Origin of the sequence: Naasia sp. SYSU D00948, assembly GCF_017916515.1 — a bacterium.
GTDB lineage: Bacteria > Actinomycetota > Actinomycetes > Actinomycetales > Microbacteriaceae > Naasia.
The window spans coordinates 906,809-961,650 of the sequence record NZ_JAFMTA010000001.1; the positions used below are offsets into that span (position 1 = coordinate 906,809).

At 71.4% G+C, this 54,842-nt stretch carries 58 protein-coding genes (2 of these 58 running past the window's edge); 14 read left to right on the forward strand and 44 right to left on the reverse strand.

What is annotated here, in order from left to right:
- A protein-coding gene (sucC, locus tag J3P30_RS04195) for an ADP-forming succinate--CoA ligase subunit beta (RefSeq protein ID WP_210479679.1) crosses the window boundary here: on the reverse strand, positions 1 to 839 show its 5' portion. The gene continues 325 nt to the left of window position 1, outside the view; 839 of the gene's 1,164 nt are visible here — the first part of the coding sequence; the start codon lies at positions 837 to 839; its stop codon lies beyond the left edge, outside the window.
- 262 nt (positions 840 to 1,101) lie between these two features.
- On the opposite strand from sucC, the gene J3P30_RS04200 reads away from it, so the two are divergent.
- Positions 1,102 to 1,437 carry an Lsr2 family protein gene (locus J3P30_RS04200; protein WP_210479680.1) on the forward strand — a complete coding sequence of 112 codons (336 nt, stop codon included), beginning with the start codon at positions 1,102 to 1,104 and terminating at the stop codon, positions 1,435 to 1,437.
- Between the two features lie 255 nt (positions 1,438 to 1,692).
- Here the strand turns inward: J3P30_RS04200 and J3P30_RS04205 are convergent, their stop codons facing one another.
- Positions 1,693 to 4,023 carry an ATP-dependent helicase gene (locus J3P30_RS04205; protein WP_210479681.1) on the reverse strand — a complete coding sequence of 777 codons (2,331 nt, stop codon included), beginning with the start codon at positions 4,021 to 4,023 and terminating at the stop codon, positions 1,693 to 1,695.
- A gap of 72 nt (positions 4,024 to 4,095) precedes the next feature.
- Between J3P30_RS04205 and J3P30_RS04210 the strand changes: the two genes are divergently transcribed.
- On the forward strand, positions 4,096 to 4,611 hold the full coding sequence (locus tag J3P30_RS04210; protein WP_210479682.1) for a hypothetical protein: 516 nt from the start codon (positions 4,096 to 4,098) through the stop codon (positions 4,609 to 4,611).
- 62 nt (positions 4,612 to 4,673) lie between these two features.
- A complete protein-coding gene (locus J3P30_RS04215) occupies positions 4,674 to 5,489 on the forward strand; it encodes a Bax inhibitor-1/YccA family protein (protein WP_210479683.1) in 816 nt (271 codons plus the stop codon).
- 244 nt (positions 5,490 to 5,733) lie between these two features.
- On the opposite strand, the gene guaA is transcribed toward J3P30_RS04215, so the two are convergent.
- The 7 genes from guaA to guaB form a co-directional block, all read right to left on the reverse strand.
- A complete protein-coding gene (guaA, locus tag J3P30_RS04220) occupies positions 5,734 to 7,341 on the reverse strand; it encodes a glutamine-hydrolyzing GMP synthase (protein WP_210481863.1) in 1,608 nt (535 codons plus the stop codon).
- A 31-nt stretch (positions 7,342 to 7,372) separates the two neighbouring features.
- On the reverse strand, positions 7,373 to 7,816 hold the full coding sequence (locus J3P30_RS04225) for a DUF3817 domain-containing protein (RefSeq protein ID WP_210479684.1): 444 nt from the start codon (positions 7,814 to 7,816) through the stop codon (positions 7,373 to 7,375).
- A 4-nt stretch (positions 7,817 to 7,820) separates the two neighbouring features.
- Positions 7,821 to 8,651, reverse strand: coding sequence for an SURF1 family cytochrome oxidase biogenesis protein (locus J3P30_RS04230; protein WP_210479685.1), 831 nt, complete (start codon positions 8,649 to 8,651; stop codon positions 7,821 to 7,823).
- The gene (locus J3P30_RS04235) at positions 8,648 to 10,381 is read right to left on the reverse strand and encodes a glycerol-3-phosphate dehydrogenase/oxidase (protein WP_210479686.1); all 1,734 of its coding nucleotides are present in this window, start codon (positions 10,379 to 10,381) and stop codon (positions 8,648 to 8,650) included. Before J3P30_RS04235 ends, J3P30_RS04230 begins: the two co-directional genes overlap by 4 nt.
- 47 nt (positions 10,382 to 10,428) lie before the next feature.
- Positions 10,429 to 11,544 (reverse strand): GuaB3 family IMP dehydrogenase-related protein, encoded by a 1,116-nt coding sequence (locus J3P30_RS04240; protein WP_210481864.1) that lies wholly within the window; start codon positions 11,542 to 11,544, stop codon positions 10,429 to 10,431.
- A gap of 52 nt (positions 11,545 to 11,596) precedes the next feature.
- The gene (locus J3P30_RS04245) at positions 11,597 to 12,613 is read right to left on the reverse strand and encodes a hypothetical protein (RefSeq protein WP_210479687.1); all 1,017 of its coding nucleotides are present in this window, start codon (positions 12,611 to 12,613) and stop codon (positions 11,597 to 11,599) included.
- Between the two features lie 200 nt (positions 12,614 to 12,813).
- Positions 12,814 to 14,316: an IMP dehydrogenase gene (gene guaB / locus J3P30_RS04250; protein WP_210479694.1), complete on the reverse strand. Its 1,503-nt coding sequence runs from the start codon at positions 14,314 to 14,316 to the stop codon at positions 12,814 to 12,816.
- Between the two features lie 244 nt (positions 14,317 to 14,560).
- Here guaB and J3P30_RS04255 point away from each other — a divergent pair, with 244 nt between their 5' ends.
- Genes J3P30_RS04255 through J3P30_RS04275 form a run of 5 tightly spaced genes read left to right on the forward strand, consistent with a single transcriptional unit; the run spans position 14,561 to position 19,413 of the window.
- Entirely contained in the window at positions 14,561 to 15,889 is a 1,329-nt protein-coding gene (locus tag J3P30_RS04255; protein ID WP_246852704.1) for a branched-chain amino acid ABC transporter permease, read from the forward strand.
- A gap of 9 nt (positions 15,890 to 15,898) precedes the next feature.
- Positions 15,899 to 16,879 (forward strand): branched-chain amino acid ABC transporter permease, encoded by a 981-nt coding sequence (locus J3P30_RS04260; protein WP_210479696.1) that lies wholly within the window; start codon positions 15,899 to 15,901, stop codon positions 16,877 to 16,879.
- Entirely contained in the window at positions 16,872 to 17,792 is a 921-nt protein-coding gene (locus J3P30_RS04265) for an ABC transporter ATP-binding protein (protein ID WP_210479698.1), read from the forward strand. Before J3P30_RS04260 ends, J3P30_RS04265 begins: the two co-directional genes overlap by 8 nt.
- On the forward strand, positions 17,789 to 18,571 hold the full coding sequence (locus J3P30_RS04270) for an ABC transporter ATP-binding protein (RefSeq protein WP_210479700.1): 783 nt from the start codon (positions 17,789 to 17,791) through the stop codon (positions 18,569 to 18,571). Before J3P30_RS04265 ends, J3P30_RS04270 begins: the two co-directional genes overlap by 4 nt.
- On the forward strand, positions 18,568 to 19,413 hold the full coding sequence (locus J3P30_RS04275; RefSeq protein ID WP_210479701.1) for a hypothetical protein: 846 nt from the start codon (positions 18,568 to 18,570) through the stop codon (positions 19,411 to 19,413). Before J3P30_RS04270 ends, J3P30_RS04275 begins: the two co-directional genes overlap by 4 nt.
- A 6-nt stretch (positions 19,414 to 19,419) precedes the next feature.
- On the opposite strand, the gene ligD (J3P30_RS04280) is transcribed toward J3P30_RS04275, so the two are convergent.
- From ligD (J3P30_RS04280) to groES, 4 genes are all read right to left on the reverse strand, one after another.
- Entirely contained in the window at positions 19,420 to 20,391 is a 972-nt protein-coding gene (gene ligD, locus J3P30_RS04280) for a non-homologous end-joining DNA ligase (protein ID WP_210479704.1), read from the reverse strand.
- 100 nt (positions 20,392 to 20,491) lie between these two features.
- The gene (locus tag J3P30_RS04285; protein WP_210479705.1) at positions 20,492 to 21,790 is read right to left on the reverse strand and encodes an ABC transporter substrate-binding protein; all 1,299 of its coding nucleotides are present in this window, start codon (positions 21,788 to 21,790) and stop codon (positions 20,492 to 20,494) included.
- A gap of 167 nt (positions 21,791 to 21,957) precedes the next feature.
- Complete coding sequence (gene rarD, locus J3P30_RS04290; protein ID WP_210479707.1) at positions 21,958 to 22,941, reverse strand: EamA family transporter RarD; 984 nt, start codon at positions 22,939 to 22,941, stop codon at positions 21,958 to 21,960.
- Positions 22,942 to 23,059: 118 nt separating this feature from the next.
- Positions 23,060 to 23,356: a co-chaperone GroES gene (groES, locus tag J3P30_RS04295; protein WP_210479709.1), complete on the reverse strand. Its 297-nt coding sequence runs from the start codon at positions 23,354 to 23,356 to the stop codon at positions 23,060 to 23,062.
- Positions 23,357 to 23,499: 143 nt separating this feature from the next.
- On the opposite strand from groES, the gene J3P30_RS04300 reads away from it, so the two are divergent.
- On the forward strand, positions 23,500 to 24,723 hold the full coding sequence (locus tag J3P30_RS04300) for a class I SAM-dependent methyltransferase (protein WP_210479710.1): 1,224 nt from the start codon (positions 23,500 to 23,502) through the stop codon (positions 24,721 to 24,723).
- Here J3P30_RS04300 and J3P30_RS15520 read toward each other — a convergent pair.
- The 11 genes from J3P30_RS15520 to glmS form a co-directional block, all read right to left on the reverse strand.
- A complete protein-coding gene (locus tag J3P30_RS15520; RefSeq protein ID WP_210479711.1) occupies positions 24,681 to 24,908 on the reverse strand; it encodes a DUF4190 domain-containing protein in 228 nt (75 codons plus the stop codon). The two genes, J3P30_RS04300 and J3P30_RS15520, sit on opposite strands and share 43 nt — an antisense overlap.
- 65 nt (positions 24,909 to 24,973) lie before the next feature.
- Positions 24,974 to 25,306, reverse strand: a complete 333-nt coding sequence (locus J3P30_RS15525) for a DUF4190 domain-containing protein (RefSeq protein ID WP_210479712.1) — start codon at positions 25,304 to 25,306, stop codon at positions 24,974 to 24,976.
- 58 nt (positions 25,307 to 25,364) lie between these two features.
- Positions 25,365 to 25,784: a hypothetical protein gene (locus tag J3P30_RS04315; protein WP_210479713.1), complete on the reverse strand. Its 420-nt coding sequence runs from the start codon at positions 25,782 to 25,784 to the stop codon at positions 25,365 to 25,367.
- A gap of 25 nt (positions 25,785 to 25,809) precedes the next feature.
- Complete coding sequence (locus J3P30_RS04320) at positions 25,810 to 26,106, reverse strand: DUF4190 domain-containing protein (protein WP_210479715.1); 297 nt, start codon at positions 26,104 to 26,106, stop codon at positions 25,810 to 25,812.
- Between the two features lie 145 nt (positions 26,107 to 26,251).
- Complete coding sequence (gene tsaD / locus J3P30_RS04325; RefSeq protein WP_210479717.1) at positions 26,252 to 27,322, reverse strand: tRNA (adenosine(37)-N6)-threonylcarbamoyltransferase complex transferase subunit TsaD; 1,071 nt, start codon at positions 27,320 to 27,322, stop codon at positions 26,252 to 26,254.
- Complete coding sequence (rimI, locus tag J3P30_RS04330; RefSeq protein ID WP_210479720.1) at positions 27,313 to 27,789, reverse strand: ribosomal protein S18-alanine N-acetyltransferase; 477 nt, start codon at positions 27,787 to 27,789, stop codon at positions 27,313 to 27,315. The genes tsaD and rimI overlap by 10 nt, the downstream gene beginning before the upstream one ends.
- The gene (gene tsaB / locus J3P30_RS04335; RefSeq protein ID WP_210479722.1) at positions 27,789 to 28,400 is read right to left on the reverse strand and encodes a tRNA (adenosine(37)-N6)-threonylcarbamoyltransferase complex dimerization subunit type 1 TsaB; all 612 of its coding nucleotides are present in this window, start codon (positions 28,398 to 28,400) and stop codon (positions 27,789 to 27,791) included. The genes rimI and tsaB overlap by 1 nt, the downstream gene beginning before the upstream one ends.
- A 91-nt stretch (positions 28,401 to 28,491) precedes the next feature.
- Entirely contained in the window at positions 28,492 to 28,920 is a 429-nt protein-coding gene (tsaE, locus tag J3P30_RS04340; protein WP_210481866.1) for a tRNA (adenosine(37)-N6)-threonylcarbamoyltransferase complex ATPase subunit type 1 TsaE, read from the reverse strand.
- A 29-nt stretch (positions 28,921 to 28,949) separates the two neighbouring features.
- On the reverse strand, positions 28,950 to 30,056 hold the full coding sequence (gene alr, locus J3P30_RS04345) for an alanine racemase (protein WP_210479724.1): 1,107 nt from the start codon (positions 30,054 to 30,056) through the stop codon (positions 28,950 to 28,952).
- Positions 30,053 to 30,409, reverse strand: coding sequence for a holo-ACP synthase (locus tag J3P30_RS04350; RefSeq protein WP_210479726.1), 357 nt, complete (start codon positions 30,407 to 30,409; stop codon positions 30,053 to 30,055). Before J3P30_RS04350 ends, alr begins: the two co-directional genes overlap by 4 nt.
- A gap of 28 nt (positions 30,410 to 30,437) precedes the next feature.
- A complete protein-coding gene (glmS, locus tag J3P30_RS04355) occupies positions 30,438 to 32,285 on the reverse strand; it encodes a glutamine--fructose-6-phosphate transaminase (isomerizing) (RefSeq protein ID WP_210479727.1) in 1,848 nt (615 codons plus the stop codon).
- Positions 32,286 to 32,406: 121 nt separating this feature from the next.
- Here glmS and coaA point away from each other — a divergent pair, with 121 nt between their 5' ends.
- Complete coding sequence (coaA, locus tag J3P30_RS04360) at positions 32,407 to 33,348, forward strand: type I pantothenate kinase (protein ID WP_210479728.1); 942 nt, start codon at positions 32,407 to 32,409, stop codon at positions 33,346 to 33,348.
- A 40-nt stretch (positions 33,349 to 33,388) separates the two neighbouring features.
- Here coaA and glmM read toward each other — a convergent pair whose 3' ends face one another.
- The 3 genes from glmM to rplM are packed head-to-tail and all read right to left on the reverse strand — an operon-like array spanning position 33,389 to position 35,732.
- Positions 33,389 to 34,753 (reverse strand): phosphoglucosamine mutase, encoded by a 1,365-nt coding sequence (glmM, locus tag J3P30_RS04365; RefSeq protein WP_210479730.1) that lies wholly within the window; start codon positions 34,751 to 34,753, stop codon positions 33,389 to 33,391.
- Between the two features lie 18 nt (positions 34,754 to 34,771).
- Positions 34,772 to 35,257, reverse strand: a complete 486-nt coding sequence (gene rpsI, locus J3P30_RS04370; protein ID WP_210479732.1) for a 30S ribosomal protein S9 — start codon at positions 35,255 to 35,257, stop codon at positions 34,772 to 34,774.
- 28 nt (positions 35,258 to 35,285) lie between these two features.
- A complete protein-coding gene (gene rplM, locus J3P30_RS04375) occupies positions 35,286 to 35,732 on the reverse strand; it encodes a 50S ribosomal protein L13 (protein ID WP_210479733.1) in 447 nt (148 codons plus the stop codon).
- Positions 35,733 to 35,948: 216 nt separating this feature from the next.
- Between rplM and J3P30_RS04380 the strand changes: the two genes are divergently transcribed.
- Positions 35,949 to 37,055, forward strand: coding sequence for a hypothetical protein (locus J3P30_RS04380; RefSeq protein ID WP_210479735.1), 1,107 nt, complete (start codon positions 35,949 to 35,951; stop codon positions 37,053 to 37,055).
- A gap of 21 nt (positions 37,056 to 37,076) precedes the next feature.
- On the opposite strand, the gene truA is transcribed toward J3P30_RS04380, so the two are convergent.
- Entirely contained in the window at positions 37,077 to 37,979 is a 903-nt protein-coding gene (gene truA, locus J3P30_RS04385) for a tRNA pseudouridine(38-40) synthase TruA (protein ID WP_210479739.1), read from the reverse strand.
- 52 nt (positions 37,980 to 38,031) lie between these two features.
- Between truA and J3P30_RS04390 the strand changes: the two genes are divergently transcribed.
- Genes J3P30_RS04390 through J3P30_RS04400 form a run of 3 tightly spaced genes read left to right on the forward strand, consistent with a single transcriptional unit; the run spans position 38,032 to position 41,008 of the window.
- The gene (locus tag J3P30_RS04390) at positions 38,032 to 39,084 is read left to right on the forward strand and encodes an ATP-dependent DNA ligase (protein WP_210479741.1); all 1,053 of its coding nucleotides are present in this window, start codon (positions 38,032 to 38,034) and stop codon (positions 39,082 to 39,084) included.
- The gene (locus tag J3P30_RS04395; protein ID WP_210479743.1) at positions 39,081 to 40,484 is read left to right on the forward strand and encodes a deoxyribodipyrimidine photo-lyase; all 1,404 of its coding nucleotides are present in this window, start codon (positions 39,081 to 39,083) and stop codon (positions 40,482 to 40,484) included. Before J3P30_RS04390 ends, J3P30_RS04395 begins: the two co-directional genes overlap by 4 nt.
- A 29-nt stretch (positions 40,485 to 40,513) precedes the next feature.
- Complete coding sequence (locus tag J3P30_RS04400) at positions 40,514 to 41,008, forward strand: cupin domain-containing protein (RefSeq protein WP_210479745.1); 495 nt, start codon at positions 40,514 to 40,516, stop codon at positions 41,006 to 41,008.
- Here J3P30_RS04400 and J3P30_RS04405 read toward each other — a convergent pair.
- The 16 genes from J3P30_RS04405 to rplO form a co-directional block, all read right to left on the reverse strand.
- Positions 40,995 to 42,071: a matrixin family metalloprotease gene (locus J3P30_RS04405; protein ID WP_307807395.1), complete on the reverse strand. Its 1,077-nt coding sequence runs from the start codon at positions 42,069 to 42,071 to the stop codon at positions 40,995 to 40,997. The genes J3P30_RS04400 and J3P30_RS04405 overlap by 14 nt on opposite strands.
- A 175-nt stretch (positions 42,072 to 42,246) precedes the next feature.
- Positions 42,247 to 43,299 carry a non-homologous end-joining DNA ligase gene (gene ligD / locus J3P30_RS04410; protein ID WP_210479746.1) on the reverse strand — a complete coding sequence of 351 codons (1,053 nt, stop codon included), beginning with the start codon at positions 43,297 to 43,299 and terminating at the stop codon, positions 42,247 to 42,249.
- Positions 43,300 to 43,373: 74 nt separating this feature from the next.
- Positions 43,374 to 44,009, reverse strand: a complete 636-nt coding sequence (gene rplQ, locus J3P30_RS04415; protein WP_210479747.1) for a 50S ribosomal protein L17 — start codon at positions 44,007 to 44,009, stop codon at positions 43,374 to 43,376.
- Between the two features lie 31 nt (positions 44,010 to 44,040).
- Entirely contained in the window at positions 44,041 to 45,030 is a 990-nt protein-coding gene (locus tag J3P30_RS04420; protein ID WP_210479748.1) for a DNA-directed RNA polymerase subunit alpha, read from the reverse strand.
- A gap of 145 nt (positions 45,031 to 45,175) precedes the next feature.
- Positions 45,176 to 45,577, reverse strand: a complete 402-nt coding sequence (gene rpsK / locus J3P30_RS04425) for a 30S ribosomal protein S11 (RefSeq protein ID WP_210479750.1) — start codon at positions 45,575 to 45,577, stop codon at positions 45,176 to 45,178.
- A gap of 60 nt (positions 45,578 to 45,637) precedes the next feature.
- On the reverse strand, positions 45,638 to 46,018 hold the full coding sequence (gene rpsM / locus J3P30_RS04430; protein ID WP_210479751.1) for a 30S ribosomal protein S13: 381 nt from the start codon (positions 46,016 to 46,018) through the stop codon (positions 45,638 to 45,640).
- 167 nt (positions 46,019 to 46,185) lie between these two features.
- The gene (gene rpmJ, locus J3P30_RS04435) at positions 46,186 to 46,299 is read right to left on the reverse strand and encodes a 50S ribosomal protein L36 (RefSeq protein ID WP_210479752.1); all 114 of its coding nucleotides are present in this window, start codon (positions 46,297 to 46,299) and stop codon (positions 46,186 to 46,188) included.
- A gap of 65 nt (positions 46,300 to 46,364) precedes the next feature.
- Positions 46,365 to 46,586, reverse strand: coding sequence for a translation initiation factor IF-1 (infA, locus tag J3P30_RS04440; protein ID WP_100365313.1), 222 nt, complete (start codon positions 46,584 to 46,586; stop codon positions 46,365 to 46,367).
- Between the two features lie 210 nt (positions 46,587 to 46,796).
- A complete protein-coding gene (locus J3P30_RS04445) occupies positions 46,797 to 47,954 on the reverse strand; it encodes a mannitol-1-phosphate 5-dehydrogenase (RefSeq protein WP_210479753.1) in 1,158 nt (385 codons plus the stop codon).
- Complete coding sequence (locus tag J3P30_RS04450) at positions 47,951 to 48,391, reverse strand: PTS sugar transporter subunit IIA (RefSeq protein ID WP_210479754.1); 441 nt, start codon at positions 48,389 to 48,391, stop codon at positions 47,951 to 47,953. Before J3P30_RS04450 ends, J3P30_RS04445 begins: the two co-directional genes overlap by 4 nt.
- 64 nt (positions 48,392 to 48,455) lie before the next feature.
- A complete protein-coding gene (locus J3P30_RS04455; protein WP_210479755.1) occupies positions 48,456 to 50,018 on the reverse strand; it encodes a PTS mannitol transporter subunit IICB in 1,563 nt (520 codons plus the stop codon).
- Positions 50,019 to 50,058: 40 nt separating this feature from the next.
- Complete coding sequence (ptsP, locus tag J3P30_RS04460) at positions 50,059 to 51,714, reverse strand: phosphoenolpyruvate--protein phosphotransferase (protein WP_210479756.1); 1,656 nt, start codon at positions 51,712 to 51,714, stop codon at positions 50,059 to 50,061.
- Positions 51,711 to 51,977: an HPr family phosphocarrier protein gene (locus J3P30_RS04465; RefSeq protein WP_210479757.1), complete on the reverse strand. Its 267-nt coding sequence runs from the start codon at positions 51,975 to 51,977 to the stop codon at positions 51,711 to 51,713. The genes ptsP and J3P30_RS04465 overlap by 4 nt, the downstream gene beginning before the upstream one ends.
- Positions 51,978 to 52,292: 315 nt before the next feature.
- A complete protein-coding gene (locus J3P30_RS04470) occupies positions 52,293 to 52,883 on the reverse strand; it encodes an adenylate kinase (RefSeq protein WP_210479758.1) in 591 nt (196 codons plus the stop codon).
- The gene (gene secY / locus J3P30_RS04475; protein ID WP_210479759.1) at positions 52,880 to 54,202 is read right to left on the reverse strand and encodes a preprotein translocase subunit SecY; all 1,323 of its coding nucleotides are present in this window, start codon (positions 54,200 to 54,202) and stop codon (positions 52,880 to 52,882) included. The genes J3P30_RS04470 and secY overlap by 4 nt, the downstream gene beginning before the upstream one ends.
- A gap of 98 nt (positions 54,203 to 54,300) precedes the next feature.
- Positions 54,301 to 54,842 carry the 3' portion of a 50S ribosomal protein L15 gene (gene rplO / locus J3P30_RS04480; RefSeq protein WP_210479760.1) on the reverse strand. It continues 31 nt past the right edge of the window, so only the last 542 of its 573 coding nucleotides appear in the window; the start codon falls outside the window, past its right edge — the gene reads right to left on this strand; it ends in the stop codon at positions 54,301 to 54,303.

Here is a 54,842-nt window from a genome sequence, read left to right on the forward strand (position 1 = left end):
GGCCGCACGCCGCCGTGCCGTTCTCCGGCGTAGGAGACGACGTCGAGCGTCGACATGACGAGACCCGCGCCGTTGCCGATGATGCCGACCTCGCCGTCGAGCTTGACGTAGTTGAGGTCGCTCTCCTTCGCCTTCGCCTCGAGGGGGTCGACGTCGCCCGCCTCGGCGAGCTCCTTGTGCTTCTCGTGGCGGAACTCGGCGTTGTCGTCGAGGGTGATCTTGCCGTCGAGCGCGATGATCTGGCCCGACTCGGTGAGCACGAGCGGGTTCACCTCGACGAGCGTGGCGTCCTCGTCGCGGTACACCCACCAGAGCCGCTCGATGACCGGGAGGACCTTCTCGAAGAGGTCCTCGGGGAAGCCGGCGGCGCGCGCGATCTCGGTCGCCTTCTCGCGGTCGACGCCGGTCAGCGGGTCGACCTCGATGCGGGCGAGCGCCTCGGGCTTCTCGACGGCGAGCTGCTCGATGTCCATGCCGCCCTCGACGCTCGCGAGGGAGAGGTAGGACCGGTTGGCGCGGTCGAGCAGGATCGAGAAGTAGAACTCCTGGGCGATGCGGGCGCCGGCGGCCACCATGAGGCGGCGCACCGTATGGCCCTTGATGTCGAGGCCGAGGATCGCCTCGGCGGCCCTCTCGGCCTCGGCCGGGCTGTGCGCGACCTTGACGCCGCCCGCCTTTCCGCGGCCTCCGGTCTTCACCTGGGCCTTGACGACGACGGTGCCGCCGAGCTTCTCGGCCGCCGCTCGGGCTTCCTGAGGCGTGTCGGCGACGATGCCCGCGAGCACGGGGACGCCGTAACTCTCGAACATGTCACGGGCCTGGTACTCGTAGAGATCCACTGGTCTTCCGGGTCCTTCCGGGGCGGCTGCGGGCGGCTTCCACGCCGCCGAGGGGACAGCAGAACTCTACCCTGATCGACCTCGCCGACTCGGAGGCGGATCGCGAGGCGGGATTATCGCCGAGAAGAATACGGGCGCAATTCAATAGCGTCTTCGCTCACCGGCGTGCACGCGGGGTTCCTTTTCCGTACACTAATCACGCGGACATTTCCCGCCCGCTATTCGGGCCTTCGCCCCCTCCTAACGATTGCTGAGAGTATCCGTGGCACAGAAAGTCATTGTGGAGACCGTCGACGATCTCGACGGCAGCGTCATCACCGACGGCTCCGGTGGAACCGTCGCCTTCTCTTTCCAGGGGAAGTCCTACGAGATCGATCTGTCCGCCGAGAATCGCGAGAAGCTGTCGGCGGCTCTCGACCCCTACATCTCCAAGGCCCGTCCCACGGGTCAGCGCCGGCGGGGCTCCGAGCCCCAGCCGCGCGGCGGCGGAAACCGCCTGCAGGAGATCCGGGAATGGGCCCGTTCCAACGGCTACACCGTCTCCGACCGCGGCCGGATCTCGAAGGAGATCCAGGAGGCGTTCGAGCAGTCCCGCTGATCCCCGGCGATTCCTGAACAGAACTGCCGGCCGGCCGTCATCATCTCGACGGCCGGCCGGCAGTCTCTGTTTCCGGGCGGGAGGCCCGCCTGATGAATAGCCGGCGACTGTCGGGATCGGCAGTACGGCTTGCGGTGATCCGCATCGTTTCCTTGGTGCCAGCTCGCGGACCACGGCTGTCGCCCCGACCGTCATCAGCGCCGCCGGTAAGGCGCTCTGAAGAAACACAACCGCCGGCGAATGGGAGCGGACCGGTCAGGAGACCTTCTCGATCGGGGCGACTTTGATGAGCAGCCTCTTGCGTCCCGCGGCGTCGAATTGCACCTCGGCGATCCGCTTCGCCCCCTCGCCGGTGACCGCCATCACGCGGCCCTCGCCGAAGTCGGTGTGGCGGATGCGATCGCCTGCGGCGAGGGCGAGATCGCCGTTGTCCCGCATCTGGCCGGTCACCTTGTTCGCCCACTCGGTCTTGGGCTTCGGGGCGGACGGGCCGGCGGGGAGGCTGTAGGCGCCGCCGTAGCCGTCGCGCCGGACGTTGAGGGCGCGGGGCTGGCTGCCGCCGCGGCTGTTCGCCATCCCGGGGGACTGCCGCCAGTCGATGAGCTCGGCGGGGATCTCCTGCAGGTACCGGCTCGGCAGCGCGACGGACACGTCGCCGTACTGGGCGCGCGTCATGGCGAGGGACAGGAAGAGGCGCTTCCGGGCCCGGGTGATGCCGACGTAGAAGAGGCGGCGCTCCTCGGCGGGGCCGCCCGGCTCCCCCGCCGACATGCGGTGGGGCAGCAGGTCCTCCTCGACGCCGGTCACGAACACCGCGTCGAACTCGAGTCCCTTGGCGGTGTGCAGGGTCATGAGGGAGACGCTGCCGGAGCTGTCGTCGATCTCGTCGGCCGCCGCCACGAGGGACACCTCGGTGAGGAAGTCGAGCAGGGTGCCGTCCGGGTTGTTCCGCTGGAACTCCTTCGTCACCGCGACGAGCTCCTCGACGTTCTCCGCGCGGGCCTCGTCCTGGGGGTCGCGCGAGGCGCGGAGGGCGTCGAGGTACCCGCTCCGGCTCATCAGCAGGCCGAGCACCTCGGGCACACCGCTGTCCGCCTGGGTCGGCCCGGCCTCGGCGAGCGCCGCCGCCTCGTCCAGCAGGTCGGACAGCGCCGTGATCGCGCCGGTCACCTTCGGCCCCAGCCCCAGCTCCTTCACGTGCCGGAGGGACTCCCGGAAGGTGATCCCGTTCTTCTCGGCGTAGGTCGCCAGCTGCGTCTCGGTCGCCGGGCCGATGCCGCGCTTCGGCGTGTTCAGGATGCGGCGGACGGCGAGCGTGTCGGCGGGGTTCGCGACGGCGGTGAGGTACGCCATCGCGTCCTTGATCTCGGCCCGCTCGTAGAACTTGGTGCCGCCGACGATCCGGTACGGGATCGCCGACCGGATGAAGATCTCCTCGAGCGCACGGGTCTGCGAGTTCGTGCGGTAGAAGACGGCGATGTCGTGGTACGCCGTCCCTCTGTCGTGGAGACCCTGGATCTCGTCCGCGACGAACTGCGCCTCGTCGTGGCCGGAGTAGCCGGTGTAGCCGACGATCTTCTCGCCGTCGCCGTCGGCGGTCCACAGCTTCTTGTCCTTGCGGTCGAAGTTGTTCGAGATGACCGCGTTGGCCGCGCTCAGGATGTTCTGCGTCGAGCGGTAGTTCTGCTCGAGCAGGACGACCTTCGCGCCCGAGAAGTCGCGCTCGAACTCGACGATGTTGCGGATGTCAGCCCCGCGGAAGGCGTAGATCGACTGGTCGGAGTCCCCGACGACGGTCAGCGACGGCGCCGGAGCGACCGGCTCCCCCGGCTCCGGCGCGGACGGGCCGCGCGTAAGCTCCCGGATCAGCGCGTACTGCGCGTGGTTCGTGTCCTGGTACTCGTCGACCAGGATGTGCCGGAACCGGCTCCGGTAGCGGTCGGCGACGTGGGGGAAGGCCTGGAAGAGGTAGACGGTCTGACTGATCAGGTCGTCGAAGTCGAACGCGTTGGCCGCCGACAGCTCCCGGGTGTACCGGCGGAAGATCTCGACGAACATGACCTCGTTCGGGTCGTTGAAGTTCGCCTGCCGGGCGTACGCCTCGACATCGGTGAGCTCGTTCTTGAGCTTCGAGATCTTGCCCGCGGTCGAGGGGACCGTGAAGCCGAGGACGTCCGCCTCGAGGTCCTTGATGATCCGCTTGAGCAGCGCCCTCGTGTCCCCGGAGTCGTAGATCGTGAAGCTGCGGCTGTAGCCGAACTGCTCCGCCTCGCGGCGGAGGATGCGCACGCACGCCGAGTGGAAGGTCGAGATCCACATGCCCTCGGCGACCCCGCCGACGAGGTGATGCACGCGCTCCCGCATCTCGCTGGCGGCCTTGTTCGTGAACGTGATGGCGAGGATCTGGCTGGGCCATGCCTCGCGCGACTCCAGCAGGCTGGCGATGCGGTGCGTGAGGACCCGGGTCTTGCCCGAGCCCGCGCCGGCGACGATGAGGAGAGCCGGTCCGCGGTAGAGCACGGCTTCCCGCTGCTGCGGGTTGAGCCCCTCGAGCAGTGGCGACGATGTGAGGGTGGGCGTGCTCATTTGGGCACCGAGTCTAAGCGAGCCCCCCGACAGCGGCCCGGGTGCCCCGCGGCGAGGCGGTACCGTGAGCCCGTGGCCGTCCGACCTCCAGAGCCGAACGCGTCGCTCCCCCTGCGGTGGTCCCGCTACGGGCCGCGCCAGGCGGCCGGGGCCGTCCTGATCGTCGGCGGCGCGGGACTGCTCCTTCCGACGACGGCGTACACGCTCCACCTCGGACTGCTCGGCGCGGCCGCCCACGTGACCGGGTGGCTCGTGCTTCCCGCTCCCGGCTGGCGCCGACTGCTCGGCGCCGGGGCGGGGCTCGCCTCCCTGCTGCTGCTCCTGCTCGGCGGCCAGCTGGCCTGGCTGATGGCGGTCCCCCTGGCGCTCTGGTTCCTGGTCCGCCGCCGGCCGGCGCGGGCGTACCCGCTCGTCCTGGCTCCGGTGATCGCCGGGCTCCTGATCGCGCAGACGGGCGGGGCGCTGGCCTCACGGGTCCCCGCCGCGCTCACGACCGGTGCGGTCGCCGTCGCGGCCGCCTGGGCCGCCGCTGTTCTCCCTGCGCGATCTTCGGCCTCTATCAGCCGAAATTCACCGCGCGACCCGTAAAATCGTAAGGAACAATCACCTTCCCTGCCGGGATGGTCCCGGCCAGAGGGATACGAGGAGTCATGGCACTGTCCAGCAATCCCGCATTCTCCAACAGTCCCGCCTTCAACGGGCGGGGCGATGTCGCAGCGCGCGTCAACGCGCCGTCGGCGGAGGAGCTCGACCAGCTCTACAGCCGCCCGTCGGCGACCCCCGTCGACACCCAGCGGATGACCTACGAGGACACGATCGTCAAGACGGTCAGCCTCTTCGCCGTCCTGCTGGCCACGGCCGCGGTGGGCTGGTTCATCCCCGGCCTGTTCATCGTCGGCATGATCGGCGGGCTGATCCTCGGGCTCGTCAACACGTTCAAGCGGCAGCCGTCCGTTCCGCTCATCGTCGGCTACGCGGCGTTCGAGGGTCTCTTCGTCGGGGGCATCTCCGCCCTCTTCGAGGGGATCTGGCCGGGCGTCGTCGTCCAGGCGGTCATCGCGACGCTCGTCACGGTCGCGGCGGTGCTCGCGCTGTTCGCCAGCGGCAAGGTCCGGGCCTCGGCTCGCGCGACCAAGATCTTCCTGGTCGCGATGGTCGCCTACCTGCTGTTCTCGCTGGTGAACCTCGGCCTCATGCTGTTCAACGCCCCGGTCGCCGGCGGCGCCTTCGGCCTCAACTCGATGGAGATCATCCCGGGCGTCCCGCTCGGCCTGATCATCGGCGCCCTCGCCGTGCTGCTCGCGTCCTACTCGCTGGTGCTCGACTTCGACTTCGTCAAGCGGGGCGTCCAGACGGGCCTGCCGCAGAAGTTCGGCTGGCAGGCGGGCTTCGGCATCATGGTCACCGTCGTGTGGCTCTACGTCGAGTTCCTCCGCATCTTCGCCATCCTGCGCGGCTCGGAGTAACCCGGAAAGCAGTCGAAGGGCGGTCCCATCCGGGGCCGCCCTTCTTCTTTGCGTTCTCGCGGTTGCCGTTCTCGCGGCCTCGCCGTTCTCGCGGATCAGGAGATCCGACGCCGATCAGGATGGGCGGTCGTCGTCGCGCGCGGATCAGGAAGACTCGCCGGGCAGCGGCGGAACAATCCTGATCCGCGCAGCACCCGATCAGCGGAGGCGGCTCACTCGCACCTCCCCCTTCAGCGGAGGAAGCTCACTCCCACTCGATGGTCCCCGGCGGCTTCGAGGTGATGTCGAGCACGACGCGGTTGACGCCCGGGACCTCGTTGGTGATCCGGTTGGAGATCCTCGCGAGCACGTCGTACGGGAGCCGGGTCCAGTCGGCGGTCATCGCGTCCTCCGATGAGACCGGACGCAGGACGATCGGGTGGCCGTAGGTGCGGCCGTCACCCTGGACGCCGACCGAGCGGACGTCGGCGAGGAGGACGACCGGGCACTGCCAGATCTCGTGGTCCAGTCCGGCCGCCGTCAGCTCTTCGCGGACGATCGCGTCGGCGGAGCGGAGGAGGTCGAGCCGCTCCCGGTCTACCGCGCCGACGATCCGGATCCCGAGACCGGGGCCCGGGAACGGCTGGCGCGCCACGATGACCTCGGGGAGGCCGAGCTCCCGGCCGATGGCGCGGACCTCGTCCTTGAAGAGGGTGCGCAGCGGCTCGACGAGCTCGAACGTGAGGTCCTCGGGGAGGCCGCCCACGTTGTGGTGGGACTTGATGTTCGCGGTGCCCGTGCCTCCGCCGGACTCGACGACGTCCGGGTAGAGCGTGCCCTGCACGAGGAACCGGATGCTCTCGCCCTCGGCCTGGGCCTCCAGTACGAGCGCCTCGGCGGCGTCCTCGAAGGTCCGGATGAACTCCCGGCCGATGATCTTGCGCTTCTGCTCGGGGTCGGTCACGCCGGCGAGCGCGTCGAGGAACCGCTCGGAGGCGTCGACCGTGACGAGCCGGACGCCGGTGGCCGCGACGTAGTCCTCCTGGACCTGCCGGGCCTCGTCCTGGCGCAGCAGCCCGTGGTCCACGAAGACGCACGTGAGCTGATCCCCGACCGCCTTGTGCACGAGCGCGGCGGCGACGGCGGAGTCGACACCGCCGGAGAGTCCGCAGATGACCCGCGACGACCCGATCTGCGCCCGGATCCGCTCGACCTGCTCCGCGATGACGTTGCCGCTGTTCCAGTCGCCCGGGAGCCCGGCCGCCCGGTGCAGGAAGTTCTCGATGACCGCCTGCCCGAACGGGGAGTGCTTCACCTCGGGGTGCCACTGGACGCCGTAGAGCTTGCGCTCATCGCTCGCGAAGGCGGCGACCGGCGTGGAGGGGCTGCTCGCGAGCACCTGGAACCCGTCGGGCGCCTTCGCGACGGAGTCGCCGTGGCTCATCCAGACGGTCTGGTCGGCCGGGATGCCCTCCAGCAGGGATCCGTGATCCGCGACCCGGACCGGCGTGGAGCCGTACTCGCGCTGGCCCGTGTGGGCGACCTCTCCGCCGAGCTGCTGCGCCATGGCCTGGAAGCCGTAGCAGATGCCGAGCACCGGCACCCCGAGCTGGAGGATGCCGGGGTCGAGCGCCGGGGCGCCCTCCTCGTAGACGCTGGACGGTCCGCCCGAGAGGACGATCCCGGCCGGCTTGCGCGCCCTGATCTCCTCGGCCGTCACGGTGTGCGGCACGATCTCGGAGTACACGTTCGCCTCCCGCACGCGCCGGGCGATCAGCTGCGCGTACTGGGCGCCGAAGTCGACGACGAGGACCGGGCGGGCGTCGGTGCCGCTCGCCTCCTCCGGTCCGCGCGCCTCGGGCGCGACGCTCAGGCTGTCCCGGGGTCCGGGGTTGTCGTTCTCGCTAATGACGGGCCTCCGTGGCGACGGGGAGCTCCGCGGTCTCCCGCGCGGCGAGGTAGTCCTTCACCTCGCGGGTGATCCGGTGCTCGGTGAAGAAGGAGAGCAGGGGGACGACGCCGCCCGCGGCGATCAGCAGGAAGCGCGTGATCGGCCAGCGCAGGAACGTGACGAGCACGAAGTCGACGACGAGGTAGGCGAGGTAGAAGTAGCCGTGCGCGATCTGCGCGACCAGGCTGAGGTTGATGCCGGTGTGCCCGTCGACGGACACGAGGGCCAGGAAGCCGCCGCTGCCGCCGAGGTCGGCCTCGAGCCCGAACCCGTACTTGAGGATCATCTCCACGACGAGGACGAGCAGCATCACGCCCGTGGCATAGGCGAGGATGCGGTACACCGAGAGGGTGGTGCGGATCCGGGGGAAGTCGCTGATCCGCGGCTCGGTCGGCATGCCCTCAGTCTACGGTCGCCCGCTGAGCGCCTTCCCGCGGTGCGTCATCGCCCGCCGCCTGCGCAGCCGCCGCCTCGTCCTGCTCGCGCTCGTAGATGTCCCGCATCAGCCGGTACCAGATGTAGAGCGCGGCGACCGAGAACAGCACCCATTCGAGGGCGTAGAAGAGGTTGAGGAAGTTCAGCGCGACCTCGGTCTCGGGCGCGGGCGACCAGATGCTTTGGAGCGGCTCCGGTGCCTCCCGCAGGGTGACGTATCCGGCGTAGGCCGGTTCCGGGTCCTGCCACTGGTTCACGAACGACGCCGGGGACATCTCCCGTGGCAGGGGGTCGTCGCCTTCCGGCGGAGTCGGGGCCTCCGAGTGCTGGAAGCGCCCGCTGACCTCGGCCGGGAGGACGGAGGAGTCGTCGTTCCAGCGCTCCGCGGCGTCGATCGCCTCCTGCCGCTCGGGGGTCCAGCCCAGCGCGACCGCGAGCGACGCGCCCTCGTCGGTGCGGAGGTGCCCGACCGTCCAGTAGCCGGCGTCGCCGTTGTCCAGCCGGTCGCGCAGCGCGAAGAAGTCGCCCTCGACCCACTCACCGGACACGGCGACGAGCTGCCCGACCGCGCGATTCGAGGTCGGGGTGTGCGGCTCGGCGACCTCGCTGAGCGGGAGCACGGTCTCGGTCGGCCGCTCGAGGACGTCGCCGTTCTGCACGGCCCTGCTCAGCTGCCACTGCCCGAACAGGGCGAACACGACGGCGACCGCGACCGCGAGCAGCAGCAGGCCGATCGAGGTCGGCCTGCGCATCACCGCGAGGAGCGGCGGCGGGAAGAGGGAGCGCGCTTTTCTCACGCGGAGGTGGTCACGATGTCGGGCGCTTCGAGGCGGACCCGGTCGGCCGACTCGTCGTCGGGCTGCAGCTGGCTCTCGCGCTCCGCCTGGACGCGCCGGAGGTAGGTCTGGATCTCGCGCTCGGTGCGCGCCTCGTCCCAGCCGAGGACCTCGGCCATGAGGCGGGCGGCGACGGGCGCGGCGGACACCCCGCGATCCCACGCCTCGATCGAGATGCGGGTGCGGCGGGCGAGCACGTCGTCGAGGTGGAGGGCGCCCTCGTGGCTCGCGGCGTACAGGATCTCGGCCTCGATGTAGTCGTCCGCCCCGGGGATGGGCTCCCCGAGCTCGGGACGCGCCTTCAGCAGGTCGAGGATCTCGTCGGTGAGCACGCCGTACCGGTTGAGGAGATGCTCGATGCGCACCCGGTGCACCCCGAACGCGCGGGCGATCCTGCTCCGCTTGTTCCAGGCGGCCTGATACCCCTCGGCCCCGAGGAGCGGGATGTCCTGGGTGACCGACTCGGGGATGCGCCCGTCCAGTGCGGAGACGGCGGCGTCGATCGCGTCCTTCGCCATGACGCGGTACGTCGTCCACTTGCCGCCCGCCACGACGACGAGGCCCGGCACGGAGTGGGTGACGATGTGCTCGCGGGACAGCTTGGACGTGAGCTCGGACTCGCCGGCGAGCAGGGGCCGCAGGCCCGCGTACACGCCCTCGACGTCCTCGCGCGTGAGCGGGACGGCGAGGATGCGGTTCACGTGCTCGAGCAGGTAGTCGATGTCGGCGGCCGTGGCGGCGGGGTGGGCCTTGTCCAGGTTCCAGTCGGTGTCGGTCGTGCCGATGATCCAGTGACGTCCCCACGGGATCACGAAGAGCACGCTCTTCTCGGTGCGGAGGATGACGCCCATCTTCGACTGGAAGCGGTCGCGCGGCACGACGAGGTGTATGCCCTTGGAGGCACGCACCTTGAACTGGCCGCGCTCGCCCACCATCGCCTGCGTCTCGTCCGTCCAGACGCCGGTCGCGTTGACGACCTGCTTCGCCCGGACGTCGAAGGTCTCGCCGCTCTCGAAGTCGTGCGCCTTCACGCCCACCACGCGCTCGCCGACCTTGAGGAAGCCGACCACCCGGACGCGGTTCGCGACGTGGGCGCCGTAGAAGGAGGCGGTGCGGGCGAGGTCGGCGACGTACCGCGCGTCGTCCACCTGGGCGTCGTAGTACGTGATGCCGCCCGTGAACGCGTCGCTGCGAAGGCTCGGGATGGCGCGCAGCATCTGCCGCTTGAAGAGGTGCCGGTGGTGGGGCACGCCCGGCGGGCGGCCGCCGCTCCAGCTGAAGATGTCGTACAGCAGCATGCCGGCGCCGATGTAGGCCCGCTCCCACACGCGGTGCGTGAGCGGGAAGAGGAAGCGGACGGGCTTCACGAGGTGCGGGGCCAGCCGCTGCAGCAGCAGGCCGCGCTCGATGAGAGCCTCGCGCACCAGCCCGAAGTCGAGCTGCTCCAGGTAGCGGATGCCGCCGTGCACGAGCTTCGACGAGCGGCTCGAGGTGCCGGACCCGAAGTCGCGCGCCTCGAGAAGCCCGACGCTGAGGCCGCGCGTGACGGCGTCGAGCGCCGCGCCCGTGCCGACGATCCCGCCGCCGATGACGAGGATGTCGACCTCGCGCTCCTTCAGCCGGCGGATCGCCGCGGCCCGCTCCTCAGGACCGAGCTTCGACGAGATCGAGACCGAGTTGCCCTGCGCCATGCTTCTCCTCCTCCGTCAGACCGCGTGCCCGGTCGGACCGGGACGTGTCACACCTGGTACGGCGCGACCACGACTTCCACCCGCTGGAACTCCTTGAGGTCCGAGTAGCCGGTGGTGGCCATCGACCTCTTCAACGCTCCGACGAGGTTCGCTGTTCCGTCGGCCACCGGCGCCGGCCCGTACAGGATCTGCTCGATCGGCGCGACCTGACCCACCCAGACGCGGTTGCCGCGCGGGAGCTCGCCGTGGTGCGCCTCCTGGCCCCAGTGCCACCCGCCGCCGGGGGCGTCGGTGGCGCGGGCGAGCGCGCTGCCGAGCATGACGGCGTCCGCGCCGACCGCGATCGCCTTCACGATGTCGCCTGCCGTGCCGAGCCCGCCGTCCGCGATCACGTGGACGTAGCGTCCGCCGGACTCGTCGAGGTAGTCGCGCCGGGCGCCCGCCGCGTCGGCGAGCGCGGTGGCCATGGGCGCGTGGATCCCGAGGGTGGCCCGGGTCGTCGAGGCGGCCCCGCCGCCGAAGCCGACGAGGACGCCCGCCGCGCCCGTGCGCATGAGGTGGAGCGCGGCCATGTAGGTCGCGGCGCCGCCGACGATGACCGGGACGTCCAGCTCGTAGATGAACTCCTTGAGGTTCAGCGGGGTCCGGCTGCGGGAGACGTGCTCGGCGGACACAGTGGTGCCGCGGATGACGAAGAGGTCGACGCCGGCCTCGACGACGGTGCGGTGGTGCTCCTGGGTCCGCTGCGGGCTGAGGGCGCCGGCGACGGGCACGCCCGCGGCCCGGATCTCCGCGAGGCGGCTCTGGATGAGCTCCGGCTGGATGGGCGCCGAGTAGAGCCGCTGCATCGCCGTGGTGGCCTCGGCGGGGTCGAGGTCGCGGATCTCGGCGAGCTTCGAGGCGGCGTCCTCGTACCGGGTCCAGAGCCCTTCGAGGTCGAGGACGCCGAGACCTCCCAGCCGGCCGATGGCGATCGCCGTCTCGGGCGAGGCGACGGAGTCCATGGGCGCGGACAGCACGGGGATCTTGAACTGGAACGCGTCGATGGTCCACGAGGTGGACACGTCCTCCGGGTCCCGGGTCCGGCGCGACGGCACGACGGCCACGTCGTCGAACGCGTAGGCCCGCCGGGCCCGCTTGGCGCGCCCGATCTCGAAGTCCATGCTCACCCCTCCAGCCTACCGGGGCCCCTCTGGGGGCCTCTCTGTGCCCGGCTCAGCAACCCGGGCCGAATCGGCTGATCCGGGCCGCAACACCGGCCCCGAGTGACCGGATCGGCCCGGGTTGCGGTGTGCGCAGAACGGACGGGAGCCCCGCCTCCGTCAGCCGCCGGTACAGAGCAGGACCGACCCACGCGACCTTCCAGTCCCACCGGGCTACCCCGTTGCCCGTCCGGCGGATGCGGTCCTCCCGGCGCTTCTCGTCGAGCAGAGCGCTCGGGTGACCCACCACCTCCGGGTCGTACTTGAGATCGCCGTCGAACTCGCCGACCAGGCGATGCGCCGGCCAGTAGAAGTCCACGCGTCCGGCGACGCCGTTCACGTCCCGGATGTCCACCTGCAGCTCGGGCGCGGGGAAGCCCAGCTCCGCGATGGCCACCCGGCTGAGCGACTCACCCGGCGACTCGGCGCGCGGATCGGCGAACTGCAGGACCCGGCCGACGCGCCGGCTGTTCCGGACGAGGCCGGAGGCGGCGACGTACTCGGCGAGGACGAGCGGATCGATCGTCGGCTTCGGCGCACGCGGATGGTGCCGCAGAGCCCAGTCGAGACTCGCCGTCGCCGACGCGAACGGCGCCTCCCGCATCAGGTCCAGCAGAGTGCGCCGGAGGCTCGTGAAGCGCACTCCCCCGGATTCGAGGACGTCCTCCTCGGCCACGTCCATGGCATGGCGGCGGACCCCGTTCTCGGTGCGAGTCCCCGCGGCCGGCGTGGTGAGCACGTGCACCACCTCGCCGCGCCGTCCGAGCGTCGGCATCCCCCACACCGCGGCCGCCGACTCGTGGGTCAGCACCGGGCGGCTCCGAGAGGCGAGCGACACGGCGACGACCTGCCGCCGGTACCGCTCGTACCGGTCGAGTCCCGCCCACTCCTCGGCTGAGACGTAGGCGCCGCGGTGGACGCGGACGAGGTCGCCGCGCGCGGTCGCCGCCCGGAAGGGGCGGTCGTCGACGTCGAGCCGCGACAGCTCGGAGACGAGGGTGATGCCGTGAGCCGACGCGACTGTGTCCACGCGGGAAGGGTCCCGGACCCGGTGCCCGCCGGCGGGGCGCACGAGGGACCACGGGGACGAACCCCAGATTCCCGCCCCTGGGGAGGACCCGCCCGCCAGGACGCAACCCGGGCCGGTTCGGTCGATCTGGGCCGGCACGACGGCCCGGAAACGCCGAACCGGCCCGGGTTGTGCAACTCGGGCCGGTTCGGTGAGGCGGGTCAGCGGCGGTAGTTCGGCGCCTCCACCGAGATCTGCACGTCGTGCGGGTGGGACTCCTTGAGGCCCGCCGCGGTGATGCGCACGAACTGGCCCTTCGCCTTCAGCTCCTCGATGCTGCGCGCGCCCACGTAGAACATCGATTGACGGAGGCCGCCGGTGAGCTGGTAGACGACCGACGAGACCGGGCCGCGGTACGGGACCTGGCCCTCGATGCCCTCGGCGATCAACTGCTCGTCGCTCGGCACGTCCGCCTGGAAATAGCGGTCGCGCGAGTACGAGGTCTTCTTGCCACGCGTGCGGAGGGCGCCGAGCGAGCCCATGCCCCGGTAGTTCTTGAACTGCTTGCCGTTGACGAAGACGAGCTCGCCGGGGCTCTCGTCCGTGCCCGCGAGCAGGGATCCGAGCATCACGGTGTCCGCGCCCGCCACGAGCGCCTTGGCGATGTCGCCCGAGTACTGCAGGCCGCCGTCCGCGATGACCGGGACGCCGGCAGCGCCGGCGGCGCGCGAGGCCTCGTACACGGCCGTCACCTGCGGCACGCCCACACCGGCGACGACGCGCGTGGTGCAGATGGAGCCCGGTCCGACACCGACCTTGACCGCGTCCACGCCCGCGTCGACGAGCGCCTGGGCGCCGGAGCGGGTCGCGACGTTGCCGCCGATGATGTCGATGCCCCCGAACGCGGAGTCCGCCTTCAGCCGGCGGATGATGTCGAGCACGCCCGCGGAGTCGCCGTTGGCCGTGTCCACCACGAGGACGTCCACGCCCGCGTCGCGGAGGGCTCCGGCACGGTCCCACGCGTCGCCGAAGAAGCCGATGGCGGCACCGACGCGGAGCCGGCCCTCGCCGTCCTTGGTCGCGTTCGGGTACTTCTCGCTCTTGTCGAAGTCCTTGACGGTGATGAGGCCCTTGAGGCGGCCCTCGCCGTCCACGAGGGGCAGCTTCTCGACCTTGTGCTGCGCGAAGATCGCGACGGCGCCGTCCGGGTCGATGCCGACCGGGGCGGTGATGAGGTTCTCCCGCGTCATGACGTCGCGGACGAGAGTCGAGGCCTTCTCGAACGGGGAGACGAAGCGCATGTCGCGGTTGGTGATGATGCCGACGAGGCGGCCGTCCGCCTCGACGACGGGGACGCCGGAGACGCGGAAGCGCGCGCAGAGCTCGTCCACGTCGGCGACCGTGGCGTCCGGCGTGATCGTGATCGGGTTGGTGATCATCCCCGACTCGCTGCGCTTGACCTGGTCGACCTGCGCGGCCTGCTCCTCGATGGAGAGGTTGCGGTGGAGGACGCCGATGCCGCCGTGGCGGGCCATGGCGATGGCCATCCGGGACTCGGTCACGGTGTCCATCGCCGAGGACAGCAGCGGGGCGTGGACGCGGATGCGGCGGGTGAGGCGGGACGAGGTGTCCGCCTCACTCGGGATGACGTCGGTGTGCCCGGGCAGGAGCATGACGTCGTCGTAGGTGAGGCCGATGAAGCCGAACGGGTCGTGACCCTCCATGGATCCCCTCTCGTCGCCGCCGGGTCGGCGGTCACAGAACAAAAGCACCCCGGGGCGACGCTGCGGGCCGGTGATACATGTTAACCGCGGGCGGCGCGATATCTTCCCGATCAATCCCCCGCAAGGGGGCTGTGCGGGCGCCTGGCGAAACATCGCGGCAACACGGCGGCCTATAGGCTTCCCGCAACGTTCCCGACGGTCTCGGACCTGATGGGCCCCCGAAACAGGTTCCACTGGAGGTTCCTTGTCCGCACCCGGATCCGCACGGTCGGCCGCGCGCCCGATCGGCCTCCTCGTCGGATTCCTCCTCGCCCTCGCCGCGCTGCTCTCCCTCGCCCCGATCGGCGCTCTCGCCGCGGAGGCTCCGGCGCCCACGCCGAGCCCCACCGGCGACTTCACGACGACGTTCACGGTCGGCGGCGTCATCCGCAGCGGCGACGAGCCGCTCGAGGGCGTCGAGGTGCTCGTCGAGGGCGACGGGTTCAGCGAGGTCGGGACGACCGGGCCCGACGGCCGCTGGAGCGTCTCGCTGCCGGGCCGCGGCGAGTACACCGCCACCCTGCAGGTGGAGACGCTCCCGGAGGGGATCGCCCCCCGGGATCCGGACAACGTCACCCGGCAGGTGAACATCGGGACCACGAACACCGTGAACGTCCTCTTCCCCACGGGCGAGGGGCGGGTCTCCACGACGACGATCTGGGACACCGTGTTCACGCGCCTCGTCTACGGGCTGAACTTCGGGCTCCTGCTCGCGCTCGCGGCGATCGGCATCACGCTCATCTTCGGCACGACCGGCGTCAACAACTTCGCGCACGGCGAGATGCTCACCTTCGGCGCGATCTTCTTCTACGTCTTCACGACGGCGCTCGGCTGGAACGTCGCCCTCGCGCTCATCGCCACGCTCGCGCTGTCCGCCGCCTTCGGGTGGGGTCAGGACGCCGGCCTGTTCCGCCCGCTGCGGCGGAAGGGGGTGGGCCTCGTCCAAGTGCTGATCGTCACGATCGGCCTCTCGATCGTCGTGCGCTACCTCTTCCTCTTCTTCTTCGGCGGCGGCACCGAGAACGTGAACATCGGCCTGTCCTCGACGGTGTCGCTCGGTCCGGTGACGATCACGCTCGCGTCGCTGATCAGCATGGGGGTCAGCGTCGCGATGCTGCTCCTCGTGGCTTTCTTCCTCACCCGCACGCGGATCGGCAAGGCGACGCGGGCGGTGAGCGACAACGCCTCCCTCGCGGCGGCGTCCGGGATCAACGTCGACCGGGTCATCCGCATCGTCTGGGTGATGGCCGCCACCCTCACCGGCCTCGCCGGCATCCTCTACGGGCTCTACCGCGGCGTGACCTGGGATATGGGGTTCGCGATCCTGCTCCTCATGTTCGCCGCGGTCACCCTCGGCGGTCTGGGCAGCGCGTTCGGCGCGCTCGTCGGCTCGCTCATCATCGGGATCCTGACCGAGCTGTCGACGGTGTGGATCCCGCCGGACCTCCGCTACGCGGTGGCGCTCATCGTCCTCATCCTCGTGCTGCTGCTCCGCCCCCAGGGCGTGCTCGGCCGCCGCGAGCGGATCGGCTAAGGAGGCGACATGGACTGGGGAAGCATCATCGGCAACGCGGCCGGGGAGCTGATCAGCCCGACGACCGCGGCGTACGCCCTCGCGGCGATCGGTCTCAGCGTGCACTTCGGCTACGCCGGCCTGCTCAACTTCGGCCAGGCGGGGTTCATGGCGGTGGGCGCGTACGCCTTCGCGATCACGACCCTCGAGCTCGGCTGGCCCGTGTGGCTCGCGATCCTCGCGGCGATCGTCGCGTCCGTCGTGTTCGCCTTCGTCCTCGGCGTCCCGACGCTGCGGCTCCGAGCCGACTACCTGGCGATCGTCACCATCGCTGCGGCCGAGATCGTGCGGTTCGTCGTGTCCACGGTGAACCTCACGGCGATCACGGGAGGCTCGCAGGGCCTCAGCGGCTTCGCCCGCGGCTTCGACGCGCTCAACCCGTTCGGCGACGCCCGGTTCGGGTTCGGCCCGTGGACGTACTCCGGCGAGCAGTGGTGGGTGCGCGTGTTCGGCTGGGGCCTCGTCCTCCTCGCGACGGTCATCGTCTTCCTGCTCATGCGCAGCCCCTGGGGCCGTGTCGTCAAGGGCATCCGCGAGGACGAGGACGCAGTGCGGAGCCTCGGCAAGAACGTCTACTCCTACAAGATGCAGGCCCTGGTCCTCGGCGGCGTCTTCGGATCGCTCGCAGGAGTCGTGTTCATCCTTCCCCGGGCCGTTCAGCCGGGGAACTACGGCACGGCGCTGACCTTCTTCATCTGGACGGCCCTGCTCCTCGGGGGCGCCGCCACGGTCTTCGGGCCGATCGTCGGCGCCATGATCTTCTGGGCGGTGCTCTCCCTCACCAACGGCGTGATCGTCGGCCTCCGGGATGCCGGCGTCCTCCCGTTCATCAGCACGACGCAGGCGGGGCAGATCCGCTTCATCCTCGTCGGCCTCGCACTCATGCTCCTCGTGGTCTTCCGACCGCAGGGCATCTTCGGCAACAAGAAGGAGCTGTCGTTCAATGTCTGACACGCAGCTGGCCTCCTCCCCGCTCGTCACGGGCGAGATCCGAGCCGGTGTCCCGAAGGTGGACCCGATCCTCGTCGCCGACGGCGTCACCCGTCAGTTCGGCGGCCTGACCGCGGTCGACGTCGAGCACGTCGAGATTCCCCGCGGGGCGATCACCGCCCTCATCGGCCCGAACGGCGCCGGCAAGACGACGTTCTTCAACCTGCTGACCGGCTTCGACAAGCCGAACACCGGGACCTGGACCTTCGAGGGCTCGAACCTCGCCGGAGTGCCCGCCTTCCGGGTCGCCCGCAAGGGCATGGTCCGCACGTTCCAGCTCACGAAGTCGCTCGGCCGGCTCACCGTGCTCGAGAACATGCTGCTCGGCGCGAAGGAGCAGCCGGGCGAGAGCATGCTGCGCGCGCTCGTGCCCGCGCTCTGGCGCTCGCGGGAGTCCCAGATCCGCGAGCGGGCGGAGGAGCTGCTCGTCCGGTTCAAGCTCGACGCGAAGCGCGACGACTACGCGGCATCGCTGTCCGGCGGCCAGCGGAAGCTGCTCGAGATGGCCCGCGCGCTGATGAGCGAGCCGACCCTCGTCATGCTCGACGAGCCGATGGCGGGCGTGAACCCGGCGCTCACCCAGTCGCTGCTCGGCCACATCCTCGACCTCAAGGAGCAGGGGATGACCGTGCTCTTCGTCGAGCACGACATGCACATGGTGCGGCACATCTCCGACTGGGTGATCGTCATGGCCGAGGGCAGGATCGTCGCCGAGGGCCCGCCCGACAGGGTCATGTCGGACCAGGCCGTCATCGACGCCTACCTCGGAGCCCATCACGACACCGATCTCGGCAGCCTGACCGAGGCCGACCGTGCCGCGCTGCGCGCCGAGGCGGAGGCCGAGCTCGAGCCCGGCACCGAGGAGAAGCGGTGAGCGCGGCGGCGGAGCCGGTGCTCCGGACGACGGATCTCGTCGCCGGCTACCTGCCGGGCGTCAACATCCTGAACGGCTGCACGGTCGAGGCCAACCAGGGCGACCTCATCGGGATCATCGGACCCAACGGCGCCGGCAAGTCGACGCTGCTCAAGGCGATCTTCGGCCAGGTGAAGATCCGCGGCGGCGGCGTCTTCCTCAAGGGCGAGGAGATCACCTCGCTGAAGGCGGACCGGCTTGTCGCCAAAGGCGTCGGCATGGTGCCCCAGAACAACAACGTCTTCCCGAGCCTCAGCATCGAGGAGAACCTCCAGATGGGGGTCTTCCAGAAACCGAAGGCGTTCGCGGAGCGCTTCGAGTTCGTCACGACGCTGTTCCCGGAGCTCCGGACGCGACGCCGCCAGCGCGCCGGCTCGCTCTCCGGCGGTGAGCGGCAGATGGTCGCGATGAGCCGTGCGCTGATGATGGACCCGTCCGTGCTGCTCCTCGACGAGCCCTCCGCGGGCCTCTCCCCGGTGCGCCAGGACGAGACGTTCCTCCGCGTCAGCGAGATCAACCGCGCCGGCGTGACGGTGCTGATGGTCGAGCAGAACGCCCGCCGGTGCCTCCAGATCTGCTCCCGCGCGTACGTCCTCGACCAGGGCAAGGACGCGTACACCGGGACCGGACGGGAGCTGCTCACCGACCCCCGCGTGATCGAGCTCTACCTCGGCACCCTCGCCGCCGACGAGGACGCCAAGCGCGCGCGGGCGGGCTCGGCCGCGCTTCCCGCGGAGTGACCGGGCGGCGGCGCGCGGCCCTCGCCGCGGCCGCCGCTGTCGCCCTGCTCTCCTCCTGCACTCCCGCGACGCCGGCGGCGCTGCCCGACGGCGTCACGGTCGAGCTCGTCCAGCTGCGCTCGGATCTCAGCGTGGGGCGGATGCAGCTGCACGTGCGGAACGCCTCGGCCGGGCCCGTCGAGCTGCTGTCGGCGCGGCTCGCGGTGCCCGCGTTCCGGGAGGAGGCAGTGTGGAAGCGGGCACCGGCGACGGTGGCGCCCGGCGCGGCCCTCAACCTGCCCGTCACGATCCCGGAGGTCAGCTGCGACGCGGCCGCCGGGGAGCCGGTGCTGACGGGCGAGGTGCGCTGGGACGGCGAGGCCCTGCCGTTCCGGGTGCGTCCGGAGGATCCCCTCGGTGCGGTGGGCAGCATCGTCGCCGCGGCCTGCGCGGCCGAGAGCACGGAGGCGGCCGTCGCGATCGAGGCGACGGGAGTGGCGGTCGAGGGGACCGGGCCCGCGTCCGTCGCGGTCCTCACGGTGGGGCTGCGCCCCACGGGCTCCGGTCGGGTCCGGCTCGTTGAGGTCCGCCCGACCGTCCTGCTCCGCGCGGAGGAGGGCGACGGCGGGTGGCCCCTGGACGTCGCGGTGCAGGAGGAGACGCCGCCCTCGGCGCTGACGCTGCCCATGGAGCCCGCGCGGTGCGACGCGCACGCCCTCGCGGACGACAAGGTGGGAACGCGCTTCCCGGTCGTCGTCGAGCTCGAGGACGGGACGATCGGCCGGTTCCCCCTCCCGCTGGCGGCCGGCGTGAAGGACGCGCTGCTGCGCTTCGTGGCCGCGCGCTGCGGCCTGTCCGGCTGACCGTCCTCAGCCGGACTCGTCGGGATGCGGGGGGACCGCCGCCCCCTCCCGCTCGTCGCGGTCGGCCCACTCCAGCAGCGGCGCGATGTCGAAGACGGCGTCGTCGATGCCCGCGTGCAGGTCGCCGAGCTCGGCGTAGCGGGCGGGCACCGTGGCGATCGTGAAGTCGCGCGGCGCCACCTGATCGACCTCGTCCCACCGGATCGGAGCCGACACGGTCCCCTCCGGGTTGCCGCGCACCGAGTACGCCGCCGCGATCGTGTGGTCGCGCGCGTTCTGGTTGTAGTCGACGAACAGCGCGCGGGGATCCCGGTCCCGGCGCCACCACTCCGTGGTCACGTCCTCCGGCGCCCGCCGCTCCACCTCGCGGGCGAACGCGAGCGCCGCACGGCGCACCTCGTCGAAGCCGTGCTCGGGACGGATCCGGACGTAGACGTGGATGCCGTGCCCGCCGGAGGTCTTCGGCCAGCCGACCGCGCCGAGCTCGTCCAGGACCTCGTGCACGACGTGCGCCACCCGCTGCACCCGGGAGAAGGGGCAGTCCGGCATGGGGTCGAGGTCGATGCGCCACTCGTCGGGCCGCTCGGTGTCGGCACGGCGGCTGTTCCAGGGATGGAACTCGACGGTGGACATCTGCACCGCCCAGATGACGTGCGCGAGCTCGGTGACGCACAGCTCGTCGGCGGTCCTGCTGTACCGGGGGAAGAAGACGCGGACCGTCTCCATCCACGGCGGTGCGCCGGCCGGCAGCCGCTTCTGGTGGACCTTCTCCCCCTCGACGCCGGTCGGGAACCGGTGCAGCATGCAGGGCCGCTCCCGCAGCGCGTTCACGATGCCGTCGCCCACCGAGAGGTAGTAGCGGACGAGGTCGAGCTTCGTCTCGCCCCGGGCGGGGAAGTACACGCGGTCCGGACTCGAGATGCGGACGGTGTGCTCGCCGACCGGGATCTCGACGGCGTCGCCGCTCGCCTTGGCCATGTGCCACATTCAAGCGCACGGCGCCGGAGGCGGATAGGCGGACCGGAACGGAAGAGGGGCCCGGCGCCGTGGCGCCGAGCCCCTCCCCGTGCTGAGGGTCCTACTCCTGGAGGGAGCCGAACTCCGTGTTCAGCAGCGTGTACTTGTTGTCGGCGCCGTACTGGTAGATGCCGATGTAGGCCTCGGTCGGGTCGCCCGCCTCGTCCCACTCGATCGGGCCGGAGACACCGTCGTAGTCGATGTCCTCGCCCTCGCCGATCAGCGCGAGGCAGTCCGCGAACGTCTCGCACTTCGTGCCGCCGGTCGACACGTCCGCGAGGTTGTCGCGGATCGCCTGACCCGAGTCGTTGCCGGCCTGCGCCGCCGCGAGGGCGGACGCGATGACCGCGTCGTACGACTCCGGCGCGTAGCTGAAGTCCTGCAGCGCCGGGTCCACCTGAAGGAGGCGGGCCTGGAACTCCGAGTCCGCCGGGTTGCCCGGCAGGGTGCCCTTGGCACCCTCGAGGGTGCCGGGCTGGAACTCGTAGCTGTTCGAGAGGTTGCCGTCCACGAAGTAGACGCCGGAGCCCGGGAAGCCCTGCGTGTTGACCAGCTCGGGGATGATCGACGCGGTCTCCTCGAAGGCGATGACCGCGATCGCGTCGGGGTCCTCCGCGAGCAGCTCGTCGACCTGGGACGTGAACACCGTGTCGCCCGGGTTGTAGGGGACGGACGCGGACACCGTGCCGCCCGCGGCCTCGATCGCCTCGCGGGCGTTCGCCTCGAGGCCGATGCCGTACGGGTCGTTGATGTAGATGATGCCGACGTTCTCGGCGCCGTCACCCACGATCAGGTTGCCCAGCACGCGGCCCTGCAGCACGTCCGACGGAGCGGTGCGGAAGTAGTAGCCGTCCTCGTCGTAGTCCGTGAAGTCCGGCGAGGTGTTCGCCGGCGAGATCTGGACGATGCCCGCGTCGACCAGCTGGTCGATGAAGGTGAACGACACACCGGAGGACGCGGCACCGATGACGACGTCCGCCCCGAGCTCGACGAGCTCCGACGCCGACTGGGTCGCGATGTCGGTGGTCGTGTCTCCGGAGTCGCGCTCGTTGAGCTCGACCTCGAACTCGAAGCCGGCCGCCTCGATGTCCTGGATCGCCAGCTTCACCGCGGCGACCTCGGGCGGGCCGAGGAAGGCGAGGTTGCCGGTGGCGGGGAGGATGGTCCCGACGGAGAAGACGCCGTCGCCCTCAGGGGCGGCTGCTGCGGTCGTCTCCTCGGTCTCGGCCGGGGCGCTGTCGCCGCCTCCGCTTGCGCAGGAGGCGAGCAGAAGGATGCCGGCGCCGAACGCCGCCACCTTCGCGCCACGGGAGACCAGCGTCGAGCGGTCAGGAGTTGACCTCCTGAGGAAAACGCTCATCGTGCTCCTTGAATGACTCTGAATGCAGGAATAGGTCCGCCGGAGGGCGAACGTTCACCTCAACTTAGAGGGACTTTCGCGCCGCCACGCGTCACATGTGTTACAGGCATGTAACACGGCAGAGGCGAAAGGACCAAATCCTGCCCCCGTTTTCGGGCGGATTCACATCAGATACCGGGTGCAATGGCAAGTGCGCGCGCCCGCCGCGTGCTGCGGACGAGATCGAAGCTCAGGACCGCGAGCGCCACCCAGACGAGCGCGAAGCCCGCCAGTCGCTCCGGCGGCATCTCCTCGTGGAGCACGGCCACACCGATCGCGAACTGCAGGATCGGCGCCATGTACTGGATGAAGCCGAGCGCGGTCAGCGGAAGCCGGCGGGCGGCGCTGGCGAAGAGCAGGAGCGGGACGGCCGTGACGGGCCCCGCGAGGACCAGCATGAGCACGTTGACGGCACCGGCGGAGCCGAAGACCAGTTCCCCCTGTGCCGCGATGGCGAGCAGGATGCCGACCGCGGGCAGGAGGAGCCAGGCGGTCTCGAGCGCGAAACCGGTGAGCGCGTCGACCTCCGGCCCCAGCCGCTTCTTCAGCAGCCCGTAGAAGCCGAACGAGAGCGCCAGGGCGACGGCGATCCACGGGAACGCGCCGTGCCCCACCGCGAGCACGAGCACGGCCACCGCGCTGATCGCGATCGCGCTCCACTGGAGCGGCCGCAGCCGCTCCTTCTGCACGAGCACGCCGAGCAGGACGGTGACGATCGGGTTGATGAAGTAGCCGAGCGACGCTTCCACGACCTGGCCGTCGAGGGCGGCCAGCACGAACACGAGCCAGTTGACGAACACGAACGCGGCGGCCGCGCCGAGGGTCCAGAGCAGCTTGCCGCGCCGGGCGACCGCGACGAGGCGACTCCAGCCTCCCGACATCGTGAGAAGGACCGCGCAGAGCAGCAGGGAGAAGACGACGCGCCAGGCGACGATCTCGAACGGGCCGGCGGGCGCGAGGGTGAGGAAGTAGAGCGGCAGCACGCCCCAGAGGAGGTAGGCGCTGACGGCGGCGAGGAAGCCGGCGCGCGAGGCGCGGTGCCCGTGCAGCGCGGACGCCGCGGGCGGGTCCGCCAGGCCGGCACGGCGGGAATCGGGGCCGGGCTCGGTCATCGCGGTCGAGTCTACGTGCCGGGCGGGGTGCGGCCCGGCAGGGCGGCGGGGCCCGCCGAACGCGGAAGGGGCCCGGCCTGTACGGCCGGGCCCCTTCCGGTGACCAGTTGTCGCGTCGTCAGCGGACCACGACGGCGAGCACGTCGCGAGCGGAGAGCACCAGGTACTCCTCGCCCCCGAACTTGACCTCGGTGCCGCCGTACTTGGAGTAGAGGACGCGGTCCCCGACGTTGACGTCGAGCGGGATCCGGTTGCCGTTGTCGTCGATCCGGCCCGGGCCCACCGCGATGACCTCGCCCTCCTGGGGCTTCTCCTTGGCGGTGTCGGGAATCACGAGACCCGAGGCGGTGGTCTCCTCGGCCTCGACCTGCTGGATGACGATCCGATCCTCGAGCGGCTTGATGGTAACCGGCACGGTTGACCTCTTCTTTCTTACCTTCGACGTGGTTAGCACACGAACCATCGGAGTGCTAAAGCGAGTCTAGGGGCTTGTTTGGCACTCCTGCAATGCGAGTGCCAGCAGGGGCAACGCGACCCGCACACCTTAACCTGGGAGCGGTGCGCGCAGACGAGGTCCGGGAACTGCTGTCGGTGGAGGGGCTGCGGCTCCTCGACCGCATCCCGCCGTACCGCTCGGGAAGCGACGTGCTCCGGACGTCGGCGGAGCTGCGCAAGGCCGGGCATTCCCCGGCCCTCGTCGCGGCGGTCCTCACCCAGGCCCGCCTTCGCGAGCGGGCGAAGGCGAAGTTCGGGGACTTCGCGGAGCGCATGCTGTTCACCGAGGCGGGGCTCGAGCAGGCGACGCGCCTGCCCGTCGCGGCTCTGCACGCCGGGCGGTACGCGCGGGCGGGACTCCCCCTCGTCGCCGACCTCGGCTGCGGGATCGGCGGCGACGCCATGGCCCTCGCCGCGCTCGACCGGGAGGTGCTGGCGGTCGAGCGGGACGAGTCCACGGCGGCTCTCGCCGCCTACAACCTGGCGCCCTTCCCCTCGGTGACCGTGACGGTCGGAGATGCCGAATCGACGCCGCTCCCCGACGGGGCCGCCGTGTTCCTCGATCCGGCCCGCCGGACGACCGGGTCGAGCGGCCGCCGGGTGTCCGCCGACGAGTGGACGCCCTCCCTCGACTTCTGCTTCCGGACCGCCGCCGAGCGCCCGACCGGAATGAAGCTGGCGCCCGGGTTCGACCGGAGCCGCATCCCGGAGGACCTCGAGGCGCAGTGGGTGACCGCGGGCGGCGAGACGGTCGAGCTCACGCTCTGGTCCGGTCCGCTCGCCCGGCCGGGCGTCCGCCGGAGCGCGGTCGTGCTGGGCCCGCAGGGCACCGCGGAGCTCACGGCGGCGGAGGACAGCCCGGACGCCGCCGTCGCGGCCCTCGGCCGCTACGTGTTCGAGCCGGCCGGGTCCGTGATCCGGGCCCGACTGATCGGCGACCTCGCGCGCGCGGTCGGCGCCGGGATGCTGAGCGAGGGCATCGCCTACCTGACCGGCGACGCGCTCCCGGATTCGCCGTTCCTCGCCGCGTTCGAGGTCGTCGCGGTGCTCCCGCTCGATGAGAAGCGGATCTCACGCGAGCTCCGGGACCGCGGCATCGGGCGCCTGGAGATCAAGAAGCGCGGCGTCGACGTCGATCCCGCCGCCTTCCGGAAGCGGCTCTCCCTGCGCGGCGAGGGCGAGGCGACGCTGCTGCTCGCGCCCGTCGGCGGGAAGCGCACCGCGATCCTCGCCACCAGGGCCGGTCAGCCCGGAAGCGTCACCGCGGGCGCGAGCACCGCGAAGTAGAGCGTCCACCACGCGAGCGACAGAGCGAGGCCGGCGTAGCCGATCACGAGGGCCCAGGTCGCGAGCCGCTGTCCGCCCCGACCTGTCTCGGCGATGCGTGCCCGCGCCAGGTGCCCCAGCACGATGCCCGGGATGTGCAGACCGACGAGGGACACCGCGAACGCGGCGACGGCGAGCCCGTCCACAGGCGGCCGCCGATCGCGCCCGGCCTGCTCCTCCGGTGGCCGCGGCGGGAGCGTCGGCTCGCCGGTCACAGCGAGGTGAACGCGGGGAAGGTCGCGAGGAACGCGAACGGCAGGGTCAGGGCGATGCCGATCAGCACCGCCGTGAAGACCCCGAGGGCGATGCCGAGATAGCCCAGCACGAGTCCGAGGATCGCGTACGCGCGGCCCGCGGGCTCCCGCTGCAGCGCGAGGTGCCCGAGGACGACGGCGACGATGCACGGGACGCCGAGGAAGGCCCATCCCGCGATCAGGCCCGCCCCGCCGAGGACGAGCGAGGCGATGCCGAGCCCGCGCGGCGGCGCGGCCGGCGGGCCGTCCGTGACCGGGGTCGCGAGGGCGGTGGCGTGCGGATCGGACACGGGGCCTTCCGGACATGCGAACCGGCCGGCACCCGAGGGCGCCGACCGGTCCGAGGGATCAGAACGAGGTGCCGGTGTTGTAGGCGCCCGCCGTGGCGAACAGGATGATCCAGCCGATCAGCGAGATCAGCGCGATGGCGAGCCCCACGAAGCCGAGGATGATGCCGGTGAGCCAGAGGCCCTTGGGCGCCCAGGGCTCGCGGCTCTTCCCGAGGAAGCCGAGGACGATCGCGGCAGCCGGGATGAACAGCTGCATGATCGAGCCGACGATCGGGATGAAGACGACGAAGAACCCGACGACTCCGAGGATGCCGAGGACGAGCGAGATGATGCTCAGCACCGCGGGCTTCTGGGCCGGGGCTCCTCCGCCGGTGTAGGGGCTGGTGGGGGAGGCGCCGTAGGACGGCGTCGAGGACGCGGGCGTCGCCGAGTACGACGGCTCCTGCGGCGGGACGGGAGGAGGTGTCTGGTCGCTCATGGTGCTTCCTTTCGAGAGGCCGGCCTCAGCCGGTCGTGATGATTCCCTGCGAGGCAGCGATCCCCGTCGTCACGAGGATGAGGATCACCAGGATGATCGACAGCACGATCCCCACGTAGCCGATGACGAGCGCGGCGATGGCGAAGCCTCGCCCGCGCTCGCCGGTGCGCTTGATCTGGCTCATCCCGATGTGACCGAGGATCACCGCGAAGAGCGAGAGTCCCACCAACGACAGGATGAACGCGATGATGCTCATGACGTTCAGGGGCCGGTCGTAGGCCGAGGGCGCCGAGGCGTAGGAGGGGGGAAGGGGCTGGCTCATAGCGGAGGACGCTCCTGGATTCACAGCAACACCGAAGGTTCGGCGGGCCGTGCCATAGTCCCAGCACCGCTATGGGCTGTCAATCACCTGGCAGCGTGTTGAGGCGCGCGTACGGGGCGCGGCGGACGAAGGGCGACGTCAGCGCTCAGGGAACGAGGACCTCGGTCACGGGCAGTGTCGAGTCGGCCCCGAAGGCGGGACCCGAGGGCGCGCGCCCGGCCGCCACGAGCCCGGCCCCGACGGCGGCGATCATCGCGCCGTTGTCCGTGCAGAGCGACAGCGGCGGGATGCGCAGGGCCACCCCCGCCGCGGCGCACCGCTCCTCGGCCAGTCTCCGCACCCGCGCGTTAGCGACGACACCACCTCCGAGCAGGAGGCGGGGAACGCCGCGATCGGTGCAGGCGGCGACCGCCTTCCCGATCAGCACGTCCGCGACGGCCTCGCGGAAGCTCGCCGCCACGTCCGCGACGGGCAGCGTCCGCCCCTCGTCGTCCGCCTTCTCGACCCAGCGCGCCACCGCGGTCTTGAGGCCGGAGAAGGAGAAGTCGTACCGGTGGCGCTCCAGGTCCCGCGGCTGGGTCAGGCCGCGGGGGAAGCGGATGGCCGCGGGGTCCCCGTCCTTCGCCGCGCGGTCGATCTCGGGCCCGCCCGGATAGGGCAGGCCGAGGAGGCGCGCGACCTTGTCGAACGCCTCGCCCGCGGCGTCGTCGATGGTCTCGCCGAGCAGCTCGACGTCGTCCAGGAGGTCGCGGACGAGCAGCAGGGAGGTGTGACCGCCGGAGACGAGGAGGGCGACTGTCGCCTCGTCGAGCGGCGGAGCCGGCTCCTCCCCCGGCGGCCGCAGCAGATCCGCGCCGACGTGCCCGATGAGGTGATTGACCCCGTACAGCGGCAGGCCGGTCGCGGCGGCGAGCCCCTTGGCCGCGCCGATGCCGACCATGAGCGCTCCGGCGAGCCCGGGCCCCGCCGTCACGGCGAGTGCGTCGAGGTCGGCGAGCCGCACCCCGGCCTCGTCGAGAGCTCGCTGCAGCGCGGGCTCGATCGCCTCGAGGTGCGCCCGCGCGGCCACCTCGGGCACGACGCCGCCGTACCGGGCGTGCTCCTCCATCGAGGACGCGATGACGTTCGCCAGGAGCTCGCGGCCCCGGACGATCCCGACTCCCGTCTCGTCGCACGAGGTCTCGATGCCGAGGACGAGGGGGCCGGTCACGAGCACTCCCCTGGGCGCGCTGCGACGCGGCGCATCACGACGGCGTCCACTCCGTCGGGCTGGTAATAGCCGCGGCGGAGGCCGATGTCCTCGAAGCCGAGGGAGCGGTACAGCTGCTGGGCCGCGGGATTGTCGGCCCGCACCTCCAGGAAGACCCGGTACGCCCCGCGCTCCCGCGCCTCGCGGAGCAGCTCGACGACGAGGCGGCGCCCCAGGCCCCGGCGCCGGGCGCCCTCGGCGACCGCGACCGTCTGCACGTCCGCGTCGCCCGTGCCCACGGGAGCGAGCAGACCGGCGTAGCCCTCGATGCGCCCGTCCTCCGTCTCCGCAACGAGGTAGTAGGTGTTCCGGTCCTCGAGCTCGGCGCGCATCATCGGCGAGGACCAGGCATCGGTGGGGAAGGTGGTCCGCTCGATGTCCATGATCGGGTCCAGGTCCCGGACGGACGCCCGGCGCAGGGTCCAGGTCTCCATCAGCTCACCCGCTTCGGGGCCGACAGGGTCACGTCCGGCGAGCGCAGGTACAGCGGGACGACCGGAGCCGGGGCGCGGCCGGCCGCCAGGACCCGCTCGGCGACGAGCCCGAGCATCCCCGCCGGCACCGCTGTCGCGTCGATCCGGCGCTCGCGGGCCGGCACGTCGGCCGGGCGAGCGAGCGCCGGGCCCTCGTCCCGGATCGGGAGGCCTGCGGCATCCAGTCCCCGGTAGCGGGACCAGTAGAGCTCGCGGCGCCGCGCATCCGTGACGACGAGGAGCTCCCCGGAGGGGTCCGCCTCGTACGCGGCCGCGGCGACGGCATCGTGGCTCACGACGCCGAGCGCGGGCCGTGCCGCGGCGAGCGCGAAGGCGCGTCCGGCCGCCATGCCGACCCGGAGCCCCGTGAAGGGCCCCGGCCCGACGCCGATCGCGACCGCGTCCAGATCGGCGACGCCCACGCCGGCCTCGCGGAGCACCGCGGTGATCAGCTCGCCCACCACCTCGGCGTGTCGCAGTGTGTCCGCGACCGCGCGCTCGGCGAGGATCCCGCGCGCGCCGTCGACGACCGCGGCCGCGGTTCCGGCCGAGCTGTCGATCGCGAGGAGCACCGGACAAGCCTACGAGCCGCGTCCGAGGCGCACGACGCGAGGCGGTCGGCGCCCCCGCCGACGGTTACTGCAATGCCGAGCGGAGCAGGGCTCAGACGGGGAGGGCGTCCGCCCAGCGCGCCCCGAACCCCTCGACGGTGACGACGCGGGGCTGGTCCTCGTCGTCCCCGCCCGCGGCGCGCTGGATCGTGACGTCGAGCCGGTCGTCGACGAGCCCCTCCACCATCCCCGCGCCCCACTCGACGACGACGACCGAGCCGGCGAAGTCGATGTCCAGGTCGTCGAGCTCGAGTGCGGACCCGAGCCGGTACGCGTCGACGTGCACGAGGGGCGGACCGCCGGCGAGCGAGGGATGCGTCCGGGCGAGCACGAAGGTCGGGCTGGTGACGGGCCCGCGCACGGAGAGCGCCTCGCCGATCCCGCGCGTCAGGGTCGTCTTCCCGGCCCCGAGCGGCCCTGCGAGCACGACCACGTCGCCGGCGCGCAGGGCGCTGCCGATCCGCACGCCGAGCTCGTGCATGCCGTCGGCCGTCGGCACCTCGAGCCGGGTCACCGCGGGGTCCGCTGCACCCGGGGACCGATGCGGGTGACGATCTCGTAGTTGATGGTCCCGGCCCACTCGGCCCACTCGTCCGCCGACGGAACTCCTGCCGCCGGATCCCCGAAGAGCACGGCCTCGTCGCCCACGGCCACCGGGGTGTCCCCCACGTCGACCACGAGCTGGTCCATGGCGATCCGGCCGCGGACGGGATGCCGGGCGCCCGCGATCCACACCTCCGCGCTCCCGGAGGCGGCACGCGGAACGCCGTCCGCGTAGCCGAGCGGCACGAGCGCGAGCCGGGTCGCGGCGGGCGCCCGCCAGGTGTAGTCGTAGGAGACGCCGGCGCCCGCCGCGACGGTCCGGACCGCCGCGACCCGGGTGCGGAGCGTCATCGCCGGCCGGAGCCCCAGATCGTCGCCAGCCTCGTCCGCGAACGGGGACAGTCCGTAGGCGCCGATGCCGAGGCGGACGAGGTCGAAGCGCGCGGCCGGGCGGCGGATCGCGCCGGCGGTCGCGGCGAGGTGGCGCAGCTCGGGCCGCAGGCCGGCCTCCTCCGCGAGGGCGAGGGCGGACCGGAACGACTCGAGGGCGTCGGCGTCGTCCTCGGGGGACGCGTTCGAGAGGTGCGACATCACGCCGCGGACGGCGAGAGCGCCGGAGCGCTCCAGCTCGGCGGCGCGGCGGAAGACCGCAGGCCAGTCCTCTGGGGCGAGGCCGTTGCGGCTCAGGCCGGTCTCGACCTTGAACTGCACGTGCGGGCGCGCTCGGGCACCGGAGGACGCGACGGCCTCGAGCTGCGCCGGCGTCGAGACGCCGATGTCGACCCCGACGTCGATCGCCGCGCGGAAGTCGGCCTCCGGGTCGTGCAGCCAGGCGAGCATCGGGGCCCGGATCCCCTCGGCGCGCAGGACCAAAGCCTCGGCGAGGTCGGCCACGCCGAGCCAGTCCGCTCCCCCGGCGAGTGCGGCCTCCGCGGCGGCGACCGCCCCGTGGCCGTAGCCGTTCGCCTTGACGACGACCATCGCGTGCGGCGTGCCGGCGACCGCCCGGAGCCGGGCGACGTTGGCGCTGATCGCGCCGAGGTCGACGACCGCCTCGCGCAGTGGGCCGCTCACGTCACGCGCTCCGCCACGACGAAGGCGCACGCGATGCCGGCGTCGTGGGTGAGCGACAGGTGCAGATGGGTGATGTGCCGCGTCGCGAGGGCCTCGGCCACGCGTCCGCTGGCGGTGATCCCGGGGTTGCCGTGCTCGTCGGAGTCCACCGACATGTCGAGCCAGCGGAACCCTGGGATCTCGCCGAGGGCCTTGATGAGCGCCTCCTTGGCGGCGAACCGTGCGGCGAGCGACGAGTTCGACCGGTTCCGCTCGTGCTCGTGGAACAGGCGCGGCAGCAGCGCGGGCGTCCGGCGCACCGCCCGGTCGAAGCGGGCGATGTCGACGACGTCCACTCCGATCCCGACGATCACCGCCGCTCCGCTCCCCGAACGCCGCGCGTCACTCGACCGTGACGGACTTCGCCAGGTTCCGCGGCTGGTCCACGTCGAGGCCCTTCGCCGCCGCGAGCTCCATCGCGAAGATCTGCAGCGGCGCGACGGCCAGGAGCGGCTCGAAGAGCGGGGCGGCCAGCGGGATGCGCAGGACGTCCTCCGCGAACGGCAGCACCGCGACGTCGCCCTGCTCGGCGATCGCGATCACGTGGGCGCCCCGGGCGCGGATCTCCTGGATGTTGGAGACCACCTTCGGGTGCAGGGAGGTCGAGACCCGCGGGCTCGGCACGATCACGAAGACCCGCTGCCCCGGCTCGATGAGCGCGATGGGGCCGTGCTTGAGCTCGCCCGCCGCGAAGCCCTCCGCGTGGATGTACGCGAGCTCCTTCAGCTTGAGGGCGCCCTCGAGCGCGATCGGGTAGCCGACGTGCCGGCCGAGGAACAGGACGGAGCGGGTGTCCGACATCCCGCGCGCGAGCTCGCGGATCTCGGGCCCGGCCTCGAGCACGGTGCGCAGCTTGTCGGGGATGCCGGCGAGCTCATCGAGGTTCTCCCGGATCTGGTCCGGGGTGAGCGTGCCGCGGGCGGCGGCGAGGTGCAGCGCGAGGAGGTAGAGCGCGGTGACCTGGGCGACGAACGCCTTGGTGCTGGCGACGGCCACCTCGGGTCCGGCGTGCGTGTAGAGCGCCGCGTGCGACTCCCGGGCGATCGTCGCTCCCTGGGTGTTGCAGATGGAGAGCGTCGTGGCGCCCTGCTCGCGGGCGTACTTCACCGCCATGAGCGTGTCCATCGTCTCGCCCGACTGGCTGATGGAGACGACGACCGTCTTCTTGCCGATGACGGGGTCGCGGTAGCGGAACTCGTGCGAGAGCTCGACGTCGACCGGGAGCCCCGCCCACTTCTCCAGCGCGTACTTGCCGAGCGTGCCTGCGTAGGCGGCCGTGCCGCAGGCGAGGATCAGGACGCGGTCGGCGTCCGCGAGGACCTCGCCCACGCCGTCCAGCTCGGGCAGCTGCACCGCGCCGTCCACGAGCCGGCCACGGAGGGTGTTGGCGATCGCCTCGGGCTCCTCGCTGATCTCCTTCGCCATGAAGCTCGACCAGCCGCCCTTCTCGGCGGCCGAGGCGTCCCAGGCGATCTCGAACGGCTCGGTCTCGACGGGGTTGCCCTGGAAGTCGGTGACCTCGATGGAGTCGGGGCGGATGGTGACGATCTGGTCCTGCCCGATCGCGACCGCACGGCGGGTGTGCTCGACGAAGGCCGCGACGTCGGAGCCGAGGAAGTTCTCGCCGTCCCCGAGGCCGAGGACGAGCGGCGAGTTGCGGCGTGCGCCGACGACGACGCCCGGCTGGTCCTGGTGCACCGCGAGGAGGGTGAACGCGCCGTGCAGCCGTCCCACGAGGCGGCGGAAGGCCTCCGTCAGGTCTCCGGCGGACCGGTACTCGCGGCCGAGCATGACCGCGGCGACCTCGGTGTCGGTCTCGCTCGAGAAGGTGTAGCCCTCGGCGAGCAGCTCCTCCTTGAGGACGGCGAAGTTCTCGATGATCCCGTTGTGGATCAGGGCCAGCTTGCCGTCGTCGCCGAGGTGCGGGTGCGCGTTCCCGTCGGTGGGACCGCCGTGGGTCGCCCAGCGGGTGTGGCCGATGCCCGTGGCGCCGTCCGCGATGGGCGAGGTGGCGAGCTCCTCGGTGAGGACGTTGAGCTTTCCGGCCTTCTTGTGGGTCGAGAGCCGGCCGTCCTCGCCGATGACGGCGACACCGGCCGAGTCGTAGCCGCGGTACTCGAGGCGCCGGAGTCCCCCGATCAGCACCTCCAGGCTCTGACGGTTGCCGACGTACCCCACGATTCCACACATGCCGACGATTCTAGGTAACCCCCTCTGGGAGCCCGGGACGCCGCGGGGTACGGGCGCGCCCCTGCCGCGGAAGGGGGCGTGGCCGAGGCGGAGGTGGGGGCGCCACTACGCTGGAGCGGTTATGTCGGACCCCGGCGCCACTGCCGCCAGCCCCTTCCTCGAGATCGACCGCCCCCGCTGGGCGGAGCTCGCTCCCAATGCGACCCTCTCCCTGGATGAGACGCAGCTCACCCGGCTCCGCGGTCTCGGGGAGCCGCTCGACGCCCGGGAGGTCGGTGACGTCTACGTGCCGCTCAGCCGGCTGCTCAACCTCTACGCGACGGCGCGCCGCCGCCTCGAGGGCGAGGCGAGCGCGTTCCTCGGCGAGGGCGCGACGAGGATACCGTTCGTCATCGGCATCGCGGGATCGGTCGCGGTCGGCAAGTCCACGGTCGCCCGGCTGCTGCGCGAGCTCCTCTCCCGCTGGGAGGGCACGCCCCGGGTCGAGCTCGTCACGACGGACGGCTTCCTCCTCCCCAACGCGGAGCTGGAGCGGCGCGGCCTGATGGCGCGCAAGGGGTTCCCGGAGTCGTACGACCGCCGGGCGCTGCTCCGGTTCGTGAGCCGCATCAAGAGCGGCGTCGAGGAGGTGCGCGCGCCGTTCTACTCGCACCTCAGCTACGACATCGTCCCGAACGCCGAGATCGTCGTGCGCCGGCCCGACGTGCTCATCGTCGAGGGGCTCAACGTGCTGCAGCCTCCGGGAATCGGCCAGCGACTGGCCATCAGCGACCTGTTCGACTTCGGGATCTACGTCGACGCACGAACGGCGGACATCGCCAGCTGGTACGAGGAGCGCTTCCTGCGGCTGCAGCGGGGCGCGTTCGCCGACCCGAAATCGTACTTCCACCGGTACGCGGACCTCACCGAGGCGGAGGCGCGCGAGAAGGCGCAGCAGATCTGGGCCGCCATCAACGAGCCGAACCTGGTGCAGAACATCCTGCCGACGCGCTCCCGCGCGACGCTCGTGCTCCGCAAGGCCTCGGATCACAGCGTGCGGAAGGTCCTGCTCCGCAAGCTGTAGCCGCGTCCGGCAACGCCGGTGGTTGCCGTCGCGCGAGCCGTCAGGCGACGGCGAGGCGCTCGCGCACGATGTCGGCGAGCTCTCCCGCGACCTTCTCGGCGGTGTCCTGATCGGCGGCCTCCACCATCACGCGGACCATCGGCTCGGTGCCGGAGGGGCGCAGGAGGACGCGGCCCGAGTCGCCGAGGCGCTGCTCGGCGCCCGCGACCGCGGAGGCGATCGTCTCGTCGGCGCTCAGCCGCTCCCGGTCGACGCCCTTCACGTTCACGAGGACCTGCGGGTACATGGTCACGACCGAGGCCAGCTCCGCGAGCGTCTTGCCCGTGCGGGCCAGCTCCGCGGCGAGGTGCAGCCCGGTCAGCAGACCGTCGCCGGTGGTCGCGAAGTCGGTCATGATGACGTGCCCCGACTGCTCGCCGCCGAGCGACAGGTTGCGCGCGGTCAGCTCCTCGAGCACGTACCGGTCGCCGACCTTCGTCTGCAGGACGTCGATCCCGTTCTGGCGCATCGCCATCCGGAGCCCGATGTTGCTCATCACGGTGGTGACGAGCGTGCGGTCGCGGAGCACCCCGCGCTCGGCCATGCCGAGGGCGAGGATCGCCATGATCTGGTCGCCGCTGATGACGTTGCCCTGGGCGTCGACCGCCAGGCAGCGGTCCGCGTCGCCGTCGTGGGCGATCCCGAGATCGGCTCCGTGCTCCACCACGGCGGCTGCCAGCGGCTCGAGGTGGGTCGAGCCGACGCCGTCGTTGATGTTGAGGCCGTCCGGGTCGTTCCCGATCACGGTGACCCGAGCGCCTGCGTCGGTGAACACCTCGGGCGAGACGCCGGCTGCGGCACCGTGGGCGCAGTCGATCACGACGTGGAGGCCGTCCAGCCGCGCCGGCAGCGTGGACAGGAGGTGCAGGACGTAGCGGTCCTCGGCGTCGGCGAAGCGGCGGACCCGGCCGACGCCCGCCCCGGTCGGCGCGAGCTTGGGCTGCTCGAGAGCCGCCTCGATCCGGTCCTCCACCTCGTCCGGCAGCTTGACCCCGCCCCTGGCGAAGATCTTGATGCCGTTGTCCGGCGCGGGGTTGTGGGACGCGGAGATCATCACGCCGAAGTCGGCGTCGATGTCCGCGATCAGGAACGCGGCGGCAGGCGTCGGGATGACCCCGGCGTCGAGGACGTCGACGCCGGAGCTGGCCAGGCCGGCCGCGACGGCGGCGGTGAGGAACTCGCCCGAGACCCGCGGGTCCCGCGCGACGACCGCGACGAGCCTGCGGCCCTGAGCGCGCCGTGCCTCCGCCGTGCGTCCCTTGCCCAGGACGACCGCAGTCGCCTGGGCGAGGGACAGCGCGAGCTCAACCGAGACGTCCCGGTTGGCGAGGCCGCGGACTCCGTCGGTCCCGAACAGTCGTGGCATGTCTCCGGACGCCGAGGATCAGCGCTTCGAGAACTGCGGAGCCTTGCGGGCCTTCTTGAGACCGGCCTTCTTGCGCTCGGTCACGCGGGCGTCGCGGCTGAGGAAGCCCGCCTTCTTGAGCGTCGGGCGGTTGTTCTCGACGTCGATCTCGTTGAGGGCGCGGGCGATCGCGAGGCGAAGGGCGCCCGCCTGGCCGGAGGGGCCGCCGCCGGTGATGCGGGCGACCACGTCGTAGCTGCCCTGCAGCTCCAGGACCTTGAAGGGGTCCGTGATGAGCTGCTGGTGGAGCTTGTTCGGGAAGTAGTTGCCGAACTCGCGGCCGTTGACCGTGATGTTGCCGTTGCCGGGCACGACGCGCACGCGGGCGATGGCCTGCTTGCGGCGGCCGACCGCGGCGCCGGACACGTTGAGGACGGCGCGGGGCGTCGCCGGAGCGGCCGCCGCCGGGGTCTCGGTGGAGAAGCTCGAGGGAGCGTTGTCGATGGAGTCTGCGATTCTCGCCATGAGGATGAGTCCTTGGGTCCGGCCGGCGCTACTGGGCGACCTGGTTGAGGGTGTACGGCGTGGGCTGCTGGGCAGCGTGCGGGTGCTCCGGGCCGGCGTAGACCTTGAGCTTCTTCAGCTGCGCGGCGCCGAGCGAGTTCTTCGGCAGCATGCCGCGGATGGCCTTCTCGACCGCGCGGGTCGGGTGCTTCTCGAGGAGCTCGGTGTAGCTCGTCGCGGTGAGGCCGCCCGGGTAGCCGGAGTGGCGGTACGCCTTCTTCTGCGCGAGCTTCGAGCCGGTCAGGGCGACCTTCTCGGCGTTCACGATGATGACGAAGTCGCCGGTGTCGACGTGGGGGGCGAAGGTGGGCTTGTGCTTGCCGCGGAGGAGGGCAGCAGCGTGGCTGGCGAGGCGGCCGAGGACGACATCGGTCGCGTCGATCACGAGCCAGTTGCGCTGGATCTCGCTCTCCCGGGGCGTGTAGGTGCGCGTCACGGTAGTAGCTTTCTTGTCGAGGTGTTCGTGGATCCCGCTCCGTCGGGGGGTTCCGAGTGGAACTCCGCAGTGGAGGGCTCAACAAACGGCGCCGCGGGGCGAACGCCAAACGGAGAGCTTACCGGACGGGCGCACCGTCCGCCACTTCGCGGAAGGTCCCGCACCCCGCGAACGGGGCATGCCGCGGGCGGGCGCCCGGTCGCTACTCTCTGCCTCGTGAGCACCGTCCGCGCGCGCCTCGGTGCTGCCCTCCTTCTCGTCCTGGTCCTCGCCGGCTGCGCGGCCGAGGGGCAGGGTGCCGCGCCGCGTCCCGCCTCCACGCCGTCCTCGAGCGCCTCCCCGGCCGCGACCCCGTCCGCCACCCCGTCCGCGACTCCTGCGTCGACGCCGGCACCCACGCCCGTTCTCGACCTGACCTGCGACGCCCTGCTCCCGCCGGTGGAGGTCGCACGCCTCGCGGGCCGGGACCTGCAGGCCGTGGCGTTTGCGCATCCCGAGGTGGCGGGATCGAGAGGACCGCTCGGCTTCGCCGTCCGGCAGGCGGGCGGCCTGTCCTGCTCGTGGACGAACGGGGAGCCGTATCAGCTCCCGACCGGGTTCTACTGGGATTCCTCGCCGTCCAACCCGGACTACGTGGGGATCACGCTCGACGTCGCGCCGGAGGGCATCGGTTCGGGCAGCCGCGGCACGGTCTCGCCGGATCCGGCGGCGTCCGGTCGGTGCCTCGATCACGAGCCGGGGACCTGCTTCGTCAATCAGCTGTTCGGCGACCTCTGGGTGCGGTTCGAGTCGGCCGGGCTCGCGCACCCCGATGCCGTGCGAGCCGCGCTCGACGCCGCGGCCGCCCGGGCCCTCGACGCCGGGCGGGTCGCTCCGACCTGGCAGCTGCCCGCGGGCACGGCCGATCTGCCGGACACGTGCGACGGATTCCTCGCGCCCGAGGAGCTCGCCGGTCTCTTCGGTGCTCCCGCGGTGTGGAGCTCGCCCGCCGGCGGCTGGAGCATCTCCGCGGCGAGCTGGGACGCGGTCGGCTCGTGGCCCTGCACGGTCGGGTACGCCACGGGCGACGAGGGAGCCGGAGCACAGCTGACCTGGCTGCCCGGGGGCGAGTGGGCGTGGGACGCCGTGAAGCCCGCGGGGGATCCGGTGCCGCTGCCGGACGTCGATCAGCAGCTCGTCGTGTCCTGCCCGGCGACGTTCTGCGACGCCGACCTGCTCCTCGGCCGCACCTGGCTCCGCGTCACGATCGGCGAGCAGGACGGCAGGGAAGCGCGCGCCCTGGCGGTCGACGTCGCCACCCGCATCGCCGCGAACCTCCGCTGAGGGTTCCGCCCCGGCTCCGGATCAGGGGCTCGGGGCGGCCTCGTGCGACTGCCGCCGGGCCCGCGTCTGCTCCGCGCGCGCGGCGAGCTCCGCGTCCCGCGGGTAGCCGACCTCGACGAGGGTGAGCCCCCGGGCGGGCATCACGATGAACTCGCTGCTGCGGGCCCCGGCACCGAGCAGCTGTCCGGGGCGCTCCGGCGCCAGCTTCCCCTCCCCCACCGCGACGGCGGCGCCCACGAGGGCGCGGACCATCGAGTGGCAGAACGCGTCGGCCTGCAGGCGCGCCACCAGCGCTCCGTCCGGCTCCCGGTCCCACGCGTAGGTCTGCAGCGTCCGGATCGTCGTGGCGTCGGGCCGCGGCTTGCAGTAGGCCGCGAAGTCGTGGAGCCCGAGCATCCCCCGCGCCGCCTCGTTCATCCGCTCCGCGTCGAGCTCCGCCGGGTGCCACACGGTGCGGTGCCGGTCCAGCGGGTTGCGGGCGCGGGGGCTGTCCGCGATCCGGTACTCGTACCGTCGCCAGACCGCTCCGAAGCGGGCGTCGAAACCGGGGGCGGCCTCGGCGGCATCGGTGACGACGACGTCCGAGCTGAGCCCGAGGATGCCGTTGAGGCGCGCCGCCACGAGGTCGCCCAGAGAGGTCGACGCGGGCTTCCGGCGGGTCCTCGAGAGCGCGTCGACCTGCTCCGCAGTCAGGTCGAGGTGGGCGACCTGGCCGGTGGCGTGCACGCCCGCGTCCGTGCGGCCGGCCACGACGAGGGTCGGCGCCGGCGGGTGGCGGCGCAGCAGCGTGGCGAGCCCGTCCTCGAGCACTCCCTGCACGGTCCGGAGCCCCGGCTGGCGCGTCCAGCCGTGGAAGCCGGTCCCGTCATAGGCGACCGAGAGCCGGACGCGCGTCGCCTCGACGGCGGTCCCCTGGTCGGTCACCCCGGAAGTCTAGGTGTCCCTCTCGCCCCTCCCGCTCCGGCAGGATGGGCCCATGGACCTGCCCGTCGCCGTGCCGCTCGAGCCCATGCTCGCCAAGGCGATCCCGGAGGTCCCCGAGGCCGGGCCGAAGGGCGCCGCGCTCAGCTACGAGCCCAAGTGGGACGGGTTCCGCGGCATCCTCTACTTCGACGGGACGGATGTCGAGATCGGCAGCCGCGGGTCGAAGACCCTCACGCGCTACTTCCCGGAGCTCGTCGACACCGTCCGCGAGCAGCTCAGCGAGCCGTGCGTTCTCGACGGCGAGGTCATCGTGCGCACCGGGCGCCCGGGCGCCGAGCGGCTGTCCTGGGAGGCCCTGTCGCAGCGGATCCATCCCGCCGAGAGCCGGATCCGCAAGCTCGCGGTCGAGACCCCCGCCTCGTTCGTCGCCTTCGACGCGCTCGCCTCGCAGGGCCGCTCGCTGCTGGACGCCCCCTTCCGCGAGCGCCGCGCGGAGCTGGAGCGGCTGCTCTCCGACGTCCGGCCGCCGATCCACCTGACGCGCACGACCGACGACCCCGGGACGGCCCGGCGGTGGCTGACCGAGTTCGAGGGAGCAGGCCTCGACGGTGTCATCGCGAAGCCGCTCGACGCTCCGTACTCCCCCGGCAAGCGGACGATGCTGAAGATCAAGCACGAGCGCACCGCGGACACCGTCGTGACCGGATACCGCATCCACAAGAGCGGCGCCGGCGTCGGCTCCCTCCTCATCGGGCTGTACGACGACAGCGGGTCCCTGCGCAACGTGGGCGGGATCGCCGCATTCTCCGACGCGCGCCGGCTGGAGCTCATCGATCAGCTGGAGCCGCTCGTGAAGCGGGACGCCGAGGGCAACCGCATCACCGGCGAGGGCGAGCGGAATCGGTTCTCGTCGAACAAGGACACCTCGTTCGTCGTGCTCGAGCCCGAGCTCGTCGTCGAGGTGCGCTACGACCAGATGGAGGGCGACCGGTTCCGCCACACCGCGCAGTTCGTGCGCTGGCGCCCGGATCGCGAACCGCGCTCCTGCACGTTCGCCCAGCTCGAGGTCCCCGTGTCCTACGACCTGGAGCAGGTGATCCGGTGAGCGCGGGCGCGGCCGCGGCGACCTCGGTCGTGTGGCTGCGCCACGACCTCCGGCTCGCCGACAACCCTGCGCTCACCGCGGCGGCCGAGCGGGGCGGCCCGGTCGTCGTCCTCTTCGTCCTCGACGACGATCCCGCGGTCGCCCGGCCGAGAGGCGGAGCGAGCCGGTGGTGGCTGCACGGCAGCCTGGCGTCGCTCGACGCCGATCTGCGCGCCCTCGGGTCGCGGCTCGTGCTGCGCCGGGGCAGCGCGGCCGCCGAGGTGCCGGCGGTCGTCGCCGAGACGGGCGCGGGAGCCGTCTTCTGGAACCGGCGGTACGGGGAGGGCGAGCGGAACCAGGACGCCGCGCTCAAGGAGAGCCTGCGCGCCTCGGGGCTCGAGGTTCGGAGCTTCCAGGCGTCGCTGCTCTTCGAGCCGTGGCACGTGCGCCGGTCCGACGGGGAGCCGTTCGGCGTGTACTCCGCCTACGCGCGCGCGGTCGGCGCACTGGACGCCCCGCGCGCCCCTCTTCCCGCGCCGGCCTCCCTCGCCGCCCCCGTTCCCCTTCCAGAGTCCGACGAGCTCGACGACTGGGGCCTGCTGCCGACGAAGCCGGACTGGGCGGGTGGGCTCCGCGCGACCTGGACGCCCGGCGAGCGTGGCGGACGGGACCGGCTGGACGCGATCGTCGAGCGGCTGGACCGGTACGGCGAGGAGCGCGACCGAGCGGGCGCCGACTCCACGTCGCGGCTCTCCCCCTACCTGCGCACGGGCGAGGTGAGCCCGTTCCAGATCTGGCACCGGGTGACGGAGGCGGATCCGGAGGGCCAGGTCAGCGGCAAGTACCGCGGGGAGGTGCTGTGGCGTGAGTTCAACTACACCCTGCTCTTCGCACATCCGCGGATGGCGGAGGAGAACCTCCGCCCGGCGTTCGACCGCTTCCCGTGGCGGACGCCGGATCCGGAGGTGCTGCGGCGCTGGCAGCGGGGCAGGACCGGCTTCCCGCTCGTGGACGCGGGGATGCGGCAGCTGTGGGAGACGGGCTGGATGCACAACCGGGTGCGTATGGTCGCGGCGTCGTTCCTCATCAAGAACCTGCTGATCGACTGGCGCGAGGGCGAGCGCTGGTTCTGGGACACCCTGGTCGACGCCGATCCCGCCAACAACGCCGCGAGCTGGCAGTGGGTGGCCGGCTCGGGAATCGACCCGGCCCCGTTCTTCCGGGTGTTCAACCCGGTGCTGCAGAGCCGGAAGTTCGACCCGGAGGGGGTGTACCTCCGCCGGTGGCTGCCGGAGCTGCGGGACCTCGACGACGCGTCGATCCACGAGCCGCGCGGCGTCCCGGGCTACCCGGAGGCGATGGTCGACCTCAAGGCGAGCCGGGCGGAGGCGCTGCGCGCATTCGACTCGATCTCGGTCTGAGGCCGCGGGGCGCGCGGATACTTCTCCTCATGAGCACGAGCGATTCCCGGGACGATGCGCGCGCGAGCGACCCGAGGGCCGAGGAGGACCCGTCCGTCCGGGACCTGGCGGAGACGCCGGACGCGACAGCGCCGGACGGGTCCGAGGTGCGCCTCCTGGTCGCGGCGCAGGGAGGCAGCATGGCTCACTTCCGGCTCCCGCCCGGCGCGACCGCACGCGCGGTCCGCCACCGCACCGTGACCGAGCTCTGGTACGTCGTCGCCGGTCGCGGCGCCATCTGGCGCAGCTCCGAGGGGGACGGGCGCGAGGAGGACCTCTACCCCGGCCGCAGCATCGCCATCCCGGTGGGGACGACGTTCCAGTTCCGCGCGATCGGCGACGCTCCTCTCGACGTCGTCGGGGTCACGATGCCGCCCTGGCCGGGGAACGACGAGGCCGCGCCGGCCGACGGCCCCTGGTCGCCGACCGTGGCCCCGCGGTCGCCCGGTGCCGAGAAGGACGAGCCGGGGGTCACCACAGCATGACGGCCGACCGCCCCGACGCTCCCGCGTAGTAGAGGCGCACGCGGACGACGTACCGCCGGCCGGCGAACAGCTTGACCTTGACCAGGGCGTTCCGGTCCTCGCCGCTGTCGTCGTCCCCGGCGAGGAAGCGCAGCTCGCCGTCAACCTCCTCGAACAGCACGAGGACGACGTCCGACTCGCCGAACGTGCCGATGCTGTATTCGCGGCTCGCGTCCGGCCTGATCGCCGCGTCGAACTGCTCGGTCGGCTGCAGGTCGAGCGGCATCGAGACGAACGGCTCGAGCAGCGGGAGCTCCTCCGCCTGGCCTCCCGGGTACCAGGTGCGCACGAACTGCCTGTCGAGGTCCGACAGTGTGCCGGGCGGGTAGATGCCCTCGCGGTAGCCCTCGGGGGAGATCACCAGTCCTCCGGGGAACTCGTACTCCATGACCGAGTTCGGGTCCCAGTTCGAGCCCGTGACCTCGCCCGGAGACAGCTTGCGCAGGACGTTCTGGTAGACCTTCTCCCGATCCCAGCTGTTGGGCGGGCCGCCGAGGTAGGCGTACACGGCCTCCTCGTCCCAGACGATCCCTGCGTTCGGGTTCTGGTGCTCGTGCGGCATCCCCAGCGCGTGCCCGATCTCGTGCAGGGCGGTGGAGCGTCCCTGCATCGAGGTCAGATCCCAGCCGAAGTTCATGGTCCGCTCCGTCTGGCTGATCTGGAGCGCGTCGCGCCCGAGGTACGACCACGACCCGTCCCCCTGCACGAAGCCGATCCGGAGCTCCGCCTCGGACGCGGCGGCGACCTCGGTGAACCGGAGTCCGATCCCGACGGACTTCCACTCGTCGAACGCGTCGCGGACCGCCTGCTCCTGCTCGGCTCCGCCCGGTGCGGAGGCGAGGAAGTGGTAGTGGAGGACCGTGCCGTTCACCCACTGGCTGCGCCCCTGGATGATCGCCTCGTAGCGGGGGGCGGGCATCCCGGGCGGCTGCGCCGGCAGGGAGCGCGGCTTCAGCGCGCAGTACTGCAGCGTGCCCGCCGAGCTGCGGTCGGCGTCCGTGTCGGTGGGAGCGGTCTGGACCACGGGAGGCTCCTCTCGGAAGTCGGTGTCGAGCGCCGCCAATGTAGGACGCGGCGGACGTGCCGCGCCATGGACCTCCGGCCCTCGATCTTCCGCCGGTTGCGCCGATGCGCCGGTCGTGCGGACAGCTGCGGGTGGCGTACGGGGATGCGACCGTCGAGCAGCACCCGCGCGAGCCCTACTTCTCGATGCGGTTGCCGCTCTCGTCCCAGTGCTCGGCCACCTTCTTGGACGGCTGCACCCGGGGCGGCTCGCCCGGCATCTTCGGGTAGTCGGGCGGGTACGGCATCTCGCCCTGCCCGTTCGCCAGGTCGCGCTCCCACCACTCGAGCAGGACGTCGAGGGCGCCGACGGTCTCCCCCAGGCCGGCCCACGCGTCGCCGCGCTCGGCGACGATCCCGGGGACCGTGCGCACGGTGAAGTCGCCCGGCTCGACCTGGCCGAGATCCTCCCAGCGGATCGGCATGGACACCGTCGCTCCCGCTGTCGCCCGGGGGCTGTAGGCGCCCGCGATGGTGCGGTCCCGCGCGGCCTGGTTGAAGTCGACGAAGACGCGCTCGCCGCGCTCCTCCTTCCACCACGCCGTGGTGACGCGGTCGGGCATCCGCCGCTCCAGCTCGCGGGCTGCGGCGATGACGGCGTGGCGCACGGCGATGTAGTCGTGCTCGGGACGGATGGGGGCGAAGACGTGGATGCCGCGGTTGCCGGAGGTCTTGACGTACGGCTCGATGCCCGCCTCGCGCAACACCTCCCGCAGCTCGAGTGCGGCCGGAACGGCGTCGGCGAAGCCCCGGCCGGGCTGCGGGTCGAGGTCGAGGCGGAGCTGGTCCGGGTGGTCCGTGTCCAGCGTCCGGGCCGGCCAGGGGTGGAACACGACCGTGTTCATCTGGACCATCCACACCGCCGCCGCGGGCTCGTCGACGACGAGCATCGGATGCACGCGCTTGCTGGGGAAGGTGACCGGGACCTCACGGATGAACTCCGGCTTGCCCTTCGGCGGGTTCTTCGAGAAGAACATCTCGCCCTGGACGCTGTCGGGGTAGCGCTGGAGGGCGACCGGGCGATCGCCGATCGCGCGGACGAAGGCGTCGCCGACTGCGACGACGTATCGGGCGAGGTCGAGCTTCGTGACGCCGGCGCCCGGCCAGATCACCCGGGACGGGCTGGAGATCCGCATCTCGCGATCCCCCTGAGGCCCCGAAACGGTCAGGGTGGTCGCCTCGCTGGCCATGGCGACACCCTAGCGAAACGCGAACTGCCCGGTTCCACAGGGGAACCGGGCAGTTCAGCGAGGGGAGCCGGAGGCTACTTCTTGTCCTCGGCGACCTCGGCGGCGTCGGTCTCGACCTCGGTCGCGGCGGGCGTGGGCTCCTCGGCCGGAGTCGGCTCGGAGGTCTCCACCGTCTCGGTCGACTCCACGGGAGCGTCCTCGGCGCCACCGGCGGCCTCGTCGACCACGGCCTCCTGCTCGGTGACCGCGTCATCCGCGGCGGGCGCCTCGGCAGCGGGAGCCTCGGCAGCGGGAGCCGCGGCCGCACCGCGCGAGCGGCGCGTCGTCGCCGGAGCGGACGCCTTCGGAGTCACCGGCTCGAGAACGAGCTCGATCACGGCGAGCGGCGCGTTGTCGCCCTTGCGGAAGCCGGTCTTCGTGATGCGGGTGTAGCCGCCCGGACGGTCCGCGACGAGCGGCGCGATCTCGGTGAAGAGCTCGTGCACGGCGCTCTTGTCGCGGACGACGGTCAGCACCCGGCGGCGCGCGTGCAGGTCGCCGCGCTTCGCGAAGGTGACGAGACGCTCGGCGAGCGGCTGGAGGCGCTTCGCCTTGGTCTCGGTCGTGGTGATCGACTTGTGCGTGAACAGTGCGGTCGCGAGGTTCGCGAGCAGGAGGCGCTCATGCGCCGGGCCGCCCCCGAGACGGGGACCCTTGGCTGGTCTGGGCATTGTCTATTCCTCGTTGATCAGGACGCGAACGTCAGTTCTCGTCGTCGTCGTAGCCGCTGAAGTAGTGGGCGCCGTCGAAGCCGGGGACGGCGTCCTTGAGGGAGAGGCCCAGCTCGACGAGCTTGTCCTTCACCTCGTCCACGGACTTCTGCCCGAAGTTGCGGATGTTCATCAGCTGCGTCTCCGAGAGGGCGACGAGCTCGCTCACCGTGTTGATGCCCTCGCGCTTGAGGCAGTTGTAGGACCGGACCGAGAGGTCGAGGTCCTCGATCGGCATCGACAGCTCGGAGCTGAGGACGGCGTCGACCGGGGCGGGGCCGATCTCGATGCCCTCGGCGGCGGTGTTCAGCTCGCGGGCGAGGCCGAACAGCTCGGTGAGGGTGCGGCCGGCGGACGCGATCGCGTCGCGCGGGCTGATCGCGGGCTTCGTCTCCACATCGACCACGAGGCGGTCGAAGTCGGTGCGCTCACCGGCACGCGTCGCCTCGACGCGGTAGGTGACCTTGAGGACCGGCGAGTAGATGGAGTCGATCGGGATCTGCCCGGCCTCGGAGAACTCGCTGCGGTTCTGCGCGGCGGACACGTAGCCGCGGCCGCGCTCGATCGTCAGCTCGAGGTCGAACTTCGCCTTGTCGTTGAGCGTCGCGATGACGAGGTCCGGGTTGTGGATCTCGACGCCCGCCGGGGCGGAGATGTCGGCGGCGGTGACGGGGCCGGCGCTCTGCTTGCGCAGGTAGGCGGTGATCGGCTCGTCGTGCTCGCTGGAGACGACCAGGTTCTTGATGTTGAGGATGATCTCGGTGACATCCTCCTTCACGCCGGGGATGGTCGTGAACTCGTGCTGCACGCCCTCGATCCGGATGCTCGTGACCGCGGCACCCGGGATGGACGAGAGGAGCGTGCGGCGGAGGGAGTTGCCGAGGGTGTAACCGAAGCCCGGCTCGAGCGGCTCGATGACGAACCGGGAGCGGAATTCCGCGATGTTTTCTTCGACGAGCGTCGGTCGCTGTGCGATGAGCACTGTGTATTCCTTTCGAAAGAGTGTCCGCTATATGACACTTCCGAGGTTGGGTGTGAAGTTGTGAAGCCTGCAGGCGCGGTCAGACGCGCCGAAACGCCCGGTGGCGAGGCGCAGGGCCCTCGCCACTCAGGCGGTGGCGGAATCGTCAGACGCGGCGGCGCTTGGGCGGCCGGCAGCCGTTGTGCGCCTGAGGCGTGACGTCGTTGATCGAGCCGACCTCGAGGCCCGCGGCTTGGAGCGAGCGGATGGCCGTCTCGCGGCCCGAGCCCGGGCCCTTCACGAAGACGTCCACCTTCTTCATGCCGTGCTCCTGCGCCTGGCGCGCGGCGGACTCGGCGGCGAGCTGCGCGGCGAACGGGGTCGACTTGCGGCTGCCCTTGAAGCCGACGCCGCCCGAGGACGCCCAGCTGATCACGGCGCCGGTGGTGTCGGTGATGGAAACGATCGTGTTGTTGAACGTCGACTTGATGTGGGCCTGACCCACAGCGATGTTCTTCTTCTCCTTGCGGCGCGGCTTGCGGCCGGCGCTCGCCTTGGGTGCTGCCATGTGGCTCTGCTCTCCTGAAACTTCGGAACCGGGTTGCGGTGCGGCGGATGCCGCAGCCTGCTACTTGCGGCCGGCCTTCTTCTTGCCGGCGACGGTGCGCTTCGGGCCCTTGCGGGTGCGCGCGTTGGTCTTGGTGCGCTGACCGCGCACGGGCAGGCCGCGGCGGTGACGCAGGCCCTCGTAGCTGCCGATCTCGACCTTGCGGCGGATGTCGGCGGCGACCTCGCGACGGAGGTCACCCTCCACCTTGAACGTGCCTTCGATGTGGTCGCGGAGAGCGACGAGCTGGTCGTCGGTCAGGTCCTTGACCCGGATGTCGCCGCTGATCCCGGTGACGCTGAGCGTCTGGAGGGCGCGGGTACGGCCGATGCCGTAGATGTACGTGAGGGCGACCTCCACGCGCTTGTCGCGCGGGATGTCGACGCCGGCGAGACGTGCCATGTCTGGCTACTCCTTGCAGAAGTTCGGAGGTGTGGAGCGGATCCGGTGCCCGGGCCTCCGACCCGAGGTGTCCCCCACTTCCGTGGGTTCTGGAACCGCCTGATTTCTATTGAGTTGGAAACGACCGGAATCGGGAGCCCGGAGACTCCCGATTCCCGGAAGCTTGTTCAGCCCTGCCGCTGCTTGTGCCGGGGGTTCTCGCAGATCACCATGACCTTGCCATGGCGGCGGATCACCTTGCACTTGTCGCAGATGCGCTTGACGCTGGGGTTGACCTTCATGTTCTTTCCTTCGCTGGCCTCGTGCCTCTCTCCGGCGGAGAGGGGCCGTTCCTTTCCAGCAGCTGCTACTTGTAGCGGTAGACGATCCGGCCGCGCGTCAGGTCGTAGGGGCTGAGCTCGACGATCACCCGGTCCTCCGGGAGGATCCGGATGTAGTGCTGTCGCATCTTGCCCGAGATGTGGGCGAGGACCTTGTGTCCGTTGCTCAGCTCGACGCGGAACATCGCGTTGGGCAGAGCTTCGAGCACCGAGCCCTCGATCTCGATTACGCCGTCCTTCTTGGCCATAGCCTCACTTCAATGCAAGCAGAATCTGCTGGTCGTGCGGGATGATTGCGATGCCGCCCCAGCGCACGACGAGACGATTGACTCGCTGACGAAGAGGGGGATGGACCTAGGCGGTCCGGGCACCAACGAGCAATCCTAGGTGAAAACCGGCGCAGACGCCAGCCGACCCGCTCAAGCTCGTCAGGAGAGGGAACGCGGGGTCCCCTCGGCCTATTCCCTCCCGGCCGCGCGGGCAGCCCGGGCCGCGTCGACGGCCTCTTCGACCTGGGCGAGCAGGGGCGACCCCGGTTCGAGTCCCGTGATCTCCTGCGCCAGGTCGGCGGAGGGCCGATCGCCGGCGAGCAGCTCCTGCAGGCGGACGCTCTCCTGGTCCTCGGGCACGTCGAAGCGGAGGGCCGCGCCGATCGCCCGGACCAGCGCGTCCGCGCTCCTCCCCCGCTCCACGAGCTCCGCGGCGGGGCCGACGAAGCGCTCGTGACGGCTCAGCTTGCGCAGCGGCGCCCTGCCCACCCGTTCCACCGTGTCGGACAGGGCGGGGTTGGCGAAGCGATCCAGGTTCTTCCGCAGGTACTTCTCCTGCTGCTCAGCGGGGAAGCCGTGCTTCGCGACGAGGAGCTCCTTGGTCTCGGCGAGCACCGCCTCCACCTCCGAGGCGACCTCGGGGATCGCGAGGGCATCGACGAGCGTGTGGGCGCCGCGCACGAAGCCGTGGTACGCGAGCGTGGCGTGACCGGTGTTGACGGTGAAGAGCTTCCGCTCGATGTAGGGGCGGAGGTCGTCGACGAAGGTCGCGTCGGGGATGTCCGGGACCTTCCCTCCGAAGGGTCGCTTCTCGATGACCCACTCGAAGAAGTCCTCGACCGTGACGTCGAGGCCGGCGTCCGGGTCCTGGCCGGGCACGATCCGGTCCACCGCGGTGTTCGCGAACACGGCCTTGCGCAGCACGGACTCGTCGACGAGCATCTCGATCTCCTCGCGGAGGAGGTCGGTGGCGCCGATCGCGTTCTCGCAGGCCATCACCTGCAGCGGGGCGGCCCCGGGCTTGCGGGCGCGCAGACCCTCGGCGATGACCGGGGCGATGAACTTCAGGATGCTCGGACCGACCGCGGTGGTGACGACGTCGGCGGTGGCCACCTCCCGGACGACCTCGGCCTCGGCACTCCGGCTGTTGAGGGCGCGGTAGTTCGTGACGGTCCACTCCCGCGCCTCAGGCCCCACCTCGTGCACGCGGTAGCTCGGGGTGGCGGCCAGCGCGTCGATGAGCTCGGCGTTGACGTCCGCGAAGACGACCTCGTACCCGGCGTTGTGCAGGATCAGGCCGACGAACCCACGCCCGATGTTGCCGGCCCCGAAGTGGACCGCCTTCACGCGGCGTCCTCGCTCAGGTCGCCGAGCAGGTCGAGCAGCTCCTCCGGCGTCTTCGCGGCGAGCAGCTTCTCCACGTCGTCCTCCTCGCTGAACACGAGCGCGAGCTTGCTGAGGATGCCGAGGTGCTCGTTGTTCTGACCGGCGATGCCGATCACGAACCGGACCTCGTTCCCCGCCCAGTCGAGGGGGGAGTCGTACCGGATGATGGCGAGCGCCGAGCGGAGGATCTCGTCCTTCGACTCGTTCGTGCCGTGCGGGATGGCGAGGTAGTTGCCCATGTACGTCGACACGGTCCTCTCCCGGTCGAACATCGCGTCGACGTAGGCGGGCTGCACCGCCCCCGCGGAGACGAGCATGGCGCCCACGTCGCGGATCGCGTCGTCGCGGTTGGTGGCGGTTCCGTGCAGGTCGATCCGGTCGAGCTCGAGAACGCTCATGGTCTCTCCTCCTTCTCCGGACGGCTGCGGGGAGAGCCGAGGCCCTCCCCGCAGCGTCCGTCTCTCACTTGTTGCGGTTCGCGACTTCCTGGACGACCTCGTCGTAGCGAGGGCTGTTCATGAAGTTGTCCACCGAGACGTGCTCGGCGTGCGGGGCCTGCCGCTCGGCGCGGGGCGTGAGCTCGCGCTGCGTGATCACGAGGTCGGCGCTGTCGTCGAGGTTCGCGATCGCCTTGTTGACGACCGTGACGCCCTCGATGCCGGCCTTCTTGATCTTGTTGCGCAGCACCGTGGCACCCATCGCGGAGGACCCCATGCCCGCGTCGCACGCGAACACGATGTTCCTCAGCGGCTTCCGATCGGTCGCGACGCCGCCCGCGGCGCCCGCACCCGCTCCGGAACCGGTGCCCTCCTCGGCGGCGGCCTCGGCTCCGCCGACGATCCCGGCCCCCACGTTCTGGGCGCTGCCCGGCTCGCGGGAGGTGCCGAGGTTCGACAGGACCGAGCTCTCCTTGCCCTTCTGGGCCTGGGTGGCGGCGATCGCGGCGGACATGTCGCCCGCGCCCTCGCGCTCGAGGTCGCGCTTCCGGCTCGCCCGCAGGATCACGGACGCGACGAGGAAGGTGACGAGGGCCGACAGGACGACCGACAGGATCACGCCCAGGTAGCTGTCGCTCGCCGTCTGGATCAGCACCGCGAAGATGCTGCCGGGCGAGGCCGGAGCGCGGAGGCCGGACTGGAAGATCACGTTCGTGAACACTCCGGTCATGCCGCCCGCGATCATCGCGACGATGAGGAGGGGCTTCGCGAGCACGTAGGGGAAGTAGATCTCGTGGATGCCGCCGAGGAACTGGATGATGATCGCGCCCGGCGCGCTCGCCCGGAACATGCCGATGCCGAACACCGCGAACGCGAGCAGGAGGCCGAGGCCGGGGCCGGGGTTCGCCTCGAGCAGGAACAGGATGCTCTTGCCGTCCTCGAGCGACTGCTGGACGCCGAGCGGAGTCAGCACGCCCTGGTTGATCGCGTTGTTGAGGAAGAGGACCTTGCCGGGCTCGATGAAGAGGCTGACGAGAGGCAGCAGGTTGAGGCTCACGAGCCAGTCGACGGCGGCCTCGATCAGTCCGCTGAGTCCCGTCACGAGCGGGGCGATGGCGAAGAACGCGACGACCGCGAGGATGCCGCCGAGGATGCCGGCCGAGAAGTTGTTCACGAGCATCTCGAAGCCGGGCTTGATCTTGCCGTCCCAGATGCGGTCGACGTGCTTCATGATCCAGGCCGCGCCGGGGCCGACGATCATGGCTCCCATGAACTGCGGGATGTCGCTGCCGACGATCACGCCCATCGTCGCGATCGTGGCCACGACCCCGCCTCTGGTGTCGTAGACCATCCGCCCGCCCTGGTTGGCGATGAGGAGGGGCAGCAGGTAGGTGATCATCGGGCCGACGAGCCCGCCGAGGGTCTCGTTCGGCGTCCATCCGGTCGGGATGAAGAAGGCGGTGATGAGGCCCCAGGCGATGAAGGCCGCGATATTGGGCAGGACCATCCCCGAGAGGAAGGTCCCGAACCGCTGCACGTGCACCCGCGCGCCTCTGCGGCGGGGCTCGGCGGTTGACGTCGCTGTCATGTGTCGTTACTCCTGTTCGGCTGTGTCGGGGAGGGAGAGGTCAGGCGGGGAGGAGGGCGCGGACGGCTGCGCGCGCTCCGGCGGCGTCCTCCGCGGTGAGCGCCGCCTCGGCGAGCGCGGCGGCCTGCTCGCGGGTGTGCTGCAGCAGCTCGGCCCGGACGTCGCCGAGCGCGGCGGGCGACATCGACAGCGACGTCGCTCCGAGCCCGACGAGGACGACGGCGAGCAGCGGGTCCGCTGCGGCCTCGCCGCAGATCCCGACCGGCTTGCCGAGCGCCTCGCCGGCGCGGCCCACCTCGCGGATGAGCCGGAGGACCGCCGGGTGCCACGGGTCCTGGAAGGACGCGACGGAGCCGAGCAGCCGGTCGGCGGCGAGCGTGTACTGCGTGAGGTCGTTGGTGCCGATGCTCGCGAAGTCCGCCTCGGTGAGGACGCGGTCGGCGAGCAGCGCCGACGAGGGCACCTCGACCATGACTCCAGCGGTGCGGATGCCGAGCTCGCGGGCGAGGGCGACGAAGTATCGCGTCTCCTCGACCGTCGACACCATCGGCGCCATGACCCAGAGGTCGGCGTCGCTCTCGGACTGCGCGCGGGCGAGCGCGGTGAGCTGCTCGCGGAGGATGTGCTCGCTGGCTCGCAGGGCCCGCAGGCCCCGCAGCCCCAGGGCGGGGTTCTCCTCGGGCGCGTCGTTGAGGAAGCTCAGCGGCTTGTCCGCCCCTGCATCCAGCACGCGGACGACGACCTTCTTGCCGGGGAAGCCGCGGAGGAGCTTCGAGTAGTGCGTGTACTGCTGGGCGACGGTCGGGGCGGCCTTCGCGTCGAGGAAGAGGAACTCGGTCCGGAACAGCCCGACGCCCTCTGCTCCCGCCTTCACCGCGCCCTCGACCCCGTCCGCGGAGCCCAGGTTCGCGAGCAGCGGGATCGGGGTGCCGTCGGCGAGCGCGCCCGGGCCCACCGGGACCGAGGCCCGTGCCGCCCGGCGTTCCGCCTCGGCCTGTGCCGCCGAGATCTCCTCCGCCGTCGGGTCGACGGTGATCGAGCCGGTCGATGCATCGGCGATCACGACCGTCCCGTCCGTGAGGTCGAGCGCGCCGTGCGCGCTGACGATCGCCGGGATCGACTTCTCGCGGGCGAGGATCGCGGTGTGCGATGTCGGGCCGCCCTCGCTCGTGACGACCGCGAGGACCTTCTCGAGGTCGAGGAGCGCGGTGTCCGCGGGCGCGAGGTCGCGCGCGACGAGGACGAACGGGGTGTCGCTCTCCGGGACGCCGGGGGCGGCCACACCCGAGAGGCGGGCGATGACACGCTGCGACACGTCGTCGAGGTCGGTGGCCCGCTCGGCCATGTAGCCCCCGATGCCGAGGAGCATGTCCCGGAAGCCGGCGAACGCCTCGAACACGGCGCGCTCGGCGGTGGCGCCGCCTTCGACGCGGGTGTCGATGTCGCTGCGGAGCGTCGGATCGTCGGCCATGAGGGCCTGGGCCTCGAGCACCTCCTGCGCCTTGCCGCCCGCCTTCTCACCGCGGCCGCGGATGTCGGCGGCGGTACCGGCGAGCGCGTGCGTCACGCGCTCCTTCTCCGCGTCCGGCCCGATCGTGCTGGACAGGGTGGCGGGCTCCGGGAGCTTGTCCGGCATCCGCAGGACGGGACCGACGACGATGCTGCGGCCGATCCCGACGCCCTGGAGACTGCTCATGCTGCGTCGTGGTCGGTGGTGAGCAGGCCGGTGAGCTCGTCGAGGACCTGCTCCGCGCCCTCGCCCTCCACTCCCAGCTCGACCTCGTCGCCGTGGTCGATCCCCAGGGAGATGACCCCGAGGATGCTGGCGGCGTTGACCGATCGACCGTTCTTCGCGATCGTGACGGGGACGCCTGCCTTGGCGGCGGCCTGCGTGAAGATGGCGGCGGGCCTCGCGTGCAGCCCGTGGGCGGACGCGACGACGACGGTGCGAGAGGGCACGGCTACTCCTTAGATCCGATGGTCCGGAGTCCACGCTAGGCGGCGCGCGCGGCCGGGAATGAGGGCTTGCATCCCGCGCGCTCGCGCCCCTCGTGATACGAGGACGTGCGGGGATGAGGTGCACACCACTCCGGTGTCCGCCATGTCGACCTCCGCGCGTCCTTCTCCAGGCGCCAGTGTCCTCCTCCGCCAGGGTCGCCGACTAGAGGGCACGGCGGCGAGCCGTGGAGCGCGCCCGCGGATCGCGGTCTGATGCCGCGGTCGGAGGACCACCGCGCGGTCTACGCGGCGCCATCGGCGCCGCGAGTGCGAGCGCTACGCGGCGGGTGCGGTGATGCCGAGCCCGTCGAGGGCCTGCACGATGCGGTCGGTGACCTCGTCGATGGAGCCGAGGCCGTCGACGCTCACGAGGACCCCCCGCGAGGCGAAGAGGTCGATGAGCGGGGCGGTCTGCTCCGCGTACACCTCGAGGCGGCGCCGGATCACGTCCTCGGTGTCGTCGCTGCGGCCCTGCTCCTTCGCGCGGCGCAGGAGCCGCTGCACGGTCTCCTCGTGGTCGGCGGTGAGCTGGATGACCGCGTCGAGGCTCTCCCCTCGCTCGGCGAGGTACTCGTCGAGGCTGCGGACCTGGGCGATCGTCCGCGGGTAGCCGTCGAGCAGGAACCCGCCGGTCGCGTCGGCGGCGGAGAGGCGGTCCTTCACCAGGTCGTCCGTGACCGAGTCGGGAACGTATTCCCCGCGGTCCATGTACGACTTGGCGAGCACGCCGAGCTCGGTGCCGTTCCGCACGTTGTCGCGGAAGATGTCGCCCGTCGACACGGCCGGCACGTCGAGGCGCACGGACAGGCGCGCGGCCTGCGTGCCCTTGCCGGCGCCGGGCGGGCCGATGATGAGCAGCCGGCTCACCGCAGCAGTCCCTCGTAGTGCCGCTGCTGGAGCTGCGAGTCGATCTGCTTCACCGTCTCGAGGCCGACGCCGACGATGATGAGGATCGACGCGCCGCCGAACGGGAAGTTCTGGTTCGCCCCGACCCACACGAAGGCGATGAGCGGGATGAGCGCGATGAGGCCCAGGTAGATCGAGCCGGGCAGCGTCACCCGGGTCAGCACGTAGTCGAGGTACTCCGCCGTCGGCCGTCCCGCCCGGATGCCGGGGATGAAGCCCCCGTACTTCTTCATGTTGTCGGCGACCTCCTCGGGGTTGAAGGTGATCGCGACGTAGAAGTACGTGAACCCGACGATGAGCAGGAAGTACAGGAGCATGTAGAGCGGGTGGTCGCCCTGGGTCAGGTAGTTCTGGATCCAGGTCACCCACGCCTGCGGCGGCTGGCCGGCGGCAGGCTGGTTGAACTGCGCGACGAGGGCCGGCAGGTACAGCAGCGACGAGGCGAAGATGACCGGCACGACGCCCGCCATGTTCACCTTGATCGGGATGTACGTGTTGTTGCCGCCGTAGGTGCGCCGCCCGACCATCCGCTTGGCGTACTGCACGGGGATGCGCCGCTGGCTCTGCTCGACGAACACGACGGCCGCGACGATGAGCAGGCCGATCGCGATGACCAGGACCATGATCTCGATGCCCTGCGCCTGGCCGATCGCCCACAGGGACTGCGGGAACGTCGCCGCGATCGAGGTGAAGATGAGCAGCGACATGCCGTTGCCGATGCCGCGCTCGGTGATGAGCTCGCCGAGCCACATGATGAGGCCGGTGCCGGCCGTCATCGTGACGACCATGAGCAGGATCGCGTACCACGCGTCGTTCGTGATCAGCTGCGCGCAGGCGGGGTCGCTGTTCTGCGGGAAGAGGGCGCCGCTGCGGGCCACGGTGATCAGCGTCGTGGACTGGAGCACGCCGAGCGCGATCGTGAGGTAGCGCGTGTACTGGGTCAGCTTGGCCTGGCCGGCCTGACCCTCCTTGTACAGCGACTCGAAGTGCGGGATGACCACCCGCAGCAGCTGGGTGATGATCGACGCCGTGATGTACGGCATGATCCCCAGCGCGAAGATGGAGAGCTGCAGGAGCGCGCCGCCGCTGAACAGGTTGACGAGCTCGTAGAGGCCCGACGTGCCCTGGTTCTGGGCGAGGCACTGCTGGACGTTCGCGAAGTCGACGAACGGGGCCGGGATGAACGACCCGAGCCGGAAGAGCGCGACGATGCCCAGCGTGAAGCCGATCTTGCGTCGGAGGTCGGGCGTGCGGAAGATCCGCCCAATTGCTCGGAACACGCTGGTCTGCCTGCTTTCAGTGGTGATACACGACGTGGCCGGGGGGTGTCCCCGGCCACGTCGAATGCTGCGAGCGGGAGCCTGGCGCTCCCCGCGGTCTACTTGACGGAGCCGCCTGCGGCGACGATCTTCTGCTCCGCGGAGCCGGAGACCTTGTCGACCGCGACGTTCAGCTTAACCGCAATGTCGCCGGTGCCGAGCACCTTTACCTTCTCGTTCTTGCGGACGGCGCCCTTCGCCACGAGGTCGCCGACGGTCACGTCGCCACCCTGCGGGTAGAGCTCCGCGAGCTTGTCCAGGTTCACGACCTGGTACTCGACGCGGAACGGGTTCTTGAAGCCGCGCAGCTTCGGGGTGCGCATGTGCAGCGGCATCTGGCCGCCCTCGAAGCCGGGGTTCACCTGGTAGCGGGCCTTCGTGCCCTTGGTGCCACGGCCCGCGGTCTTGCCCTTCGAGCCCTCACCGCGGCCGACCCGGGTGCGCTCCTTGCGGGCACCCGCGGCGGGACGGAGGTGGTGGACCTTGAGGACGCGCTCGCGCGCGGCCGTCGTCTCGCCCGCCTTCGCGGCCTTGGGCGCCTCCGCGGCGCTCACGGCCTCGGCGGCCGGCTTGCGCGTGCGGGGCTTCTTCGGCGCCTCGG

What these genes read in the sequence shown, in the direction of transcription:
- J3P30_RS04205 (WP_210479681.1), bottom strand. Translation starts at nt 4,023, where the DNA reads ATGAGCACGCCCACCCTCACATCGTCGCCACTGCTCGAGGGGCTCAAC.
- J3P30_RS04215 (WP_210479683.1), top strand. Translation starts at nt 4,674, where the DNA reads ATGGCACTGTCCAGCAATCCCGCATTCTCCAACAGTCCCGCCTTCAAC.
- J3P30_RS04225 (WP_210479684.1), bottom strand. Translation starts at nt 7,816, where the DNA reads ATGCCGACCGAGCCGCGGATCAGCGACTTCCCCCGGATCCGCACCACC.
- J3P30_RS04235 (WP_210479686.1), bottom strand. Translation starts at nt 10,381, where the DNA reads ATGGCGCAGGGCAACTCGGTCTCGATCTCGTCGAAGCTCGGTCCTGAG.
- J3P30_RS04240 (WP_210481864.1), bottom strand. Translation starts at nt 11,544, where the DNA reads ATGGACTTCGAGATCGGGCGCGCCAAGCGGGCCCGGCGGGCCTACGCG.
- guaB (WP_210479694.1), bottom strand. Translation starts at nt 14,316, where the DNA reads ATGGAGGGTCACGACCCGTTCGGCTTCATCGGCCTCACCTACGACGAC.
- J3P30_RS04260 (WP_210479696.1), top strand. Translation starts at nt 15,899, where the DNA reads ATGGACTGGGGAAGCATCATCGGCAACGCGGCCGGGGAGCTGATCAGC.
- J3P30_RS04265 (WP_210479698.1), top strand. Translation starts at nt 16,872, where the DNA reads ATGTCTGACACGCAGCTGGCCTCCTCCCCGCTCGTCACGGGCGAGATC.
- ligD (WP_210479704.1), bottom strand. Translation starts at nt 20,391, where the DNA reads ATGGCCAAGGCGAGCGGCGACGCCGTCGAGATCCCGGTCGGCGAGCAC.
- J3P30_RS04285 (WP_210479705.1), bottom strand. Translation starts at nt 21,790, where the DNA reads ATGAGCGTTTTCCTCAGGAGGTCAACTCCTGACCGCTCGACGCTGGTC.
- rarD (WP_210479707.1), bottom strand. Translation starts at nt 22,941, where the DNA reads ATGACCGAGCCCGGCCCCGATTCCCGCCGTGCCGGCCTGGCGGACCCG.
- J3P30_RS04315 (WP_210479713.1), bottom strand. Translation starts at nt 25,784, where the DNA reads ATGAGCGACCAGACACCTCCTCCCGTCCCGCCGCAGGAGCCGTCGTAC.
- J3P30_RS04320 (WP_210479715.1), bottom strand. Translation starts at nt 26,106, where the DNA reads ATGAGCCAGCCCCTTCCCCCCTCCTACGCCTCGGCGCCCTCGGCCTAC.
- rimI (WP_210479720.1), bottom strand. Translation starts at nt 27,789, where the DNA reads ATGGAGACCTGGACCCTGCGCCGGGCGTCCGTCCGGGACCTGGACCCG.
- tsaE (WP_210481866.1), bottom strand. Translation starts at nt 28,920, where the DNA reads ATGCACGAGCTCGGCGTGCGGATCGGCAGCGCCCTGCGCGCCGGCGAC.
- glmS (WP_210479727.1), bottom strand. Translation starts at nt 32,285, where the DNA reads ATGTGTGGAATCGTGGGGTACGTCGGCAACCGTCAGAGCCTGGAGGTG.
- coaA (WP_210479728.1), top strand. Translation starts at nt 32,407, where the DNA reads ATGTCGGACCCCGGCGCCACTGCCGCCAGCCCCTTCCTCGAGATCGAC.
- glmM (WP_210479730.1), bottom strand. Translation starts at nt 34,753, where the DNA reads ATGCCACGACTGTTCGGGACCGACGGAGTCCGCGGCCTCGCCAACCGG.
- rpsI (WP_210479732.1), bottom strand. Translation starts at nt 35,257, where the DNA reads ATGGCGAGAATCGCAGACTCCATCGACAACGCTCCCTCGAGCTTCTCC.
- J3P30_RS04390 (WP_210479741.1), top strand. Translation starts at nt 38,032, where the DNA reads ATGGACCTGCCCGTCGCCGTGCCGCTCGAGCCCATGCTCGCCAAGGCG.
- J3P30_RS04400 (WP_210479745.1), top strand. Translation starts at nt 40,514, where the DNA reads ATGAGCACGAGCGATTCCCGGGACGATGCGCGCGCGAGCGACCCGAGG.
- ligD (WP_210479746.1), bottom strand. Translation starts at nt 43,299, where the DNA reads ATGGCCAGCGAGGCGACCACCCTGACCGTTTCGGGGCCTCAGGGGGAT.
- rplQ (WP_210479747.1), bottom strand. Translation starts at nt 44,009, where the DNA reads ATGCCCAGACCAGCCAAGGGTCCCCGTCTCGGGGGCGGCCCGGCGCAT.
- rpsK (WP_210479750.1), bottom strand. Translation starts at nt 45,577, where the DNA reads ATGGCAGCACCCAAGGCGAGCGCCGGCCGCAAGCCGCGCCGCAAGGAG.
- rpsM (WP_210479751.1), bottom strand. Translation starts at nt 46,018, where the DNA reads ATGGCACGTCTCGCCGGCGTCGACATCCCGCGCGACAAGCGCGTGGAG.
- rpmJ (WP_210479752.1), bottom strand. Translation starts at nt 46,299, where the DNA reads ATGAAGGTCAACCCCAGCGTCAAGCGCATCTGCGACAAGTGCAAGGTG.
- infA (WP_100365313.1), bottom strand. Translation starts at nt 46,586, where the DNA reads ATGGCCAAGAAGGACGGCGTAATCGAGATCGAGGGCTCGGTGCTCGAA.
- J3P30_RS04450 (WP_210479754.1), bottom strand. Translation starts at nt 48,391, where the DNA reads ATGAGCGTTCTCGAGCTCGACCGGATCGACCTGCACGGAACCGCCACC.
- J3P30_RS04455 (WP_210479755.1), bottom strand. Translation starts at nt 50,018, where the DNA reads ATGACAGCGACGTCAACCGCCGAGCCCCGCCGCAGAGGCGCGCGGGTG.
- ptsP (WP_210479756.1), bottom strand. Translation starts at nt 51,714, where the DNA reads ATGAGCAGTCTCCAGGGCGTCGGGATCGGCCGCAGCATCGTCGTCGGT.